This is a genomic window from Rhodanobacter sp. A1T4 (genome assembly GCF_014207185.1).
GTDB lineage: Bacteria > Pseudomonadota > Gammaproteobacteria > Xanthomonadales > Rhodanobacteraceae > Rhodanobacter.
Window position 1 is genome coordinate 115,344 of sequence record NZ_JACHCP010000004.1, and the last position, 56,751, is coordinate 172,094.

The 56,751-nt window shown below is 60.6% G+C and carries 57 protein-coding genes, 1 tRNA gene and 1 other RNA gene (2 of these 59 running past the window's edge); 27 read left to right on the forward strand and 32 right to left on the reverse strand.

Features of this window, described 5'->3' with window-relative positions:
* Positions 1–775, forward strand: the final stretch of a protein-coding gene (locus HDE80_RS09180) for an ATP-binding protein (RefSeq protein WP_184670166.1). It extends 1,253 nt beyond the left edge of the window; the window shows 775 of its 2,028 coding nt (coding positions 1,254–2,028); the start codon falls outside the window, past its left edge; the stop codon is at positions 773–775.
* Between the two features lie 67 nt (positions 776–842).
* Here the strand turns inward: HDE80_RS09180 and HDE80_RS22350 are convergent, their stop codons facing one another.
* Positions 843–2,006 carry a pilin gene (locus HDE80_RS22350; RefSeq protein ID WP_184670168.1) on the reverse strand — a complete coding sequence of 388 codons (1,164 nt, stop codon included), beginning with the start codon at positions 2,004–2,006 and terminating at the stop codon, positions 843–845.
* Positions 2,007–2,401: 395 nt separating this feature from the next.
* Between HDE80_RS22350 and trpE the strand changes: the two genes are divergently transcribed.
* The 4 genes from trpE (at position 2,402) to HDE80_RS09205 (ending at position 5,758) form a co-directional block, all read left to right on the forward strand.
* Positions 2,402–3,880 (forward strand): anthranilate synthase component I, encoded by a 1,479-nt coding sequence (gene trpE / locus HDE80_RS09190; protein ID WP_184670170.1) that lies wholly within the window; start codon positions 2,402–2,404, stop codon positions 3,878–3,880.
* A gap of 5 nt (positions 3,881–3,885) precedes the next feature.
* Positions 3,886–4,566 carry a hypothetical protein gene (locus HDE80_RS09195; protein ID WP_184670171.1) on the forward strand — a complete coding sequence of 227 codons (681 nt, stop codon included), beginning with the start codon at positions 3,886–3,888 and terminating at the stop codon, positions 4,564–4,566.
* 36 nt (positions 4,567–4,602) lie between these two features.
* On the forward strand, positions 4,603–4,806 hold the full coding sequence (locus HDE80_RS09200) for a hypothetical protein (protein ID WP_184670173.1): 204 nt from the start codon (positions 4,603–4,605) through the stop codon (positions 4,804–4,806).
* 256 nt (positions 4,807–5,062) lie between these two features.
* Positions 5,063–5,758 carry a hypothetical protein gene (locus HDE80_RS09205; RefSeq protein WP_184670175.1) on the forward strand — a complete coding sequence of 232 codons (696 nt, stop codon included), beginning with the start codon at positions 5,063–5,065 and terminating at the stop codon, positions 5,756–5,758.
* A 56-nt stretch (positions 5,759–5,814) separates the two neighbouring features.
* Here the strand turns inward: HDE80_RS09205 and HDE80_RS09210 are convergent, their stop codons facing one another.
* Entirely contained in the window at positions 5,815–7,974 is a 2,160-nt protein-coding gene (locus HDE80_RS09210; RefSeq protein ID WP_184670177.1) for a TonB-dependent siderophore receptor, read from the reverse strand.
* Between the two features lie 712 nt (positions 7,975–8,686).
* Positions 8,687–10,117: a sulfotransferase gene (locus tag HDE80_RS09215; RefSeq protein WP_184670179.1), complete on the reverse strand. Its 1,431-nt coding sequence runs from the start codon at positions 10,115–10,117 to the stop codon at positions 8,687–8,689.
* Positions 10,118–10,289: 172 nt separating this feature from the next.
* Between HDE80_RS09215 and HDE80_RS09220 the strand changes: the two genes are divergently transcribed.
* From HDE80_RS09220 to HDE80_RS09240, 5 genes are all read left to right on the forward strand, one after another.
* Positions 10,290–10,886 (forward strand): aminodeoxychorismate/anthranilate synthase component II, encoded by a 597-nt coding sequence (locus tag HDE80_RS09220; RefSeq protein ID WP_184670181.1) that lies wholly within the window; start codon positions 10,290–10,292, stop codon positions 10,884–10,886.
* Between the two features lie 2 nt (positions 10,887–10,888).
* Entirely contained in the window at positions 10,889–11,944 is a 1,056-nt protein-coding gene (gene trpD, locus HDE80_RS09225) for an anthranilate phosphoribosyltransferase (protein ID WP_184670747.1), read from the forward strand.
* 120 nt (positions 11,945–12,064) lie between these two features.
* Complete coding sequence (gene trpC, locus HDE80_RS09230) at positions 12,065–12,859, forward strand: indole-3-glycerol phosphate synthase TrpC (protein ID WP_184600492.1); 795 nt, start codon at positions 12,065–12,067, stop codon at positions 12,857–12,859.
* An 83-nt stretch (positions 12,860–12,942) separates the two neighbouring features.
* The gene (locus tag HDE80_RS09235) at positions 12,943–13,635 is read left to right on the forward strand and encodes a haloacid dehalogenase-like hydrolase (RefSeq protein ID WP_255483662.1); all 693 of its coding nucleotides are present in this window, start codon (positions 12,943–12,945) and stop codon (positions 13,633–13,635) included.
* 44 nt (positions 13,636–13,679) lie between these two features.
* The gene (locus tag HDE80_RS09240) at positions 13,680–14,180 is read left to right on the forward strand and encodes a GNAT family N-acetyltransferase (RefSeq protein ID WP_345776432.1); all 501 of its coding nucleotides are present in this window, start codon (positions 13,680–13,682) and stop codon (positions 14,178–14,180) included.
* Here the strand turns inward: HDE80_RS09240 and crp are convergent.
* Complete coding sequence (gene crp, locus HDE80_RS09245) at positions 14,177–14,878, reverse strand: cAMP-activated global transcriptional regulator CRP (RefSeq protein WP_184601084.1); 702 nt, start codon at positions 14,876–14,878, stop codon at positions 14,177–14,179. The genes HDE80_RS09240 and crp overlap by 4 nt on opposite strands.
* 291 nt (positions 14,879–15,169) lie before the next feature.
* Between crp and speD the strand changes: the two genes are divergently transcribed.
* Entirely contained in the window at positions 15,170–15,955 is a 786-nt protein-coding gene (speD, locus tag HDE80_RS09250) for an adenosylmethionine decarboxylase (protein WP_184600494.1), read from the forward strand.
* Positions 15,956–16,012: 57 nt separating this feature from the next.
* Here the strand turns inward: speD and coq7 are convergent, their stop codons facing one another.
* A complete protein-coding gene (gene coq7, locus HDE80_RS09255) occupies positions 16,013–16,654 on the reverse strand; it encodes a 2-polyprenyl-3-methyl-6-methoxy-1,4-benzoquinone monooxygenase (RefSeq protein WP_184670185.1) in 642 nt (213 codons plus the stop codon).
* Between the two features lie 272 nt (positions 16,655–16,926).
* Here coq7 and rplM point away from each other — a divergent pair, with 272 nt between their 5' ends.
* The 5 genes from rplM to HDE80_RS09280 all read left to right on the forward strand — a co-directional run bounded on the left by rplM (position 16,927) and on the right by HDE80_RS09280 (position 20,112).
* Positions 16,927–17,355, forward strand: a complete 429-nt coding sequence (gene rplM, locus HDE80_RS09260) for a 50S ribosomal protein L13 (protein WP_184600496.1) — start codon at positions 16,927–16,929, stop codon at positions 17,353–17,355.
* Between the two features lie 9 nt (positions 17,356–17,364).
* Positions 17,365–17,757: a 30S ribosomal protein S9 gene (gene rpsI / locus HDE80_RS09265; RefSeq protein WP_184600497.1), complete on the forward strand. Its 393-nt coding sequence runs from the start codon at positions 17,365–17,367 to the stop codon at positions 17,755–17,757.
* A 66-nt stretch (positions 17,758–17,823) separates the two neighbouring features.
* A tRNA-Gln gene (locus tag HDE80_RS09270) sits at positions 17,824–17,897 on the forward strand.
* 606 nt (positions 17,898–18,503) lie between these two features.
* Positions 18,504–19,064, forward strand: a complete 561-nt coding sequence (locus tag HDE80_RS09275) for a hypothetical protein (RefSeq protein ID WP_184670187.1) — start codon at positions 18,504–18,506, stop codon at positions 19,062–19,064.
* Positions 19,065–19,074: 10 nt separating this feature from the next.
* Positions 19,075–20,112, forward strand: a complete 1,038-nt coding sequence (locus tag HDE80_RS09280) for an XVIPCD domain-containing protein (protein ID WP_184670190.1) — start codon at positions 19,075–19,077, stop codon at positions 20,110–20,112.
* Between the two features lie 591 nt (positions 20,113–20,703).
* Here HDE80_RS09280 and HDE80_RS09285 read toward each other — a convergent pair.
* The 7 genes from HDE80_RS09285 to HDE80_RS09315 all read right to left on the reverse strand — a co-directional run bounded on the left by HDE80_RS09285 (position 20,704) and on the right by HDE80_RS09315 (position 30,171).
* Complete coding sequence (locus HDE80_RS09285) at positions 20,704–21,477, reverse strand: hypothetical protein (protein WP_184670192.1); 774 nt, start codon at positions 21,475–21,477, stop codon at positions 20,704–20,706.
* 71 nt (positions 21,478–21,548) lie between these two features.
* Positions 21,549–22,340 carry a hypothetical protein gene (locus tag HDE80_RS09290; RefSeq protein ID WP_184670194.1) on the reverse strand — a complete coding sequence of 264 codons (792 nt, stop codon included), beginning with the start codon at positions 22,338–22,340 and terminating at the stop codon, positions 21,549–21,551.
* 383 nt (positions 22,341–22,723) lie between these two features.
* Positions 22,724–23,833: an acyl-CoA dehydrogenase family protein gene (locus HDE80_RS09295; RefSeq protein WP_184670196.1), complete on the reverse strand. Its 1,110-nt coding sequence runs from the start codon at positions 23,831–23,833 to the stop codon at positions 22,724–22,726.
* A 5-nt stretch (positions 23,834–23,838) separates the two neighbouring features.
* Complete coding sequence (locus HDE80_RS09300) at positions 23,839–25,014, reverse strand: acyl-CoA dehydrogenase family protein (protein WP_184670198.1); 1,176 nt, start codon at positions 25,012–25,014, stop codon at positions 23,839–23,841.
* A gap of 62 nt (positions 25,015–25,076) precedes the next feature.
* Positions 25,077–26,894, reverse strand: coding sequence for an acyl-CoA dehydrogenase (locus HDE80_RS09305; RefSeq protein WP_184670199.1), 1,818 nt, complete (start codon positions 26,892–26,894; stop codon positions 25,077–25,079).
* Positions 26,891–28,075 (reverse strand): acetyl-CoA C-acyltransferase, encoded by a 1,185-nt coding sequence (locus HDE80_RS09310; protein WP_184670201.1) that lies wholly within the window; start codon positions 28,073–28,075, stop codon positions 26,891–26,893. The genes HDE80_RS09305 and HDE80_RS09310 overlap by 4 nt, the downstream gene beginning before the upstream one ends.
* Complete coding sequence (locus HDE80_RS09315; RefSeq protein WP_184670203.1) at positions 28,072–30,171, reverse strand: 3-hydroxyacyl-CoA dehydrogenase NAD-binding domain-containing protein; 2,100 nt, start codon at positions 30,169–30,171, stop codon at positions 28,072–28,074. Before HDE80_RS09315 ends, HDE80_RS09310 begins: the two co-directional genes overlap by 4 nt.
* A 429-nt stretch (positions 30,172–30,600) precedes the next feature.
* On the opposite strand from HDE80_RS09315, the gene HDE80_RS09320 reads away from it, so the two are divergent.
* The 4 genes from HDE80_RS09320 (at position 30,601) to HDE80_RS09335 (ending at position 34,935) form a co-directional block, all read left to right on the forward strand.
* On the forward strand, positions 30,601–31,416 hold the full coding sequence (locus HDE80_RS09320) for an IclR family transcriptional regulator (protein ID WP_184600521.1): 816 nt from the start codon (positions 30,601–30,603) through the stop codon (positions 31,414–31,416).
* A gap of 243 nt (positions 31,417–31,659) precedes the next feature.
* Positions 31,660–33,327, forward strand: a complete 1,668-nt coding sequence (locus HDE80_RS09325) for a long-chain-fatty-acid--CoA ligase (RefSeq protein WP_184670206.1) — start codon at positions 31,660–31,662, stop codon at positions 33,325–33,327.
* Between the two features lie 55 nt (positions 33,328–33,382).
* A complete protein-coding gene (locus HDE80_RS09330; RefSeq protein WP_184670208.1) occupies positions 33,383–33,808 on the forward strand; it encodes a thioesterase family protein in 426 nt (141 codons plus the stop codon).
* Positions 33,805–34,935, forward strand: a complete 1,131-nt coding sequence (locus HDE80_RS09335) for a zinc-dependent alcohol dehydrogenase family protein (RefSeq protein ID WP_184670210.1) — start codon at positions 33,805–33,807, stop codon at positions 34,933–34,935. Before HDE80_RS09330 ends, HDE80_RS09335 begins: the two co-directional genes overlap by 4 nt.
* 12 nt (positions 34,936–34,947) lie before the next feature.
* Here the strand turns inward: HDE80_RS09335 and HDE80_RS09340 are convergent, their stop codons facing one another.
* The 7 genes from HDE80_RS09340 to HDE80_RS09370 all read right to left on the reverse strand — a co-directional run bounded on the left by HDE80_RS09340 (position 34,948) and on the right by HDE80_RS09370 (position 38,205).
* Positions 34,948–35,328, reverse strand: coding sequence for an MAPEG family protein (locus tag HDE80_RS09340; RefSeq protein ID WP_184670212.1), 381 nt, complete (start codon positions 35,326–35,328; stop codon positions 34,948–34,950).
* A 27-nt stretch (positions 35,329–35,355) separates the two neighbouring features.
* Entirely contained in the window at positions 35,356–35,997 is a 642-nt protein-coding gene (gene rpiA, locus HDE80_RS09345; RefSeq protein WP_184670214.1) for a ribose-5-phosphate isomerase RpiA, read from the reverse strand.
* 89 nt (positions 35,998–36,086) lie between these two features.
* Complete coding sequence (locus tag HDE80_RS09350; RefSeq protein ID WP_184670216.1) at positions 36,087–36,551, reverse strand: EVE domain-containing protein; 465 nt, start codon at positions 36,549–36,551, stop codon at positions 36,087–36,089.
* Entirely contained in the window at positions 36,548–37,165 is a 618-nt protein-coding gene (locus HDE80_RS09355; RefSeq protein ID WP_184670218.1) for a 5-formyltetrahydrofolate cyclo-ligase, read from the reverse strand. The genes HDE80_RS09350 and HDE80_RS09355 overlap by 4 nt, the downstream gene beginning before the upstream one ends.
* 125 nt (positions 37,166–37,290) lie before the next feature.
* A non-coding RNA gene (gene ssrS / locus HDE80_RS09360) (6S RNA) lies at positions 37,291–37,477 on the reverse strand.
* A gap of 148 nt (positions 37,478–37,625) precedes the next feature.
* A complete protein-coding gene (locus tag HDE80_RS09365) occupies positions 37,626–37,931 on the reverse strand; it encodes a cell division protein ZapA (protein ID WP_184600529.1) in 306 nt (101 codons plus the stop codon).
* Between the two features lie 34 nt (positions 37,932–37,965).
* Positions 37,966–38,205: a TIGR02449 family protein gene (locus HDE80_RS09370; RefSeq protein WP_184600530.1), complete on the reverse strand. Its 240-nt coding sequence runs from the start codon at positions 38,203–38,205 to the stop codon at positions 37,966–37,968.
* Positions 38,206–38,327: 122 nt separating this feature from the next.
* Here HDE80_RS09370 and HDE80_RS09375 point away from each other — a divergent pair, with 122 nt between their 5' ends.
* Together HDE80_RS09375 and HDE80_RS09380 are read left to right on the forward strand one after the other, a co-directional pair.
* On the forward strand, positions 38,328–38,891 hold the full coding sequence (locus HDE80_RS09375) for a UPF0149 family protein (RefSeq protein ID WP_184670220.1): 564 nt from the start codon (positions 38,328–38,330) through the stop codon (positions 38,889–38,891).
* Positions 38,888–40,273: an aminopeptidase P N-terminal domain-containing protein gene (locus HDE80_RS09380; protein WP_255483663.1), complete on the forward strand. Its 1,386-nt coding sequence runs from the start codon at positions 38,888–38,890 to the stop codon at positions 40,271–40,273. Before HDE80_RS09375 ends, HDE80_RS09380 begins: the two co-directional genes overlap by 4 nt.
* A 13-nt stretch (positions 40,274–40,286) precedes the next feature.
* On the opposite strand, the gene cydX is transcribed toward HDE80_RS09380, so the two are convergent.
* The 10 genes from cydX to rph all read right to left on the reverse strand — a co-directional run bounded on the left by cydX (position 40,287) and on the right by rph (position 50,327).
* A complete protein-coding gene (gene cydX / locus HDE80_RS09385) occupies positions 40,287–40,427 on the reverse strand; it encodes a cytochrome bd-I oxidase subunit CydX (RefSeq protein ID WP_184600533.1) in 141 nt (46 codons plus the stop codon).
* 39 nt (positions 40,428–40,466) lie between these two features.
* On the reverse strand, positions 40,467–41,597 hold the full coding sequence (gene cydB / locus HDE80_RS09390) for a cytochrome d ubiquinol oxidase subunit II (RefSeq protein WP_184670224.1): 1,131 nt from the start codon (positions 41,595–41,597) through the stop codon (positions 40,467–40,469).
* Between the two features lie 10 nt (positions 41,598–41,607).
* Positions 41,608–43,173, reverse strand: a complete 1,566-nt coding sequence (locus tag HDE80_RS09395) for a cytochrome ubiquinol oxidase subunit I (RefSeq protein WP_184670226.1) — start codon at positions 43,171–43,173, stop codon at positions 41,608–41,610.
* Positions 43,170–43,379: a cytochrome oxidase putative small subunit CydP gene (cydP, locus tag HDE80_RS22355; RefSeq protein WP_345776440.1), complete on the reverse strand. Its 210-nt coding sequence runs from the start codon at positions 43,377–43,379 to the stop codon at positions 43,170–43,172. Before cydP ends, HDE80_RS09395 begins: the two co-directional genes overlap by 4 nt.
* 247 nt (positions 43,380–43,626) lie before the next feature.
* On the reverse strand, positions 43,627–44,949 hold the full coding sequence (pepQ, locus tag HDE80_RS09400; protein ID WP_184670228.1) for a Xaa-Pro dipeptidase: 1,323 nt from the start codon (positions 44,947–44,949) through the stop codon (positions 43,627–43,629).
* Between the two features lie 153 nt (positions 44,950–45,102).
* Positions 45,103–45,462, reverse strand: coding sequence for a PilZ domain-containing protein (locus tag HDE80_RS09405; protein ID WP_184600537.1), 360 nt, complete (start codon positions 45,460–45,462; stop codon positions 45,103–45,105).
* Positions 45,459–47,720, reverse strand: coding sequence for a DUF1631 family protein (locus HDE80_RS09410; protein ID WP_184670230.1), 2,262 nt, complete (start codon positions 47,718–47,720; stop codon positions 45,459–45,461). Before HDE80_RS09410 ends, HDE80_RS09405 begins: the two co-directional genes overlap by 4 nt.
* 100 nt (positions 47,721–47,820) lie before the next feature.
* A complete protein-coding gene (gene hemW, locus HDE80_RS09415) occupies positions 47,821–48,987 on the reverse strand; it encodes a radical SAM family heme chaperone HemW (protein WP_184670232.1) in 1,167 nt (388 codons plus the stop codon).
* Positions 48,984–49,589, reverse strand: a complete 606-nt coding sequence (gene rdgB, locus HDE80_RS09420; RefSeq protein WP_184670234.1) for an RdgB/HAM1 family non-canonical purine NTP pyrophosphatase — start codon at positions 49,587–49,589, stop codon at positions 48,984–48,986. Before rdgB ends, hemW begins: the two co-directional genes overlap by 4 nt.
* Positions 49,590–49,595: 6 nt before the next feature.
* On the reverse strand, positions 49,596–50,327 hold the full coding sequence (gene rph / locus HDE80_RS09425) for a ribonuclease PH (RefSeq protein ID WP_184670236.1): 732 nt from the start codon (positions 50,325–50,327) through the stop codon (positions 49,596–49,598).
* 89 nt (positions 50,328–50,416) lie between these two features.
* On the opposite strand from rph, the gene HDE80_RS09430 reads away from it, so the two are divergent.
* Positions 50,417–51,280 (forward strand): YicC/YloC family endoribonuclease, encoded by an 864-nt coding sequence (locus HDE80_RS09430; protein ID WP_184670238.1) that lies wholly within the window; start codon positions 50,417–50,419, stop codon positions 51,278–51,280.
* A 250-nt stretch (positions 51,281–51,530) separates the two neighbouring features.
* Here HDE80_RS09430 and HDE80_RS09435 read toward each other — a convergent pair whose 3' ends face one another.
* Positions 51,531–52,649: a hypothetical protein gene (locus tag HDE80_RS09435; RefSeq protein WP_221437501.1), complete on the reverse strand. Its 1,119-nt coding sequence runs from the start codon at positions 52,647–52,649 to the stop codon at positions 51,531–51,533.
* A gap of 733 nt (positions 52,650–53,382) precedes the next feature.
* Here HDE80_RS09435 and gmk point away from each other — a divergent pair.
* A complete protein-coding gene (gene gmk / locus HDE80_RS09440) occupies positions 53,383–54,009 on the forward strand; it encodes a guanylate kinase (protein ID WP_184670753.1) in 627 nt (208 codons plus the stop codon).
* A gap of 4 nt (positions 54,010–54,013) precedes the next feature.
* On the opposite strand, the gene HDE80_RS22030 is transcribed toward gmk, so the two are convergent.
* Together HDE80_RS22030 and HDE80_RS09445 are read right to left on the reverse strand one after the other, a co-directional pair.
* Positions 54,014–54,157 (reverse strand): hypothetical protein, encoded by a 144-nt coding sequence (locus tag HDE80_RS22030; protein WP_221437502.1) that lies wholly within the window; start codon positions 54,155–54,157, stop codon positions 54,014–54,016.
* A gap of 49 nt (positions 54,158–54,206) precedes the next feature.
* The gene (locus HDE80_RS09445; protein ID WP_345776433.1) at positions 54,207–54,566 is read right to left on the reverse strand and encodes a hypothetical protein; all 360 of its coding nucleotides are present in this window, start codon (positions 54,564–54,566) and stop codon (positions 54,207–54,209) included.
* Between the two features lie 328 nt (positions 54,567–54,894).
* Here HDE80_RS09445 and HDE80_RS09450 point away from each other — a divergent pair, with 328 nt between their 5' ends.
* The 3 genes from HDE80_RS09450 to mlaD form a co-directional block, all read left to right on the forward strand.
* Entirely contained in the window at positions 54,895–55,731 is an 837-nt protein-coding gene (locus HDE80_RS09450; protein ID WP_184670240.1) for an ATP-binding cassette domain-containing protein, read from the forward strand.
* Positions 55,728–56,504: a lipid asymmetry maintenance ABC transporter permease subunit MlaE gene (gene mlaE / locus HDE80_RS09455; protein WP_184670242.1), complete on the forward strand. Its 777-nt coding sequence runs from the start codon at positions 55,728–55,730 to the stop codon at positions 56,502–56,504. Before HDE80_RS09450 ends, mlaE begins: the two co-directional genes overlap by 4 nt.
* 81 nt (positions 56,505–56,585) lie before the next feature.
* Positions 56,586–56,751, forward strand: the 5' end (the start) of a protein-coding gene (gene mlaD, locus HDE80_RS09460; RefSeq protein WP_184670244.1) for an outer membrane lipid asymmetry maintenance protein MlaD. 740 nt of this gene lie beyond the right edge of the window; the window shows 166 of its 906 coding nt (coding positions 1–166); it begins with the start codon at positions 56,586–56,588; its stop codon lies beyond the right edge, outside the window.

Below are 56,751 nucleotides of genomic sequence, written 5' to 3' on the forward strand. Positions count from 1 at the left end.
GATGACCGATGCGGTCGACGAGATCGGCGACCTGGCGCGCAGCTTCGAAAAGCTGTTCGAACTGGTTGGCAGCTACACCGACTACCTGCGCACGCTGGCGTCCAAGCTTTCGCACGAACTCAACACGCCGCTGGCGATCGTCAAATCGTCGCTGGACAACCTGGAACATGCGTCGATGGCGCCCGAAGCTCAGCCATACCTCGAGCGCGCTCGCGACGGCGTGGCGCGACTGGGGGCGCTGGTGAGGGCGATGAGCGAGTCCAGCCGCATGGAACGATCGATCACCACGGCCGAACCCGAAGATGTGGACTTGCGCGACGTGGTGCGCGGCTGCGCGGATGCCTACCGTGCGCTGATCGGTGCACGCCGGCTCGACTGCGTGTTGCCCGATGCACCGCTCACCCTGCATTGCGCGCCCGAACTGATCGCGCAGGCGCTGGATAAATTGTTCGATAACGCGCTGTCATTCACGCCCGAACAAGGCTGGCTGCGATTGACCCTGCGACCGATCGAAGGCGGCGCGCAAATTGAACTAGCCAATCAGGGGACGCTGCTGCCTGAAGCCATGCAGGGCCGATTGTTCGATACGCTGGTCAGCCTGCGCGACAAGGCCACGCCGGGGGACGTGCCGCATCTGGGCCTGGGTCTCTATGTGGTGCGACTGGTCGCCGAGCGCCATAACGGCATCGCTACCGCCCACAATCTCGGCGACGGCAGCGGCGTGGCTTTTACGTTGCAGCTGCATGGCATGGCGCGGCAGCGTCTGGGCGGCTAATAATTTTGGATACGGCTGAAAATCCGGGCCGAACGTAGCCATGTCAGCAACGTTCGGCCCAGCTGATTCAGTGCCGGCAGGCGATGGGCAGATCCTTGTCTGGAACCGTGGTTTCGGTATTGCAGCTCCATGTTATCTGGCCGGCGTTAAGTGTCGGCGTCAGTACGAGAACCTTGTCGCGAATCGTCACGTTGGCGCCAGCGGTGTCGAAGGCAACCGTGATCTTGCCGCCGGAAACGTCCACGCTGGAAACATATCGGCCGGTGATCGACGTGCTTGGGTCAAGTCCGGCTGCCGTGTTGTCCGGCGGCACGGCGTGGCGATGCGTGTAGTACTCGGTAAGGGCTGTCTTGGTTCCTTCGGCGAGCGTCAGTCCTTCGGAGACTTGGGTACGAATGATGTAATTCTGATAGGCGGGAATGGCGATAGCCGCCAGGATAGAAATCATGAAGAAGGGCAATACGAGAAGTATCCAGAGCACGCCTTTTGACGCCTTCGGCTCGGTTCGTCCGGTATTTTTCCAGTGCGCTATCCAGCTCAGCTGACCCTGCAGGTAATACATGTTGAAAAAGAACAGGGTTATGCCGCCGATCTCCACCGGCAGGCCAATAGGGATCAGATTCCGCCGCATCGAGCCGGCCATCGAGAAGTAGGCCACCAGGTACAGAATCCAGTAGCTCAGCATCAACAACCCGCCAAGACCGGTCAGGCCAGAGCCTCCAGTGGCCAGCGATTTGATGCCGGAAAAATAGAAGACCTCGCCCACCGCACAGGCAATAAAAGCCAGGGCCAGCAGTAGGGTGGCCTTGCTCCCGCTATCGATCTTGCGCACCCAGCTGGCCTGGATGAATGGCCAGATGATGCCGAAGATGCCGAAAGAGATCACGGTGAACAGCAGCACCAGACCCCAGTGCAGCGACGGCGGCATCGGCAGTTCAGCGCGTTCCACGTTGCTCTGGTCGGTCGGTGCGTACCGTTGTGCCGAGAAGGAGTCAGCCGCGTAAGCATGGCCCGAAGATCGAAAGCCGGGCGGTGGTGGAGGTTGCTGTTGCCCGCCCGCTGTCGCGGAAAACATGCCGCTCAGCGGTACCCAATCCGGCATGCCCTCGCGCCATACCAGCGCATCGGCAGCGAACTTCCCTTCGGCCAGCCACTGGCGAACGGTTGCTTCGGCGTACGGGCCGTATTTTTCGCCGTTCTGGCCTATCCATATCTGGTCGTCAATTGTCACGGTGAAATCCCCTGTCGTCGTGATGAAGCTGCGTGATTGGCAATCGAGCCGGCACTTTCAAAAGACCGTGCGTGCTTGTTGGAACGGTTTGACTGGTTTTTGAAAATACAGGCGCTGGCAATTCCTACTGAGAAATCGATGGTGAAGTAGCCATGAGGCTGCCACTGTCAACGCCGAATTTAGTGGCAACAGGAGCTCAGGCGAGAGCAGCCGTTGCTTGCCGGCTAGCGAGCCGACAGTCATTGTGCCGTAGCGATCCACCTTGCATTTCCCCTGTTCCTTCCAATCGAGAGTAGACGTGCCTGCGGAACGTATCAAGCCGGGTATGCGCCATCGTGCCGACGCGGCCGCAGCCTGCTATCTTCAGCAGCCGCTTCCCTGAGTCAGAACTGCTTGTGATCTCCCGAGACGAATTCGATGCGCTGCTGGCCAAGGGTCATACGCGCATACCGCTGGTGCGCGAGGTGTTTTCCGACCTCGACACGCCGCTGTCGGTGTACCTGAAGCTGGCCGACGGCCGCTACACCTTCCTGTTTGAATCGGTCGAGGGTGGCGCCACTTGGGGGCGTTACTCCATCATCGGCCTGCCGGCCAAGCGCGTGTATCGGTTGCGCGGACACGAGTTGGAGGTGGAGGATTCGGGCGAGGTGACCGAGCGTCGCCATGTCGCCGATCCACTGGCCGAAATCGAAGTGCTTCGCCAGCAGTACGACGTACCGCGGCTGCCCGAGCTACCGGCCTTCAGCGGTGGTCTCGTCGGCTACTTTGGCTTCGAGACCATCGGCTACATCGAGCCGCGGCTGGCGCAGTGGGATCGCGCCGACGAACTGGGCACGGCCGATGTGTTGCTGATGCTGGCCGAAGAGGTAGCAGTATTCGATAACCTCAAGGGTCGCTTGTACCTGATCGTGCATGCCGACCCGTTGCAGCCGCAGGCGTATGCCGTGGCGCAGCGGCGGCTCGACGCGCTGGTCTATCGCCTGCGGCAGGGAGGTGCCTCGTATCCGTCGCCGACGCAGTCCGTGGCGCTGGTGGACGAAAGCGATTTCACTTCGTCGTTCACGCGCGAGGAATTCGAAGCCATGGTCGAGCGCGCGAAGGAATACATCCGCGCCGGCGACATTTTTCAGGTGGTGCCGTCGCAGCGGCTCAGCGTAGGGTTCAACGCGCGGCCGATCGATGTATACCGCGCGTTGCGTGCGCTTAATCCGTCGCCGTACATGTACTTCGTCGACCTTGGCGATACGCAGATCGTCGGCTCGTCGCCGGAAATTCTGGCGCGTCTGAAAGATGGCAAGGTCGTCGTGCGTCCGCTCGCCGGCACGCGCAAGCGCGGCGGTACCGAGGCGGAAGACCTGGCACTGGAAGCCGAGCTGCTGGCCGATCCGAAGGAGCGCGCCGAGCACGTGATGCTGATTGACCTGGGTCGCAACGACATCGGCCGCATCAGCGAAACCGGTAGCGTGGAAGTGAGCGAATCGTTCGCGATCGAGCGCTACTCGCACGTGATGCATATCGTCTCGCAGGTCCAGGGCGATGCGCTGCCCGGCCTCAGCTATATGGACGTACTCAAGGCGACGTTCCCGGCCGGCACGCTCAGTGGCGCGCCGAAAATTCGCGCGCTGGAAATCATCCAGGAGCTGGAGCCGTACAAGCGCAACATCTACGCCGGCGCGATCGGCTGGATCGGCTGGTGGGGCGATGCCGACACTGCCATCGCGATCCGCACGGCGGTGATCCAGAACGGTCGCCTGCACGTGCAGGCTGGTGCCGGCATCGTCTACGACTCTGATCCTGCCGCCGAGTGGGAGGAGACGATGAGCAAAGGACGCGCGCTGTTCCGCGCGGTGGCTCAGGCAGCGAGGGGGTTGTGATCAATATGCGACAAACGTACTCGCTGATAACGGCGCTCGCGCTGTGTCTGCTGACCGGCAGCGCGTCAGCGCGTGATGCAGCAACGACTTGGCCCGATACGCCGATGGGCAGACTTGAAGCGCTAGCCTTGCTGCAAACCTTCAACGCCGATTTGCTCAGCCACGACAGCGCCACGTTGACGCTGGAGCGCTGGTGTGGCGATCACCACATGGCGGAACCAGCGAAAATCAGTGTGCAACGCGTCACAGGTGAAGACAAATCGCTGCCTGACGACCTTCGCGCGCAGCTACAGATTGCGCCAGGTGAGCCCGTGCGCTATCGCCGTGTGATGCTGCGCTGCGGTGAGCACATACTCTCCGAGGCGGATAACTGGTATGTGCCGTCGCGGCTGACCGCTGCGATGAACGAGCAACTCGATCAGACCGACATACCGTTCGGTCGGGTGGTGCTGCCGCTGCATTTTCGTCGACAGACGCTGGATGCGAAGCTGCTATGGTCGCCGTTGCCGGCAGGCTGGGAAATGCATGGTGATGTCTCGCCATCGGGGCGCGTTGAGCTTTCGATACCGCATCAGGTGTTGCAACATCGCGCGGTTCTATATGCGGCGGACAATCGCCCCTTCAGCACAGTGATCGAAACCTATACCGAGCAGGTGTTGGCGTTTCCGCCGCCTGGTGGTCACTGAGTCAACGTCAGGTGGAGCATTCGCTCCGCCAGCCGTTTGCGCAACGCCAAGCCCGCTCGCGAATTGCATTGCCAGATCCTCGCTCAGGCGCTCCAGCGTTTTCCACTGCAGCGTGCGGATGATGCGCCCAGCGTGCTCGATCGCACTGCGCTGATGGTGTTATTCCACCAAGCCTATCAGCCCACTGTCAGGCAAATTATCCTGGATCAAATAAGGATTACCTCCGTGCTGGTGCATTGAGGATTCTTCGGGATCAACGATTTCTTCTCTGCCGAGATGTCATTGACCCTCGAATTTCATAGCCGATTCCTGTAAAAATGTTGGCGCGCGATGACTGGGGGGTACTCGCGCCGAAGCATTCTGCCGTCACAGTACGGCAGCCTCTGCGGATGCCAGAGGTCACGGTGCGGGGTTTCCACTTCCGGTGTGTTCTTGTGTCGACGCTCAGATGAGCGCCGGGCATTTCTGTGGAAGAAATTAAAATCAGGAGGAACTTATGCACCAGTTGAGCAAGAAAGCTGCCGTACTCGGATTGACCTGTGGTCTTTCAGCCTGCGCTTCGATCGTGGGAGGCACACATCAACATCTCAGCGTGGAAACACGTTCGACTAATCAGGATATCGTTGGGGCCGATTGCACGGTCACCAACGAGCGCGGCGAGCAGCACGTGACGACGCCCGGAATCGTGACGGTCCATCGCGGCAGCGGACCGCTTGATGTCCGCTGCGTCAAGGACGGCGCGCCTATCGGCGGCCAGTCGTTTGCTTCCACTGTGCGGCCTATGGAGTGGGGCAATATTTTGTTTGGTGGCCTGATCGGACTGGTTGTGGATTTCAGCGATGATGCCGCGCACCACTACCCAGATGTGCTCAAAGTCATGACGACCTATTCGGGGCAGCAGACTTCAAATACTTATTACGTGCCATCTGCCGCGGCTCCCGGTGCAGTATCTGCACCGGTCTTGATGGGTCCGTCCCAGTCTGACGGTCTGGCCAGTCTGGACAATCGCATCAGTCCAGCCACGTTCAATGCCGCTCAGAACGTGGCGGCGAGACAGCAGTGCGATCGCGCCATTCATGTGGTGATGGCGGATGGTCAGCGTGCCTTGTTTGAGTCGACCTGTCCGGCCAGTACGACCTTGCAGATTGAGTGCAAAGCCGCAGAGTGCGTTCCGGTACATACCGCTACCTGAGGGAATAAAAGCTTGGCGAGTCATGCTCGCCGAGCTTTCTGCAAGTCTTTCGCAGATTACAACGTCAGCGTCACGCTGGCGCGCACCGTTCGCGGCGTGCCCTGATTGAGGATGAAGCCCCAGCTAGTGAGCCAGTATTTTTCATTGGCGAGATTGTCGATGCCGAGGCGATAAGTGATCGCGTGGCTGCCGAGCGATGTGCTGTAGCGCGCGCCGAGGTCGAAGGTGTGATACGCCCCGATGAAGTTGCTGTTGTCGGCTTCGACGGCTTCATTGCCCACGTAGCGGCCGCCGGCGTTCAGCACCAGTCCGGCGATCTGCGGTACGGCATATTCGGCGTAGAGGTTGCCCTGCACGCGTGGTGCGCCGTAGGCGCGCTTGCCGTCCACATCCGCAGCGGCGCGTACATTGCTGGCGTCGAGGTACATCACGCCGCCAATCAGGGTCCAGTCTTTGGCCAGCGACATCTGTGCGGAAAGGTCGATGCCCTGGTAGCGTGTCTGTCCGTTCTGCACGAACACATTGTTGGAGTTCAGGTACTGCAGGCCGCGGTCGACGCGGAACAGCGCGAGGTTGGCGCTCCACGTCTCGAACTCGGTCTTGGCACCCAGCTCGAACTGCTTGCTGATGGTGGGTGCGAAGGTCTGATACGCATTCACGGCGGTCTGCGGCGCGCTGCCGCCCTGTTCCAGCGACTGCACATAGCTCGCGTACAAGGTAAGCGGTGCGATGGGTTTGTAGATCAGCGCGGCCGTCGGTGTCAGTGGACTCTTTTCGTAGCGCGCGGCGATGACCGGGCTGCCGGCATTGAACGTCTTGTCGTCATAGTCCATGGTGCGCAGGCCGAGCAGGGCCGACCATTGCGGAGAGAACGTGATCGTTTCGCTGGCGAACAGCGAGCGCTGCGTGGTGCTCTCCGCCAGGTAGGTGCTGCGGTTGATCGCGACATCTGGATTGACGAACAGCGGCACGTCGAAGATGTTGCCCTGGCCTAACACCTGCGACTGGAACTCGAGCGGGTAATGCTCGTCCAGGCGCTGCCAGGAGGCGCCGAACACCACGTCATGCCCGATCGAGCCCGTCTCGAATTTGCCGCTGAACATGCCCTGCCATTGCTGGTAGTTGTAGACCGAGTGGCCCAGGTAGTTGAGGTCGGTGTAGCCGCCCTGGTTGTCGGTGAGGATGATCGCGCTGTCCCGGTTGTCGCGGGTCTGCCTGGCATAGCTGTAGTCGACGCTGAAATTCCAGCTGGGCGAGATGTCCCACTTGACGCCGGTATTGGCCACGCGGAACGAGGTCTGGTAGCCGGTGAAGGGCTGGCTCACGCGCTGATCGCCGTCGAGCGGTGCGGGCACGTGCACACCCGTCGCCATGCCGTAGTCCTGGCCGAGGATGATGCCGTAGTAGGCACCCTGCACTTTGCGATCCTGATAGATGCTGTTGAAGTGCCAGTGCAGGTTCGGTGCGATGTCCTTGGTCAGCGCCAGCGACGCGGCATTGCGCTTGATATGGCCGCCGTCGACCAAGGTGTCGCCATCCTCGTGTGCCAGATTGATGCGGTAACCCCAGCTGCCCTGGCCGCCGAACGTGCCGCCGAGATCGACGGCTTCCTTGAACACGCCATCGGACACATAGCCGAGCGTGAAGCTGGTGTAGGGCTGCAGTGTCGGCTGCTTGGAGACGAAGTTGAGGATGCCGCCCGGTTGGCCGAAGCCATACATGAAACCGCCTGGACCTTTCAGCAGCTCGATCTGGCTGAACGGTTCGAGCGGCATGTCGCTGCCCCAGTTTGGAATCGACAAGCCGTCCATCTTGTAGCCATTGAGCAGATCCACCGGCAGTCCGCGCACGGCGATACCGGAGGACTCACCGACGTAACCGGATTCCAGTGGCGTGACGCCTGGATCGGCCTTGAAGACATCGTTGATATCCAGAGCCTGTCGGTTCTGGATCAGATCGGCGGTCACCGCGTCGATGCTGAAAGGCGTGTCGAGCACGCTGCGGGTGCCGAGCGCGCCCGCGGAGGCATCGCCGGCGTGATAGGTATCGCTCTTGCGATTGGCGATCACGGTGACTTGGCCGAGATCCTTGGCCTGCTGTGGATCGGCATCATCGGCGTGGGCGGTGTTGATCGTCGGTGCGGCGAGAATCATCACAGCGATAAGTCGGCGCGAGCCGACGTTTGAATTGACGCCATGGAAAAGGGCGACAGGCATGAGTAGCTCCTTGGATGGGATGCTTGCCCTGCTGGCGTCGGCTTGCGGGACTTTCGTGGGTGAATATGGGAATGAGTAAGGGCGAAGGTTTCGGCTAACGCGGCGAGGTTTGCTCCTCGACAGGCAACGCCCAGACGCTTCGCCATGCCGCGCGCGTCAGCGCGACCTAGGTCAGCATCGGCGTAGTCAGCACGGCGGCGATACCCGCGCCAGTTCCCTCTGCCATCAGCCAGGGCGTCGTGCCGGCCACGATCATCAAGCCCCCGCGATGTGTGTAAGTCACTGCGCGTCGCCTGCTCTGCAGCACGAGCCACGCTCCGGCAAGCGTCGACAGAAAGGCGCAAAGGGTGATCATTGACGTGCTTTGGATGTGAGCGACCGGGCAACGTGATGCAACGTGGGACGGGAACTCATGGCATCGATTCGTAAGTTAATACGATGCATTCTCATTTGAGGGACTACCGATGTCAATCGACGTGACCTCTGCAGTCGTTGCGCCTGGCCGAGCCAGCGGATGACGGCAGCGGCCGTCATCCCGCACAATGGCCATCTATCTATATGCACGAGTATCGGTTGTTCAAACAACCGGATCGCTCTGGAATGGTCTGAAGGGACTTCCCGAAGCACCTGCAGATTTATCGAAGAAATTCGCGCCACATGCTGCTGATGATCGACAACTTACGACAGCTTCGCCTTCAACAAAGATAACGGCTCAAAACCGCTCGAGTTCGGGAACATGCGGAAGATAGTTTTTCCAGCGCCCCACTGATGAACGGTATATCGGTTGACGGGCTTGCCACATGCTGGCCGAAGTGATCGCCGCGGGCGAAGAGGGCGTTGAGTCCGGTGTGACGACCTGCGGAAGCCCGATGAAGGCCTTTAATTTCTCCAGCGTCGATCCGGCATCGGCGATCATGGCTTCGTAGTCCAGACTATGTATCGGCAGGCGTATGCATTGCTGCCAGTGCTGCATCAGCTTGTCATGGCCGTCGAAGAAATCGGCAACGTCGTCCAAATCGCTGGCGAACGCATAATGCGCATGCGCGAAACTCTGTGACCAGATGGATAGCGCCGTATCGCGATGGTCGCGCCGGCAATGGATTATCCGCGCTTGCGGGAACAAGGCCGCAATGAGGTCGAGGTAGCGAAAGTTGTTGGGGTTTTTGTCGATGTACCAGCGTACACGGGTATCATCCTGGATGACGTGCGTGCGATACAACGCGGCCGCTTCGCGCAACGCGCCGGCATCGTGATAATGATTTCCCGCCTGCAAACGGTCCGCGATGAAGCCGAGTAGTGACAGTTCGCCGCGATCGCGGACATCCGGGTGCTTGGCGAGTTGTGTTGCCACCAATGTCGTGCCGCTGCGGGGCAACCCGACGATGAATACGGGCACGAAATCTGACGCTACCTGCAATTCCGTATCGAACAAGCGGGACTTCATTCGGGCATCCAGCCATTGTGCCCAGGATTGGCGCGACCACGGTTCCGCCTGTTTCGACAACCGGTTTGCCTCACGCAATGTCTCTGCGGCATTGGCGTAATCGCCAATATCGTCGTAGGCCTTGGCCAGGCCGAAGCCGGTCGTTGCACGTGCACGAAAAGAGTAGGCGGCATCGTGGAAATGAGCAACGAAGCGCTCGAAATCGGGGTGCGTGCGGGTTTCATAGCGCTGGTTCATGGCGAGTGCGCTAATCACGAACCAGGCGTTGAGGTCGATACCGGCTTCCAGCGCTGCGAGATAATGCGTGCGCGCCGCATGGAATTCGCCAACCTCTCTGGCGATGTTTCCCGCCAGGGCGTGCAGTTCAGGGCTTGCGTTCCCAAGCGCGAAGGCCTCGTCGCATAAAGCTGCGGCTAATGGCTGGCGCTGGCACTGCTGAATGAATTGGGCGCATCGAAACGTGGTAGTTGCTGCCATGCCCGAATGGCGGCAGAGGCTTGCCATGACGTTGCTCGCGGCATTCAGCAGGCCCTGACTTTGCAGCAGTTTGGCAAGCAGGGTCGCTGCATCAGGATGCGCAGGGTGATGGGCAAGGATGTCATCCAGCAGCGCTCGCGCAGGCGCGACCTGTCCCTGCTGCCAGAGTGCTTGTGCGGTTTGGAAGCGGGCTGCTTCGTCATGGCGGAGAGTCGTTGACATCACGCAAGGTATATCAGGTGGGGTTCGATGGGCGCACAACAGGATATATCAACAGCGGCGCGCACCCATTGGAATACGCCGTGCGGTTTCCCGCCGCGGCAAATACACCTGCGCCCCTTACGTTATGCTTTATGCGTTGCCCCCACCCCGTAGCCCATTGGTTGCAAATGCAATGCTTTTGATGATCGACAATTACGACAGCTTCACCTTCAACCTTGTGCAGTACCTGGGCGAGCTCGGGCAGCAGGTGAAGGTGGTGCGCAATGATGCGCTGGATGTTGCCGGTATCCGTGCGCTGAAGCCCTCACACATCATGATTTCGCCGGGGCCGGGTACACCGGATGACGCAGGTGTGTCGCTGGATGTGCTGCGTGAGCTGTCGGCAGAGATTCCGGTGTTTGGTGTGTGTCTTGGTCATCAGGCGATTGGCCAGGCATTTGGCGGCAAGGTGATTCGCGCCAAGCAGATCATGCACGGCAAGACCTCGCCGGTACGCCATCGCGGGCAGGGCGTGTTCGCCGGATTGCCTGATCCATTCGAAGCGACCCGTTATCACTCGCTGGTGGTCGAGCAGCACTCGCTACCGGATTGCCTCGAAGTGACTGCGTGGACCGAGAACCCAGACGGCTCGATCGACGAGATCATGGGGGTGCGTCACAAGACGCTGGCGGTGGAAGGCGTGCAGTTTCATCCCGAGTCGATCCTGACCCAGCACGGTCACGACCTATTGAGGAATTTCCTCGGTCAGCCGTTGAGGCTGGCCGCGTGAGTTTGCATCAGCGTGAGATCACGATCACCCCGCAGGAAGCCTTGCAGCGCACGATCGAGCACCGCGAGATTTTCCACGACGAGATGATTTCGCTGATGCGCCAGATCATGAGCGGACAGGTGAGCCCGCTGATGACGGCCGCGATCATGACCGGCCTGCGCGTCAAGAAAGAAACCATCGGCGAGATCACCGGCGCGGCGCGCGTCATGCGCGAACTGTCGGCGAAAGTGCCGATCGAAGGCGATGATAGCCATCTGCTGGATATCGTCGGCACTGGCGGCGACGGCGCGTCGAGTTTCAATATTTCCACCACGTCGATGTTTGTGGCCGCGGCTGCTGGCGCACGCGTGGCCAAACACGGCGGGCGTAGCGTATCGTCGAAATCCGGCAGTGCCGATGTACTGGAGGCGCTGGGTGCATCGATCGACCTCATGCCGGCGCAGGTCGCGCAGTGCATGGCCGAGACAAACATCGGCTTCATGTTCGCACCGAACCATCATCCGGCCATGAAGGTGGTGGCGCCGGCGCGGCACGAGATGGGCGTGCGCACGCTGTTCAATATTCTCGGCCCGCTGACCAATCCGGCCGATGCGCCGAATATCTTGATGGGTGTGTTCCATCCCGACCTCGTCGGCATCCAGATACGTGTGTTGCAGGCGCTGGGTGCACGGCAGGCGCTGGTGGTCTGGGGACGTGACGGCATGGATGAGATTTCGCTCGGCGCTACCACCCTGGTCGGCGAGCTGCGCGATGGCGTGGTGCGCGAATACGAAATCGAGCCAGAGGATTTCGGTTTCGCCATGGCCTCCAGCCGCAACCTGCGTGTGGAGGGCGTGGACGAGTCGAAGGCGATGCTGCTCGAAGCGCTGCAGGGTCGCCGTGGCGTGCCGCACGACATTGTCTGTCTCAACAGTGGCGCAGCGCTTTATGCGGCCGGCGTGGTCGATTCGATCGACGATGGCATCGATCTGGCGCGTTCGACGATTGCCAGCGGTGCAGCGTATGAAAAAATGCGCGTGTTCGTGGCGGCGACGCGAAAGCTTGCCGTGTCCGCATAAATCAGATCAACCGGCTTCAACCGCATTTTGCGCGTGCTTGCGTGACGCGAAGCGGCGATACTGGCACCCGTGCGCAGCACGTCGCGCGTTCCCACCCGCTGTATCAACAAGAGAAATGCCATGACCGACATTCTCAATCGTATTCTTGCGCGCAAAGCCGAAGAGGTTGCCGAGCGCAAAGCGAAAACACCGATGGCCGAGCTGATCGCGCGCATCAAGGATTTGCATGATACCCGCGGCTTTGCCGCGGCGATCGAGTCGAAGATCGCCGCTGGTCTGCCGGCTGTCATCGCCGAGGTAAAAAAGGCCAGCCCAAGCAAGGGCGTGATCCGGGCCGATTTTGATCCGGCCGCGATCGCCCGCAGCTACGAGGAAGCTGGCGCTGCCTGTCTTTCCGTGCTGACCGATAGCGATTTTTTCCAGGGCAGTGAGGCGTTTTTGCAACAGGCGTTGGGCGCGTGCTCATTGCCGGTGTTGCGCAAGGATTTCATCATCGATCCGTACCAGGTGTACGAGGCGCGCGCGATTGGCGCGGATTGCGTGCTGTTGATCGTTTCGGCGCTGGATGACGATGTGCTGCTGCAACTGTCGCTGCTCGCTGCAGAACTCGATCTGGACGTGCTGTGTGAAGTACACGACGAAGAGGAGCTGGAACGGGCGATGGCCGTGCCGGTACCTCTGATCGGCGTCAACAATCGCAACCTGCGCAGCTTCGAGACCTCGCTGGAGACCTCGCTGGCGCTGCAGGATCTGATCGAGTACGACCGCGTACTGGTGGCCGAGTCGGGCATCCACACGCCCGAGGATGTGGCGCGTCTGCGCGAAGGCGGTATCCAGGCATTTCTGGTCGGCGAGGCCTTCATGCGTGCCGAAGATCCCGGCAGTGAACTGCGACGATTGTTCGGTACGCCGTGACTGCGCCGTTGCCGCAAGCGGAAAAGCCCGATACGGCCTGGATCGGTTCTGAGGCGATTGGCACTGACGTACCCGAGTCAGCCATGATCGAGTCGCCCGTGATGGACGCTGCCGCGATCGACGCCAGGATCTCGTGCGTGGTGTTGTTCGACTTCGACGGCGTGTTGATTCATGGCGATGCGTTCGGCCTTTTCATGCGCGATCGCTACAAGCATTCGCTCATGCGCAAGTTGCTGGTACTGCCGACATTGCCTTGGCTGCTTTTCGGACTGATGGTGTCGTGGCGGTGGCCAGTGCGCACGCTGGTACATATCAGCCTGCTTGGCATCAGCGAGCAGCGATACGCAGCCGCCGCGAAGAGTTTTGCCGCACAGTTGGTGCGCCGACCGCGTCTGTTCAGTCGCGATGGCTTGCTGGCGCTGCGCCGTCATCAGGCTGCTGGCGACCGGGTGATTGTGGTCACCGGATGCGAGCACACGCTGGTGACCGGCATTTTGGAAGAGCTGGGTTTGACCCAACTCGAAGTGCTCGCCTCGCAGCTGCGACCGAGTTGGCTGGGTATGCGCGTGAAGCTGCACAACGTCGGCAAGCGCAAGCCGCAGATTTTGGCTTCGCATGGCCTCCAGGCCTGGCGGCGGGCTTACACCGATTCGTCGCAGGACATCCCCATGCTCAAGCCCGCTGCCGAAGCGGTGCTGGTCAATGGCACACCGAAGCTGTGCATGAAGATCGAGAAAGCGTTGGGCCGCAGCGTCACCCGCGTCGAGTGGTTTTGACGGCGGTGTCCGTGCCGACCGACCCCAACAGGCACGGCACAACGGTGTCATTGCAGATTGTGCCGTTCGAGCCGGCGCTGCGTGCGCATTTCTATCGACTCAACGCGCAATGGCTGGAGCGGCATTTTCGGATCGAGGATATTGATCGCCTGGTGCTGAGCGACCCGGAGACGCACGTGCTGCAGCCCGGCGGTGCGATCTTCTTTGCGCAACTGGGCGAACACATCATCGGTACCTGCGCGTTGCTGCACGAGTCGCCTGGCGTGTACGAGTTGACGAAGATGGGCGTGGACGAGACTTTCCGCGGGCAGGGTGCGGGCCGTCGCCTGCTCGATGCCGCGATTGCCGAATTTCACCGGCGCGACGGTCAGCTGCTGTTTCTTGAATCCAGCAGCACGCTGACCACCGCCTTGCGCATGTACGAGCAGGCCGGCTTTGTGATGCAGCCGGCCATTCGCGTCGGCTCGCATTACCAGCGCGCCGACGTCTACATGATTTACGCTCCGATGAAGCACGGGGCGCCGGTGGTCGATCCGGTCGCTTAGCGCGTGCCGCGCACCACGATGGTTTTGCCCGATACGTCGATCATGCGCTGCTCTTCCAGCTGCTTCAGCACACGACCGACCATCTCGCGCGAGCAGCCGACGATGCGGCTGACTTCCTGACGCGAAATGCGGATCTGCGTGCCGTCCGGATGCGTCATCGAATCGGGTTCCTGACACAGGTCCAGCAGTGTCCGGGAGATCCGGTTGGTGACATCCATGAAAGCCATCCGGCTGACCTGGCGCGAGGTGCGCAGCAGTCGGGTGGTCAGCTGCGCGCCGATGGCGAAAAGAATCTTCGGGCATTCCTCGCGCAGCGGGCCTTCCATCAGCTGGAACAGTCGTTCGTAGCTGATCTCGGCCATCTCGCAGGGAGTGCGCGTACGCACCATCGACTCACGCTGCGCCTGTTCAACAAACAGGCCCATCTCGCCGATGAACTGACCGCGGCTGATGTAGGCGAGGATCAGTTCGCGCCCCTGTTCGTCCTCGGTGCATACGGCCAGCGAGCCGTCGATGACGTAGTAAAGCGTATTGGCCGGGTCGCCCGGACGGATGATGGCGGTCTTGCCGGGATAGCGGCGGCGATGGCAAAGCGCAAGAAATCGCTCCATCGAGGCGGGATCAGGCGCGAAATTGAGCGGCGCCTGAGAACGTTCAAAAGCTTGTTGGAGCTGGTATTTGAGTTGCGCCACTATCATCCCCGCAGAAGGTTTCGTGCTGGCGGTGGTCAAGGCTGACCGCCAAATCAGTGTTGGTTGCCGTCCCCTGTTCACCTGCATTATGGCAAACCTCGGTGCCTTGCCGCAGGTTCAGTTTTTCGGCGTTTTACCTCATACTCCGCGGTCTTTCGGCAAGGGCAACTTTCAGGTTGTCGCACGCCGGTCACAAGGATCGCGGAAGGTTGCTGCCTGCGCGCCACACCATTCAGCGGGGACCCTTGTCGCTAACCCGCCTCTACTGCTGGCCTCATACCGCCATGGAGAGTCGTCTTGGTTAAACCACTACCCCGTCTTCGCCTGCAAGGTTTCAACAACCTGACCAAGGCGTTGAGCTTCAATATCTACGACATCTGCTACGCGGTGTCCGAAGAGCAGCGCCGCAACTACATCGAGTACATCGATGACCAGTACGACGCCGATCGCCTGACCCAGATACTGACCGACGTGGCCGAGATCATCGGCGCCAACATCCTCAATATCGCACGCCAGGATTACGACCCGCAGGGCGCCTCGGTGACGATGCTGATCTCCGAGGAGCCGGTACTGGAGAAGCTGGGCCGCGATACCATCTCCGGTGCCGTGGTCGCGCACATGGACAAGAGCCACATCACTGTCCATACCTATCCGGAAACGCATCCGCACAACGGCATCGCCACCTTCCGAGCCGATATCGACGTGGCCACCTGTGGCGTGATCTCGCCGCTGAAGGCGTTGAACTACCTGATCGACAGCTTCGAGTCGGACATCGTGGTCTGTGACTACCGCGTGCGCGGCTTCACCCGCGACGTGAAGGGCAAGAAGCACTTCATCGACCACAAGATCAATTCGGTGCAGGACTATCTGGCCAAGCACATCCGCCAGAAGTACGAGATGTTCGACGTCAACGTGTATCAGGAAAACATGTTCCACACGAAGATGCACATCAAGGACTTTGATCTCGATACGTACCTGTTCGACTCGCATGCCGACGATCTGTCGTTCAAGGAGCGCCAGCGCATCGAGTCGTTGCTGCGACGTGAGATCGAGGAACTCTTCCACGGCCGCAACCTGATGTAACGAAAAACCCGCCGAGAGGCGGGTTTTTTTTATGGGGCTTGCCAGATCGAGTGGCCGTCAGATGCGGTAAGCGACCGCCTTCATCACCATCGAGCTGAGCGACATCAGTTTCGGCAGTGGGAACGGCAGATCGATGCCGCCGCGCTGCTTTGCCTCCTGCGCGTGACGCGCTTCGTCGGCCTGCATCTGGGCCAACACTGCGCGCGAGCGCTCGTCCGGCGAGGGAAGTTTTTCCAGATGATCCTGTAGATGTGCCTCCACCTGACGCTCGGTTTCCACCACAAAGCCCAGGCTCAGCGGATCGCCGGCCAGCGCCGCGACCGCGCCGATCGTGTAGCTGCCCGCATACCACAGTGGATTGAACAGGCTCGGACGACTGTCCAGCTCCTTCAGGCGGGAGGAGCACCAGGCCAAGTGATCGGTTTCCTCGTCAGCGGCATGCAGCAGGTGATCGCGCGTATCCGTGTTGCGAGCCAGCACTGCCTGGCCCAGATACAACGCCTGCGCGCAGACTTCACCGGTATGGTTGATCCGCATCAGGCCGGCCGCGTGACGGCGCTCGGCTTCGTCCAGCTCCGCTTCGGCAACGCCGTTGGCGGGGGAGGGACGCTGTGCCTCGGGAGAGCCAGCAATGGCCTCCAGCGCGCGCTCGCATCGGGCCAGCAACTGATCCAAGGGCGTCAACGTGCGTACATTCATAGGGCTCCTGATCCATTGGGGTGGGAGTTGGGGGGCGCAAAACGCTGATTTGACCGCGCCGGGCCTGGGTGCTGCCCGGATCGCCTGTCAGACGCTTGGGCGCCGTGCCCATGGGGGACTTTTCAAGCGGTATGCCCATCATGCTATCATTGCCAGCTCACAGCCCGCCGGACGGCAGGCTTGCACCGTAGATGACAGCTCCGCTATCATCTCGCGCCTCTGATTGACCGATGATGTGTACCGCCTTACGGCGGCAGAACAGGTATTCTGAAATGAAAACGTTTAGCGCCAATGCAGACAACGTCAAGCGCGACTGGTTCGTGGTCGATGCCACGGACAAGACGCTCGGTCGCCTGTCGACCGAAATTGCACGTCGCCTGCGCGGCAAGCACAAGCCCGAGTACACCCCGCATTGCGACACCGGCGATTATATCGTCGTGATCAATGCGCAGAAGGTGCACGTCACCGGCCGCAAGCTGGACGACAAGAAATATCACCGTTTCACCGGTTATATCGGCAACCTGAAGACCACCAGCCTCAAGGATCTGCTCGCTACCTATCCGGAGCGCGTGATCGAGACCGCCGTCAAGGGCATGCTGCCGAAGAATTCACTGGGCCGCGAGATGTATCGCAAGCTCAAGGTCTACGGCGGTGCCGAGCATCCGCATACCGCACAGCAGCCGCAGGCGCTGGAACTCTAAGGAACCATCATGACGATCCAGCAGAATTACGGCACCGGCCGCCGCAAGACCTCCGCCGCCCGCGTGTTTCTTCGCAAGGGCAATGGCCAGATTGTGGTCAACGGCAAGTCCCTCGAACAGTTCTTCGGTCGCGAGACCTCGTGCATGATCGTGCGCCAGCCGCTCGAGCTGACCGACAACACCAGCAAGTTCGACATCTTGGTGACGGTTGCCGGTGGCGGCATCACCGGCCAGGCCGGCGCGATCCGCCTCGGTATCGCTCGTGCACTGATCGAGTACGACGAAACCCTGAAGTCGCCGCTGCGCAAGGCTGGCTTTGTGACCCGTGACGCCCGCGAAGTCGAGCGCAAAAAGGTCGGTCTGCACAAGGCACGTCGCGCCACCCAGTTCTCCAAGCGCTAATTTCCTCGGAAACAGCGTTTGTCGGTTCGATGCACCAGAGTCAGAGCGCATCGATCCAGCAGTTTTTGGGAGATCGTCTAACGGTAGGACGACAGCCTCTGACGCTGTCTATCTAGGTTCGAATCCTAGTCTCCCAGCCAAAATAAAAAGCCCGCCCTTGTGGCGGGCTTTTTATTTTGGTCTGTGGAGGCAACGGAGGCGAACCACGGTTCGACAATTTTGTCAGGAACAAAATTGGACAGCCGCAGGCTGGCCCCGCGAAGCGGGGTTGGTCCCAAGGATGGGACCAACAATCCTAGTCTCCCAGCACGGTGGCAAGCGCGGTTACTCGGCATACCCCGCGCCTCGCCCTTCGGGCCATCGGCTGTGCCGATGTTCGCTACGGCATCCTGCCTCCGTAGTCGACAAAGTAGTCTGGAACGTTTTGGGCCGCCCGAAGGCTGGATCCGCGAAGCGGAGTTGGTCCCAAGTATGGGACCAGCTCTCCTATGGTTATCTGGTTTAACTCATAGCTAAGTTATTATTTTTGTTTAAAAATTTCTGCGAACAAAAAATTCAGGACTGGATTCAATCTTGAATTTCTCTGCTTCTTCAGTATTTACGAAAGCGTGCGGGTCGCTTTCCCAACAAAATTGACATTTTCTATCGGCGTGACTGATGCCCCACACCACGCATGCGATACACCGTGTGGAGCACGATTGCGTGTTGCGATAGGATGGAATTGCATCTCACAAGGAATCGTCACAGTGAAAACTGCATCAAGGATTGCTGGCCTGTTGTTCGGATGCTTCGGACTTCTCACGGGAGCCGCATGCTCACCAGCATCCACTTCACATCATGCATTGCCGGTGACGGTCTCCTTCCCGATGGACAAGGCGGGGCAGACCGCTCGAATTGATTTTTCGGTGGTTGAAGGTCAAGCCAATCTCAAGCGACGTTTCATGGTTGGCCTGGACTTTCCACAGACAGAAGATGGCAGCATCGAGCACGTCATCCAGCAAAAAGATGTGCCCGTTCGTGTCGAGGTTTTTCTTGTCGACCATGGCAAGACGACACCCATTCCAACGCAGGATGACGAAGCCATCGTGTCGGCTGCTAATGGATCGAAAGCAAAAGCAGATAGCTCGTTAGCGAAATTGAATCTTTATGCACACGATGGAAATACATCCTATGTCCTGATCGCGGGATTCTACCTATCTCAATACGGGCACTATGTTGCGGTGGTCAAAACGGTGCAGGACCTGCCCATGTTCAAACACGTCAAGACTGAGTTGAAAGTGGACGAGTTTTACAATACAGGTGAGTGAGGATTGAGCCATGGATGATGATAAATACACGGTCACTGTTTACGTCGCGGCTCCCGGTACGCCGCTGGTCAAAGAGGCGCCCGGAACGACATCCGGACCGGGGCACATGTTTTATACAACAAGCAATGGGCACGACAAGCCGCAGAGTTTTGGCTTTGCTCCAATCCAGCATGGAAGCATGGATGGGGCTGGTGCCATCTCTGATAACGACAACGTAAATTATAAAAATCCGCTCTACGCAAGAACGATGGAAATCAGCAAAAGCCAATACGATAAGTTGAACGAATTCGGGCAGCATCCCGAAAAATTCGGCTTTGATACGTACTACAAAGATGCTCGACACAACTGTGTGGACTTCACATGGGCCGGTTTAAATCATGCCGGTATCGAACGCCAGAATCATGCAGATATTTCTCTGCCCGGCATGCCGTTAGGGCCAAGCGTTCGACTTCCGTTACCGGGGCACGGTGAGGGCAAAAGTGCCTATCGGCCTGCTGAGAACGTGGACGATGTCAAAAGCATCAAAGACCCTGTTCCCGGCAGTCACCTCAACAGCTCCCACTCCAATCCGATGCCGGAACACCGAAGTGTGTTGCAGCATCTTTTAAGCGAGCAGCAATTGAACGACCCCAAGCATCCCGATTACGCGATGTATCAACAAGCACGGACGGGGGTAGGTAAGATTGATGCGGAACATGGTCGTGCTCCTACTGAGCACAGTGACAATCTTGCGGCCTCATTGGTGGTTTCCGCACGGGCCGGTGGTCTGAATAAAATTGACCAAGTCCTGGTGGGGTCGGACGGTGGACGAATCTTTGCGGTGGAAGGCAATGCCAACAGCGTCCATGGACTAGACCGGAAGATGGCTCACGTGGAAACCATGCAAGCGCTAAACACGCCCGTTGCACAAAGCAGTGCAAATTGGCCGCAGGCCTTGCAACAGGGTCAACAAGGCCACGCCCAAGCCCAAGCTCAGCAACAACAGGTAGCACAAAATCAAACTCAACAAGGGCCGACCCAGCAACAAGGGCCCGTGATGCGGACATAATTCGACAGGGCTGTTATCACGGTTGAGTTAGAGGCGAGTCTCTGATGGCGTGCTCCGCTTCCGACGTTCACGCAACCCGTCCGTGCCCCGCAAGTCTGGTTTGAGCCTACTGGGCGTCAGGCCATGGGATGGGACCAACAAGCCACCAACATCAAAGGCCCCGTTCATGCGGGGCTTTTGTTTTGTTCTGGCGTAAGGGTTTCAATGCATATGGAGCTCTTTCCGAGGCCGGCGGTTGGTCACGCCAACCGGACGGACATTCTTTTAGTGTTGCCGGTCGTCATCGCCGAGGTATATGGCGCACCGACTAACACTCCGCTGAGTGACATGAACTGGGATGCCGAGGATCTCGAGACGGGCTTGGCGAGGCATGACAGGTTCGCATGGGGTGTTCGCCAAGTCTGAAGACTAGTCTGCATCTGATCAGCCAGGCTTTGACGATCTCCCATGTCGACCTCCGCTGCTGACGGCGAGGGTTTTAACTACCTCCGTCCCCTTTGTCTGTCTTGGAGGAACTGATGGAGCAGGAGTGGGCCAAGTTCGCTGAGAGTGCCTTTGAGCACCAGCCGGCGCCCCCAGCTACTTCGACAATTACTGAAAGAGCGTGTGTAACCAGTGCGTCAGGTAGGGCAGTACCGTTTTAAAGCGCTGCCAGTAGATGACTATGAGGCCGACAATGGCTGTAACGACAATGCCGATGATGGTTTTAGCTGATTCTTGGATTAAGAGCTTCAGACTCACCCAAGAATCTTTAGGCTCCTCGCCCCTCGGCATCTTCAGTGTCGTTTGCGTCGCAAGTTGTTGAACGAGTTGCTGCACGAATGGCACCCATTTGTCGTCCCACCTCTTGATCCACTGGCGTTGAACTTCGGGATCGGCACGGCCTACTGCATTGACTGCCTGATCGAGGGTCACACTACAGTAGGCCGCACACAGCCCGAGCTTAGCGGCAGCTAAGTCCTGCCACTCCTTCAACAGTGGACGCTGAGGCTTGTCCGCAAGGAACGTAGAGTGCTGTTCGCGGATGAACTTCCCGAGTATCTCCAGCGTCTTGAGCGCTTCCTCAAGAAAGAGTCCCGGACGGTGATCCACCCCATTAATCACCAGCGCTCTCAACTCGTAATGTCGCTGTAAGGCTGGCTGCAGGCGTTCCCACTCCTCCACTACCACTTGCGTAAGAGCCTCCATGTACCGGGCGTCTTTGACTTCAGTTTGTTGTGCCTTGTTCATCCATCCATCCCCCATGGAACCCGAATAACCTACCAGATCACCACCCGCCTCCTCGACTTCATGGTCAAAGTCGAGGAGGAACGGCTTGTCGCGTACTACGACACCAACGGCACCCTGACGATCAGCGTAGGCCACACCGGCGAGCTAGACCCAACTCAGGGTCATCTGTGGGGTGACATAAGGGGTGAGAAGGTGTGAGTGGGAAATCATGAGACGGATCGACCTTCGCCGGCATCTTTGCCCCATGCCAGCAATTCCTCGATCAGCTTGGGTACGCCGCCTGTGTGTTGCGAGATCGCCTTTCCGATCTTGACGCCATGCTTCGCTAAGCGTTGCCGCGTGCTCTCGGCGCGGGCGGCCCAGGTGCGATCGAGCAACACGAAATCGCAGTACGGGAGGGCGAGGGCGTGCATGCAGTCGGCACCATCGTTATCGGGAATGCTCTGTGCAACGTCTATGACTGCCGGCCGCATTAAGTCACCCATGACAATCCGCGCTCGTTCGATGTTGCGGCCTAGTGACGCTCCGCGGGCTTGCTCGCGCCATTCATCCTGTTGACGTTGTGCATTCCACTGCGCGGCGATGCTCGCGGAAACATCCATGAATGTTGGCGCGAGTCGGTCCCGTCCGAGCCATGCGGTTTCGAACAAACCGGGGGCGTCTGGCTTGAGCAGCAGCGACGCGAAGGCTAGAGCTTGTTCCATATCGAGCGGAGGCTCACCCATAGCGAAGACAAGTGGTTTGCCTTCGTTCAACTCGACTATCCCTTCACTCAAGGCCATCCGAGCCACTTCGACCACAGCGACCTGCGGCATCACAGCCGCAAGAAAGGTATCGATACGCCGCGCATGCTTCGGATCAGATGGCTTACACGCTTCCATCGCATTCATTACGGAAAAACACAATGTGCCACCGCTGGTTCGCAGCGCGGCAATCATGGTTGCCGCCAGTTGAGGATCGTTGCCAAGTCCGTCGAGCGCCCAGTGATCGAGGTACACGCAGGGCCTAACGGCTGCTTGCCACACCCGCAAGCGATCGCCTTCGGTCCTATACGTGAGCATGGTTTACCTCATAAGCATCCGTGATGACGCCGAACGTATCATCGTTGCGCTGCGCCTATCGTATCCCTGCGTCGCTAAGCACCGATAAAGAAGGAGACCTTGAAACGTTCCCACAAATGCTCCCACATCGCAGATGTCGAGCTCTGTAAGCCTTTGATCCTTGGGATTTGGCTTCGACCCAATCGAATCCTAGTCTCCCAGCAAAAATAAAAGCCCGCCATTCGGCGGGTTTTTATTTTGTTCAGTGGAGCACAAGAGGTGGACCAACAATCCTAGCCTTTTAGTCCTCCACGCAATGCGATGCTCAGTTGGACCATCGCTTACTTGGTCGACAACCCCCGCGCATATCCCCGCAAATGCACATCCGTCGTGCCTCCTCGCAACTCAAACGCCGTCAGCCGCTTGAAGTAGTGACTGACATCCAGCTCGTCGGTCATGCCCATGCCGCCGTGGATCTGTACGGCCTGCTGGCCGACGAAGCGAGCGGCCTGGCCGATGGAAACCTTGGCGGCGGATAGCGCTGCGCGTCGAACGTCGGCATCTGCATCGGTACAGCGGGATGTGGCGAGATAGGACATCGAGCGTGCTTGTTCGGCGTACATCAGCATGTCGGCCATGCGGTGTTGCAAGGCCTGGAAGTTGCCGATCGGCACGCCGAACTGATTGCGTGCACGGCTGTAGTCGATGGTCGCGGCGAGGATGCGGTCGAGCGCACCAACCGCTTCGGCGCATAGCGCGGCCAGGCCAAAATCGATTGCAGCCTGCAGGCCGGCCGCGGCATTCCCGCCAAGCCGTGTATCGACGCTGGCGCTGACGTCCTTGAGTTCGAGGTTGGCGGCACGTTGATCATCGACGGTGCGATAGCCGTGGCGCGTGATGCCCTGCGTATCAGCGGGCAACGCGAATAGCGCCACTTCATCATTGCCTTTGATGCGTGCCGAGACCAGCAGCAAATCGGCAATGTCACCGTGATACACCGCCTGCTTGTGCCCGGTCAGCTTCCAGCCATTGCCATCCGGTGTAGCTTCGACGCCAATCCCTTTGCCCGCGTCGTTATGCGCCAGAACGGCGATGGTTTCGCCGCTGGCCAGCGCGGGTAGCCACTTCGCACGCTGATGAGCATTGGCGATCTGCACGATGGCCTGGGTGGCTACGATGGCGCTGGCATGGAACGGCTCGAGCAGCAGACCTTCGCCGACAGCATTGGAGACCAGCATCGCGCCGATCGCGCCGGCGCCGATGCCGCCATCGTCTTCGGGGATGGTCAGTGCCAGCAGGCCGAGATCGGCCAGCTGCATCCAGGTATCGCGTGACCAGCCGTCTGCGCCTTCGCGAATCTTCATGCGATGGGCGAAGGTGTAATCCTTCGCGATCAGGCGGCGGGTGGTTTCCAGCAGCATCTGCTGCTCGTCGTTGAATGAGAAGTCCATGCTGGTTATCCCCGTAGCCTGAGAATCATCTGGGCGATGATGTTGCGCTGGATCTCGTTGGATCCACCAAAGATCGAGAGCTTGCGCAGGTTGAGATAGTCGGCCATCGCACGCGGCACATCGTCGCTGTCGCTGTGGCCATCGAAGGCGAGTGCGTCGGCACCGAGCACATCGACCTGCAGCTCTGCGATGCGCTGGCGGATTTCGGTGCCGCGAATCTTCAGCATCGAGGCCTGCGGGCCGGGCGCCTTTTTCTGTTCGGCGTCGAAGATCACGCGCAAGTTGGTGATTTCCAGTGCGGTGAGGTCGATTTCCACCTGGGCGATGCGTGAGGCGATCATCGAATCCTCGAGCAGCGGCTTGCTGTCAAGCTGACGCGCGGCGGCCATTTGCTTGAGACGCTGGAGCTCGCGTTTGGACCCGCCGATGCCGGCGATATTGGTGCGCTCGTGACCGAGCAGAAACTTGGCGTAGGTCCAGCCATCGTTTTCGTCACCGATGCGGTTGGCGACAGGCACGCGCACATTGTCAAACCAGATTTCATTGACCTCATGCGTGCCGTCCAGCAGGCGGGTCGGTTGCACCTTGATGCCGGGTGACTTCATGTCGATCAGCAGGAACGAGATGCCCTGCTGCGATTTGGCACTGGAGTCGGTGCGCACCAGGCAGAAGATCCAGTCGGCGAACTGACCCAGCGTATTCCACACTTTCTGGCCGTCGACGATGTAGTCGTCGCCATCGCGTACGGCGCGGGTTTTCAGCGACGCCAGATCGGAGCCGGAGCCAGGCTCGGAATAGCCCTGGCACCACCAGTCCTCGCCGGACAGGATGCGCGGAAGAAAACGTGCGTGTTGCTCGGCGTTGCCGTAGCGCATCATCACCGGGGCGACCATCTTCAGCCCGAACGGCAGCTGGAGCGGTGCATCGGCCAGCGCGCATTCGGTCTCGAAAATATATTGCTGCGTCGTGGTCCAGTTGGTGCCGCCGAAAGCTTCCGGCCACGCCGGTGCACCCCAGCCGTGTTTATGCAGAATGGATTGCCAGCGTGGAATGTCCTGCGCGATCTGGCTGTCGTCGCCGCGGCCGATGCGCGTGCTGATTTCGCTCGGCAGGTGCGCTTTCAGAAACGCGCGCACCTCGTCGCGAAAAGCGTTTTCTTCAGCGTTGAAATCGAGGTCCATGAAAGCTCCATAAGAAGTTGAAACATTTGAAGGTAGAGCATTTGAAAGTCCGTGCGACGGCTTTAAAACCAGCTGTCGCGCATATCCAGCGTGCTGCGATCGAGCGCGGCGAGCAGGTCGAATTGTGCGGTGACCTTGGGCAGTTCCCACGCGAAGAAATACCGTGCGGCCTGCCGCTTGCCCTGATGAAAATCGCTGTCCTTGCCGTGCGCGGCAGCGGCCTGCTGCAGCCAGATCCAGGCGATCACGATGTGGCCGAACGCTTCCAGATAGACACTGGCGTTGGCGAGCGTCAGCACGGGATCGCCGGCGGACCACAGCGTGCGTGTTACCTGCTGTAGCCGCTTCAGCTGTGCGTGCAGGGCGTCCGCGTGAGACGCAAGCCCATCCAGTTCGCTGGCATGGTCGATGGTTGCGGAAACGCGTGTGCTGAACTGCATCAGCGCCGCACCGTCGTTCATCGTGACCTTGCGACCGAGCAGATCCATTGCCTGGACACCGTGGGTGCCTTCGTGGATCGGATTGAGACGGTTGTCGCGATAGAACTGTTCGACCTTGTACTCGCGCGTGTAGCCGTAGCCGCCGTGAATCTGGATGGCCAGATCGTTGCCGGCCAGACACCACTGCGAGGGCCAGCTCTTGGCAATCGGCGTGAGCAGTTCGAGCAGTTGTTCGAGCTGCACGCGTTCGCTTTCATCCGTTGCCACGCGAGCCTGATCGACCAGCAGCGCGCAATAGAGAGTCAATCCCAGCGCGCCTTCCGCATACGACTTCTGCGCGAGCAGCATGCGGCGCACGTCGGCGTGCTCGATGATCGGCTGCTGTTTGCTGCTGCGCGATCCGAGCGAGCGACCCTGCGGTCGATTGCGTGCGTAGTCGAGCGAGTGCAGATAGGCCGTGTAGCCCAGTGCGGTGGCACCCAGGCCAATACCGATGCGCGCCTCGTTCATCATGTGGAACATGCAGGCCAGGCCGCCGTGCAGCGGGCCAACCAGATAGCCGATCGCGCCCGCTTTGCCGGCCGGTTGATACGCCGTGCCTTCGCCAAAATTCAGCAGCGTGTTGACGATGCCGCGGTAGCCCATCTTGTGGTTGATGCCGGCCACGCGCACGTCGTTGCGTTCGCCGAGCGAGCCATCGTCGTTGACGAGGTACTTGGGTACCAGCAGCAGGGAAAGGCCTTTGACGCCGGGAATAACCTGGCCGTCTGCATCGGCAACGCGTGCCAGCACCAGGTGCACGATGTTGCCGCCGAGTTCGTGGTCGCCGCCGGAAATCCACATCTTGTTGCCGCTGACGCGGTACTGTCCGCCGAATGGTGATTCCCCCTCGTACTCGGCACGCGTGGTGACATCGGCCAACGAGGAGCCAGCCTGTGGTTCGGACAGGCACATGGTGCCGAACCATTCGCCGCGCAGCTGCGGTTCGGCGAACGCAGCGACCTGCGCGGCATTGCCGTGATGCAGCAGTAAACGCGCATTGGCCAGCGACAGCAGCGGATAGGCGGCGGTCGAAATATTCGCCGCACACAGGTATGACCACGCGGCTTTCTCGATCACCGTGGGCAACTGCATGCCACCGCGCTCATAGTCCTGCGTGGCTGCCGGCAGGCCGGCATCGGCAAAGGCTTTCAGTGCCGGGCCGATCTCGTCGATCACTGTGACGCGCTCGCCGTCGAACTGCGGCTCGACGCGGTCTGCCTTCTGATAATGCGGTGCAAACTTTTCGATGGCCAGACGCTCGCAGGCATCGAGCACTGCGTCGTAGGTTTCGCGCCCGTGATCGGCATAGCGCTTCGCCTCGCTCAGCGCACCAACATTGAGCCACTCGTAAAGTTGAAACTCCAGATCGCGACGCGAAATCAACAGCTCATTGCTCACGCCGGTAGTACCTCGAACAGGCCGGCCGCGCCCTGGCCACCGCCGATGCACATCGTGGCCACCACATATTTGGCGCCGCGACGACGGCCCTCGATCAGCGCGTGGCCCACCAGTCGAGCGCCACTCACACCGTAGGGATGACCGACCGCGATGGCGCCGCCGTTGACGTTGAGCTTGGCCGGGTCGATGCCGAGTTTGTCCATGCAATACAGCACCTGCACCGCAAAGGCTTCGTTGAGTTCCCACAGGTCGATATCGTCGACGGTGAGGCCGGCGCGCTTGAGCAGCTTGGGTACGGCGAAAACCGGACCGATGCCCATTTCGTCCGGCTCGCAGCCCGCCACCGCGAAGCCGCGGAAAATGCCCAGCGGTTTCATCGAATGCCTGGCGGCGTAATCGGCATCGGCAATCACCGCAGCCGATGCACCGTCGGAGAACTGGCTGGCATTGCCGGCCGAAATCACGCCGCCGGGAATCGCCGGACGAATCGTCGACACACCTTCATACGTCGTATCCGGGCGAATGCCTTCGTCCGCGAGCAGGGTGACTTCGCGGGTGAACAGTCGGCCGGTGGCACGGTCGGCGATGCCGGCCAACACGGTAATCGGCACGATTTCCTCGTTGAACAAGCCGGCGGCCTGCGAAGCAGCAGCACGCTGCTGGCTCTGCGCGCCATAGCGATCCTGCCGCTCACGCGAAATGTCGTAGCGTTTGGCCACGGTTTCGGCGGTGCGCAGCATCGGCCAGTAGATTTCCGGTTTGTGCTCGAGCAGCCAGCCTTCAGTGAACATGTGCGTGTTGGCGACGTTCTGCACACAGGAAATGCTTTCCACACCGCCGGCCACAAATACATCACCTTCGCCGGCAATAACGCGCTGCGCGGCCATGGCGATGGACTGCAGGCCGGACGAACAGAAACGGTTGATGGTGGCGCCGGGCACGCTCACCGGCAGGCCGGCACGCAGCGCGATCTGCCGCGCGATGTTGCCGCCGTCGGCTCCCTCGGGATAGGCACAGCCCATCAGCACGTCTTCGATGGCGTCAGGTTCGACACCGGCGCGCTCGACGGCGTGCGCCACCACGTGGCCACCCATGGTGGCGCCGTGCGTCATGTTGAGGGCGCCTTTCCAGCTCTTGGCCAGCGCGGTGCGCGCGGTGGAAACGATCAGTGCTTCTTTCATGCGGGCTTTGCCGAAGTGTTGAAGGACTGGCCGGCATCGGCCAGTTTCCGAAGAAGAGGTGCAGGTTTCCACGCGTCGCCCTGATAGCCTTTCGCGTAGCGATTCATGGCCGCGATGACATGGCTCAGGCCAACCGTGTCGGCATAGAACATCGGGCCACCGCGCCAGACCGGGAAGCCATAACCGGCCAGGTACACGGTATCGATGTCCGAGGCTTTGGCGGCGATGCCTTCTTCGAGAATGCGCGCGCCCTCGTTGACCAGCGAATAGATCAGTCGCTCGACGATTTCCTTGTCATCGATCTTGCGACGGGTGACGCCGATATCGGCCGAGTGCTTGACGATCATCGCGTCGACCTCGGCCGACGGATACGCGGTGCGATCGCCCGCCTTGTAGTCGTACCAGCCGCTGCCGGTTTTCTGGCCATAGCGGCCCATCTCACACAGCAGATCGGCCGTCTTCGAATAGGTCATGTCGGGCTTTTCCTGATAGCGCCGTTTGCGGATGGCCCAGCCGATGTCGTTGCCGGCGAGGTCGCCCATGCGGAACGGGCCCATGGCGAAGCCGATTTTCTCGATCGCCCTGTCGACCTGCTGCGGCAGCGCGCCCTCGTCGAGCAGGAAGCCGGCCTGGCGGCTGTACTGTTCGATCATGCGGTTGCCGATAAAGCCGTCGCATACGCCGGAGACCACGGCGGTCTTTTTGATTTTCTTGGCCAGCGCCATCACGGTGGCGAGCACGTCTTTCGCCGTGGCCTTGCCGCGCACCACTTCGAGCAACTTCATCACGTTGGCGGGGCTGAAGAAGTGTGTGCCGAGCACGTCCTGCGGACGCGAGGTGAAGTTGGCGATACGGTCGACATCGAGCGTGGAGGTATTGCTGGCGAGGATCGCGCCGGGTTTGGCGACCTTGTCGAGCTGCTCGAACACGGCTTTCTTGGCGTCGTACTCCTCGAACACCGCCTCGATGATCATGTCGGCATCGGCAAGATCGGCATAGGCGAGCGTCGGCGTCAGCAGACCCATACGCTGCTCGACCTGTTCCGCGGTCATGCGGCCTTTCTTGGCGCTGCTGTCGTAGTTCTTGCGGATGGTGGCCAAACCGCGATCGAGGAATTCCTGCTTTACTTCCAGAATCGTCACCGGGATGCCGGCATTGAGGAAATTCATCGTGATACCGCCGCCCATGGTGCCGGCGCCGATGACGCCGACCCGCTTGATCTCGCGCGGCTTCACGTCGCTGCCGACGTCGGCGATCTTGCTGGCCGCACGTTCGGCGAAAAAGGCGTGGCGCAATGCTTTCGACTCGGGCGTTTCCAGCAGGGCCATGAAGCCCGCACGTTCGACCTTCATGCCTTCGTCGAACGGCTTCAGCACGGCGGCTTCGATCGCATCGAGGCAGCGCAACGGCGCGGGGTAGGGACCTGAGGCCGCCGCGATGGCTGTGCGCGAAAAACCGAGAAAACCCTCGGCATTCGGATGATCGATTTTCCAGTCACGCACGTGCGGCAACGGCTTGCCAGCGGCAACGACCTCGTGCGCCAGCGCGATGGCATCGTCCTGCGCATCGCCCTGGCTGATGCGGTCGAACAGGCGCGTATCGGCCAATGTCTTTGCCAACACCGGCGTGCCGGACACGATCATGTTGAGTGCATTCTCCAGACCTGCGGCACGCGGCAGGCGCTGCGTGCCGCCAGCGCCCGGCAGCAGTCCAAGCTTTACCTCGGGCAGCCCGATCAGCGCATTGGCCGAGGCGACGCGATAGTTCACACCAAGCGACAGCTCCAGGCCGCCACCCAACGCCGTGCCGTTGATTGCCACGATCACCGGTTTGGTGCTGGCTTCGTACGCATTGATCACGCTGTGCAGCGATGGCTCCATCTGCACTTGTGGCGTATTGAATTCGCGGATGTCGGCCCCGCCTGAGAAGTACTGGGAGCCACCCGTGACGACAATGGCTTTCACCGCATCGTTTTCCAGGGCTTCGTTCAGCGCATCGATCAGGCCGCGACGAATAGCCTGGCCAAGGCCGTTGACTGGCGGATTGCTGAAGGTGATGACGGCAACGAAATCGTGGATGGCTGAGGTGACGGGCATGCGTGATTTCCTGATCTTTCGACAATGGGGTGAAGTCGCTAGTGCGTTCATGCGTGCCCGAGCACAGCAAAGATGCCGGCTGGCGGGCAACGAACCATGCGATGGCGATGTGTGCCGCGGGGATAAACAGCGTTCGAAGTTTTGCTATGTGAAATACTATTTTTGCTGCGCGAACCGATGCTATCGGCGCCACAAACCGAACGCAAGCGTGTCACGGAATCTTAATTTGTCGCATTGCAGCAGGAATTTTCTGCATGACTCAACGCTTGCATTGGGCTTGCGCTGGCGTGCCGACGAGGCCTACGCTACGGCTCGATTGAATCGTTCAAGTTTCACGATACGAAACCTATTTGATCAGGCTTTCAGCCGACATTGGCGCATGGTCCAGCGAGTCGTGCGCCCGTGGCGCGATCTTCCGTGGAGTGATGGATGGGTAACCCCAAACGCAAGAGCGATGCCTTTCGCTCGGTAGACGCCAGCCACCCGCAGTTCGTTACGGCGGTGTCGCGTGCGTTTGCGATCTTGCGCTGCTTCGAGCGTGGCGAGCGCTATCTCGGTAACCAGGACATCGCCCGGCGCACCGGTTTACCAAAGCCGACGGTTTCGCGACTCGCCTTTACTCTGTCCGCGCTTGGCTATCTCAGCTATTCGACGCGTGAAGAAAAATATGCACTCGGCACCGGCGTGCTGGCGTTGGGCCATGCCTTTGTCAAAGGCAACGATGTATTGAGCGTGGCACGCCCACTGCTGCGCGAACTGGCCGACTACACGCAGTCAGCGGTAATGCTCGGTGCCGCGGATGGCCTGCGCATGCTCGTGCTCGAGGTGTGCCAGGGCGATCGCACGTTCGAGATGAAGCTGGAGACTGGCTCGCATGTACCGCACGGCACGACGGCCTTGGGCCGCGCCGATCTGGCCGCGAGGCCGCCGGAACTGTTCGAGAAAAAACTGCTGGAGCTTGAGCGTGAGTGTGAGCCAGCGGCATGGCCGACGATCCGTGCCGGGCTGGTGCGCGCACGTCACGATTACGAGAACTTCGGCTTCTGCTTTTCGCTGGGCGACTGGAATCCCGACGTGTTCGCGATCGGCGTGCCGATGGTTTCGGCCGACCGCACGCGCGTGCTGGCGTTCAACTGCAGCGGCCGTGTGTCGACGATGACACGCGAAAAGTTGATTCACGATTTTGGACCGCGGCTGCTCGCGCTGCGCAATGCCGTTTACGAAGCGACCGAAGGGCACTTCTAATCTTAGAGCCTGTTCATAATCTCGCCGTAGCCCGCGTTGAGCCGTGGTGGCCGTCGGACGACCACCACGGCTCAACCCTTCGGGCCGGGTCGGTTTGCACCCATGCCGGCGTCATCACTCGGTCGTGTACCGACGTACACTTCCTCGTTCTTCCTTGGCCTGCGCGCAAACCGCTCCCGGCGTGGGCCACGGAGAGATTTTGAACAGGCTCTCAACCTGCTGCTGTACTGGAGATTCACCGATATGAATTTCAGTTACTGGCCACCCGGTCTTCCGCACGAACTTACCGTGCCGCAGACATCGTTGTACTTCAATCTCGACGTTGCTGCCGCGCGCTATCCCGAGCGCTCGGCGATCATTTATTACGACAGCGTCATCAGCTACACCGAACTCAAGCGTCAGGTCGATACGTTGGCCGGTTTTCTGCAGCATCGTTGTCACGTCGCCAAGGGCGATCGCGTCGCGCTCTACGCGCAGAACAGTCCGCAGTTCGTCATCGCCTATTACGCGATTCTTCGCGCGGATGCGGTGGTGGTGCCGATCAATCCGATGAACCTGCACGACGAGTTGAAGCACATCGTCAAGGACAGCGGATCGAAGGTCATCGTTTTCGATCAGGTGCTGGCTGCGAACGTCGTGCCGTTAATTGCCAGTAACGTGTTCGCACATGCGATCACGGTCACGCACTCCGACTACCTCACGGCGACGACGGATCTGCCCGTGCCGGAAACCCTATCGGCGGCGAGCACGGTTGTAGAAGGTGCGACGGCCTGGGCCGATGCACTGGCGGTGCAGCTTGTTCCATCGGTGCACACGGCGGGGGCTAACGATTACGCCGTGATTCCCTACACCTCCGGTACCACCGGCGAGCCGAAGGGCTGCACCCATACGCATGCCAGCGTGATGCATACCGCGGTCGCCGCCGCCGAATGGGTGCGCCTGGCGAAGGACGGTATTGCGCTGGCCTGCTTGCCGATGTTCCACGTGACCGGCATGCAGAACGGCATGAATACGCCGATCTGGCTCGGTGCCACGATGGTGATCATGACGCGCTGGGACAAACGTTGCGCCGCGCTGCTGATTGCGCGCTACAAGGTGACGGCCTGGACGGCCATCCCGACCATGCTGATGGATTTCCTCAATCAGCCGGATCTGCGCGGTGAGGAGTTGGCCTCGCTGTTCGTACTCTGCGGCGGTGGGGCGGCGATGCCCAAGGCGGTAGCGGAACGGATCGAATCGCTCTGGGGTATTCCGTACATCGAGGGCTATGGCATGTCCGAGACGATGGCTCCCACGCACATCAATCCACCGCAGGCACCAAAGGCGCAGTGCCTGGGACTGCCGATATCCAACACCCGGGCGATCATTGTCGATCCGGTGACGCTCAAGCCGGTGCCGCGCGGCGATGCCGGCGAAATTCTCGTCAACGGACCTCAGGTATTGACGGGTTACTGGAACAATCCTGCCGCTACCGCAGCCGCCTTTGTCGAGGTCGACGGCGTGCGCTATCTGCGCACCGGTGACCTCGCCTTCGAGGACGAGCAGGGCTATTTTTTCATGGTCGATCGCGTCAAGCGGATGATCAATGCGTCGGGCTATAAAGTCTGGCCGGCCGAAGTCGAGGCATTGCTATACGGCCATCCGGCGGTGCAGGAAGCGTGCGTGATCGGTTACCACGATACGCATCGCGGCGAGAGCGTCAAGGCGCTGGTCGTGCCGCGTGCCGGGGTCGAGACGGATGCCGACAACATCATCGCGTGGGCGCGCGGACACATGGCGGCATACAAAGTCCCGCATACGATCGAATTCGTCGACAGCCTGCCAAAGACTGCTACCGGCAAAGTGCAGTGGCGTGCGCTGCAGGAGAAGGAAAATGCACGCGCGCATGGCGCGACCACCGCCGCTCCCTAGGGAGCCTCTGAAAGCAGCTGCAAACCACTCGTACGAATAGCCGTCTGGAAACCGCATGAGCCAACGCGACAACTATCGTCATTTCCTGCCACTGCCCACGCGCTGGAAGGACAATGACATCTACGGTCACGTCAACAATGTCGAGTACTACAGTTACTTCGATACGGTCATCAACACCTATCTGATTCTCGAAGGCGGACTGGATATCCACGCCGGCGCCGTTATCGGCGTCTGCGCGGAATCGCACTGCAAGTTTCTCGGCGAGCTGGCCTTTCCGGAAACCATCGAGGCTGGCCTGCGTGTCGAACATCTGGGCAACTCCAGCGTGCGCTACGGCATCGGCCTGTTTCGGCCCGGTCGCGATACGCCGGCGGCGGAAGGCTGGTTTGTGCACGTGTTCGTCAATCGTGCCGAACGACGTCCCACGCCGCTGCCTGACATGATGCGTATCGCACTCGAAAAACTTCGGGTGACGTCATGAAGGTACGCGCCGCGGTGTTGCGTGAGATGGGCCTGGTCGACCCCTATGAACAGTCGAAGCCGCTGACCATCGAGATGGTCGAGTTGGCGCCACCGGGTGCTGGCGAACTGCTGGTGCGTGTGCTGGCCGCCGGCCTGTGTCACTCGGATCTGTCGGTGATCGACGGCTCGCGGCCACGGCCGATGCCGATGGTGCTGGGCCATGAGGCGACTGGTGAAATCGTTGAGCTCGGCGCAGATGTCGCTGGTTTCGCCGTGGGCGATCGCGTGGTGTTTTCTTTCGTGCCGATGTGCGGCCACTGCGAGCCTTGTGCTGCCGGACGTCCGGCGCTGTGCGAGCCAGGAGCGCAGGCGAATGCCAGCGGCCGTTTGCTCGGTGGCGGCATGCGCTGGCACGACGGTGGCCAGCAGCGACTGCAACATCACCTGGGCGTATCGGGCTTCGCCGAGTACACCGTTACGTCGGCACATTCGGCCGTCCGTATCGATGACGATCTGCCGCCCGAAATCGCCGCGCTGTTTGGTTGTGCGGTGATGACCGGTGTCGGTGCCGTCATCAACACGGCACGCGTCGCGCCTGGCGAGAGTGTCGCGATCTTCGGGCTGGGCGGAGTAGGTCTCGCCGCGCTGCTCGGCGCCCGCGCGGCATCGGCCTATCCGTTGATCGCCGTCGACCCGGTGCCGGAAAAGTTGGCGCTCGCCCGCGAGCTGGGCGCCGATGTCGTCGTCGATCCCACTCGCGAGGATGTGGTAGCGACGATCCGTGAACATACGCGCGGCGGTGCCATGCATGTGATCGAATCGGTCGGCAACGAGAAGGTGCTGGCGCAGGCCTATGCGGCGACGCGACGCGGCGGCACGACGGTGACGGTCGGTCTGCCGGCGCCGCAGCGGATGCTGAGCATTCCCGCCGTGAGCCTCACTGCCGAAGAACGCACGATCAAGGGTTCCTACATGGGCTCGGCGGTGCCGAGCAGGGATATCCCACGCTATGTGGCGCTGTACCGGAACGGCCGGTTACCGGTCGATCGCCTGCTATCGCATCGGCTGACTCTGGATGAAATCAACACCGGTTTTGATCGACTCAAGCGTGGTGAGGCAATTCGCCAGGTCGTGCTGTTCGACTGAGTCGTTTGCCTCTCAGGCCGCGATGACGAACAGCCCGACCACGCAGGCCATGCCGCTAAACCAGACCAGGCTGCGCAATGCAGCAAGGTTGGCAATGTATAGCGCGCCATAGATCAGACGCAGCACGACCCAGGCAATGGCCAGCAGATCGATCGAGTGCTGCGGCGCGTGTGCGTACTGGGCGACCAGCACGGCAGCTGCGAACGCGGGGAAAGCCTCGAAGCTGTTGAGCTGTGCCGCGTTGGCGCGGCTGGCCGGGCCGCTGAGCTTGGCCAGAAAATCGCGTGGATGCTGATTGGCGCGAAGGTCGTAACGGCCCATGGATTTGGCCACGCCAGTCCATAGAAGTGGCATGAGGATGCCGATCAGTACGCACCACAGCCCGATAGTCATCGCGATTGCCCTTGAGTACGGCGGTGGTCAGATTTCGCGATCGCCGACCAGCACGACATCAGCTGGCCGGTGCGCGAAAAGACCGACGGTGACGATGCCGGCGAGCTGATTGAGATCGCTTTCCAGGGCGGCGGGGTCGGTAATCTGCCAGCCGTGCACGTCGATGATCCAGTTACCGTTGTCGGTGATCACGCCGTCGCGCCATACCGGTTGGCCGCCGCGTTTAACGATCTCCCGTCCGATCAGGCTGCGCGCCATCGGGATCACCTCGATCGGCACCGGAAACTTGCCGAGCAGATCGACCTGCTTGCTGGAGTCGATGATGCAGACAAATTTCTGCGACGCCGCGGCCACGATCTTTTCGCGTGTCAGTGCCGCGCCGCCACCCTTGATCAGGCGACGGTGCGGATCGCATTCGTCCGCACCGTCGATGTAGATGTGCAGCGGGCCGGCGCTGTTGAGATCGAGCACCGGAATGCCGAGCTTCTTCAAATGTGCGGTGGACTGCTCGGAACTCGAAACCGCGCCCTGGATGCGGTCGCGCAGGTCGGCCAGCGCGTCGATGAAAAAGGCCACGGTGGAGCCGGTGCCAACGCCGATGATGGCGCCGTCCTCGACGTAGCGTATGGCGGCTTCACCGGCCTGGCGTTTCTCGTTGGCGTTGCTCATGCGTTGATTTCCTGCGGCTTCATTTTGGCAGCTTCATTTGGCCATCCAAACGATGGCGTCTGGCGGAAGATAAGATATGTGCCGATAGGTCATTCCAGCGCGACAATCGTGCGCCATTCGGACGCGCTTACCGGCATCACCGACAGCCGATTGCCTTTGCGCACCAGCGCCATATCAGCCAGCGCATCCATCGTCTTCAGCTCGTCCAGGCTGATGGTACGGCTGAGTTTCTTGACGAACTTCACTTCGACCAGCATCCAGCGCGGCTCTTCGGGCTTGCTGGTCGGATCGAAATAATCGCTCTTCGGATTGAACTGGCTGGGATCGGGATAGGCATCCGTCGCTACCTCGGCCAGGCCGACGATGCCGGGCACGGCGCAGTTGGAGTGGTAGAAAAACACCTTGTCGCCGGGGCGCATGCCGTCGCGCATGAAGTTGCGCGCCTGATAGTTGCGCACGCCGTCCCATGGTTCCTGGCCTTTGCGCTTCAGATCGTCGATGGAGAACGTGTCCGGCTCGGACTTCATCAGCCAGTATCTGGGTTTCGCGGTCATGCGTTCGTTCCGTTGTCTTCCGGGGCGTTGCAGTCGATCAGCTCGCGCTCGGTAGCGATGAAATCCAGCGGCACGTCCCAGTCGGCTTCCTCCAGTTGCGGCAGCTCCTGGAAGGTGTAGGCGATGCCGACCAGCAGCGGCTCGGTCGGGCGCACCTGTTCGTTGAGAAAGGCGAAGCTGCGGTCGTAATAACCACCGCCGTATCCCAGTCGCTGGCCGCGGCGGTCGAAGCCAAGCAGGGGTACCAGCACCAGATCGATCTGATAGGGTTCAAAGAGCGTGGCGGGCTTGACCGGCTCGGGAATGCCGTAACGGTTCGGTTGCACGTCTTCGCCAGATTGCCATGGCGCAAATTTCAGCTTTTGCCCCTTGCTGATGACGGGCAAAAGGAATTGCTGCCCGCGGTTGGCCAGGGGTGGAATCACCAGGTTCAGCGGCAGCTCGCCCTGAGTCGCCCAGTAACCGGCGACGCGTGCATCGGTAAGGTATTCGGGCAACTGCTCGAGGCTGCGGCGCAGGCCTTGCGCGGCGGCGATACGTTCGGCTGGTGTGAGGGCGCGGCGGCGTTCGGCCAGGCTTTGGCGAAGCTCGCGGCGTTGGGCGTTGGCGTCCACGTGTCGCGCGTCTCCCATCGAAAGCGCGCTTTGCCGGCGTCGCTGCGTGCTGCTGGTTCGATTGTCTTGACCGGTTGTCTTCAACACATTGTATTGAGCAGACGACAGCCGGGTATTGTTAGGTGGCGTTTACCGCGATGCCGCTGCCCACCAAACGACCTTGATCCAAAATGGATCAGGTGGGAGAGCTACATGGTCTAAAGGCTTTCCGTACGAAGCGGACATGCGCAACAACCGATGTGAAGCCGACCCGGGGCCGTAATTAGGAACAAGGCAAATGTAAGAGTGTGCTGGCGCACATCGCAGAAAACGCCGGGTTTGATTTTATGCCCTTACCGAGGAATGTGCCACCGAGTTCGGACTGGCCGGGTTCATTATCCGGCGAGATATTGATGCATCCGGCACCGGTCGTGTCGGGCGAGCGATCGGGTGTACAGACCCTGATGCAAGCGATTCGCGATCAGCGCTTCAATCCGTCGAATTCCAGCGCTGCATCCAGCTTGCTGCGCAGGGCAGCCAGGCCATTGCTGAGCCGCTGTTCCTGGCCGTCGTGCTGCTTGCGCAACAGCAAAAATTCGTGCGCGACGCTGACGGCGGTGAGCACGGCCAGTCGCTCGAAGCTGGGTGCTTTGGCGTTGGCGCGCAGTTCGCGCATCTTGCGATCGAGAAAGCTGGCCGCCTCGATCAGGCCCTCGCGCTCTTCCGGTTCGCAGGCAATCAGGAATTCGCGGTCAATCAGTCGCAGTGCGACCGGTTCAGTGCTCATAAGCTGCTCTCAATCCCCATTGCTCCAGACACACTCAACCGTTGCTCTCCAGCGACTTCAGTCGCTGGATCATCGCCTCGACCCGGCCGCGCGCCTGCTCGTTGCGCGCCAGCAGGCCGGCACGCTCGCCGGACAACTGCTCCTGGCTGTGGCGCAGGCTGCGGTTTTCCTCGTGCAGGCGGCGCACCGTTTCCAGCAGCCGATCAAGCTGCTGGCTCAGTGCGGCCAACTCCTCGCGGACAGGGTCGGAACGGACGGGATCGGGTGTGCTCATGGTCGAAACTATAGCAGGAGGCTTGCTGGAAATTGGCGCCAGACAGCGTGCCTAACAGCAGGAATCCGTTGGCGGGCGGCGCCTGCATTAAACTGACAGGTATTCTTTGATGGAGCACCGCCATGGCGGATACCGAACTGGTTGGTTACGACGAACTCGACACGCTGACCATCAGCCTGCGGCTGGGCACCGAGGCCAGCGAATTGCACGGTTCGCTGTGCGGCTATCTGGCCGGTGGCGGGTTGCTGGGCAAGGTCGCGGTGCTGTCCGCACTGCAGCTCGATGGCGAGGCCACGCACCCCTCGGCCGACGATCAGGCGCTGCTGGATAGACTGGCCAGGCAGTGCGAAACCGAACTGGCCGATCCCGAGTTGGGCTTCGAGCCGCTGCTGCCGGCGGACGACCGTCCGTTGACCGAACGCGCCGAGGCGATGGTCGACTGGTGCCGCGGTTTTCTCGGCGGCTTCGGTCTGGCCGGCACCAGCGCGCACGCGCAGCTGTCCGACGAGGCACAGGAAGTGTTGCGCGACCTGGGCACCATTGCCGCTTCGTCGTTCGACTTCGGCAACGAGGACGAAGACGAGGACGCGCTGATCGAAGTGCAGGAGTTCGTGCGCATCGGCGCCATGCTGTTGCATACCGAATGCACCGCGCACGGCAAATCGGTCAGCGGCACCTTGCATTGAAGCCAAGCGCACCAAAACTCGCTGCCATTGGATCGGCCGGCTTCGGTGCTGGTGGTGTGAGTCTGGCCTCGCTCGCGATTACACCTGAAGAGTTCGCCAGCCGTCGCCGCCAGCTGATGCAGATGGCCGGCGACGATGCTGTGATGCTGGTGGCCGCGGCGCCCGAACGCATGCGCAATGCGGACGCGGCGTGGCCATACCGGCAGGATTCGGATTTTCATTATCTGACCGGCTTTCCCGAGCCCGAGGCGGTGCTGGCCTTGCTGCCCGGTCGTCAACATGGCGAGGCGGTGCTGTTTTGTCGCGAGCGCGATCCGACACACGAGCGTTGGCACGGCGAGTCGATCGGCACGGATCGCGCGGTGGCCGAATTCGGCATGGACGACGCCTTTCCGATCGAGGACATCGACGACATCCTGCCCGGCATGATCGAGGGCCGTGCGCGCGTCTACTGCCATTTCGGCAGCGAGCCGGAATTCGATGCGCGCCTGCTGGGCTGGATGCGCCGACTGCGCCAGCTTCGCGGTGGTGGCGTGGTACCGAAGGAGTTCGTGGCGCTTGGGCATCTGCTGCACGATTTGCGTCTGTACAAATCGCGCGCGGAATTGAAGCTGATGCGGGCATCGGCTTCGATCGCGGTGGACGCGCATCTGGCTGCGCTGCAGATCGCCGTGTCCGGTCGGCGCGAATACGAAGTCGAGGCCGAGCTGCTCAGTGTGATGCGCAGTCGCGGCGCGGTATCGGCTTTCGCGCCGACTGTCGCCAGCGGCGTCAACGCCTGCGTGATGCATTACCAGAGCAACCGCGCAGCGCTGCGCGATGGCGAGCTGCTGCTGATCGATGCGGGCGCCGAACTGGATTGCTATGCATCCGATATCAGCCGCACGTTTCCGATCGGTGGCCGCTACAGCCGCGAGCAGCGCGCGCTGTATGAAGTCGTACTGGCGGCGCAGCTGGCCGCGATCGACGAAGTTCGCCCTGGCCATCCGTTTAATGCACCGCACGTTGCTGCTGTTCGCGTACTGGCCGAAGGCCTGTGCGAGCTGGGCCTGCTCAAGGGCAGCGCCGATGCGGCGATTGCCGACGAGAGCTACAAGCGATTCTTTCCGGCCAAGACCGGCCACTGGCTGGGCATGGACGTGCACGATGTCGGCGACTATCGCGTCGGCGGCGAATCGCGCGTGCTGGAGCCTGACATGGTGCTCACTGTCGAACCCGGCCTCTACATACCGCCGGATGATCGCTCGGTCGCCGAGCGCTGGCGTGGCATCGGTATTCGCATCGAGGACGATGTGGCGGTGACACGCGATGGCAACGAAGTGCTGACCGAACGCATGCCAAAAGAGGCCGAGGCGATCGAGGCCCTGCTGGCGGCGCGCTGAGTTTTCGCGGTCGTCAGCTCAACTCATCCGGTAACTGGTAATCGTCGCGCAGGCGATTGGCTTCATCGCTGGCGTTCACCTCGAACCACATCGCGTTGAGGATGGCGAAGGCGCAGGCCAGGCCGAGTCCGAGTATCCAGGCGAAATACCACATGTTGTTCAATCTCCGGTGATTGGATGGGGGAGGCAGCGTTCAATAGCCGCCGTGCGCCGCGCGTATCTGTGCCAATGTGACGCGGCCGCGCATCACGCGATAGACCCAGCTGGTGTAGATGATGACGATCGGCAGAAACAGCGCCGTTGCTCCCAGCATCAGTGACAGCGTGCCGTGACTGGACGAGGCGTCCCACACGGTGAGGCTGGAGCGTGGGTCGAGGCTGGACGGCATCAGAAACGGAAACAGCGCAAAACCTGCCGAAGCGATGGTGCTACCCACCATCAGGCTGCTGGCGATAAAGCCCGCCACGCTGCGTCGGCCGACCAGCAGCTGCACGCCGATGGCCGAGGCAAACGCCAGTGCGGGTGCGATCCAGAACAGTGGGTACTGCAGGTAGCTGGCGAACCACGTGCCACCCAGTGCCACCTGCTTGAACAACGGGTTGGAAACGCCTTCGACGAGCGCGGCACCACTGATGGCGTAGCCCGGAATGCGGTAGCCCAGCCAGATGCCGGCCGTGACATACAGCACCGCGTAGATCAGCGTCAGCCAGCGCGCCATTTTCACCGCGCGTGCCGCAAGCACTTCATCGGCTTTCAGTGCGGCCCAGCAGGCACCATGGGCCAGCAGCATGCTCAGCGATACCAGCCCGGCGAGCAGAGCAAACGGATGCAGCAGATCGAACAGGCCGCCCTGCCAGGTCATGCGCAAGTCGTCGTCGAAACGGAACGGCAGACCAAGAAACAGGTTGCCGAAGGCGACGCCGGAAATCAGCATCACCACCACGCCCGATGCGACCAGCACCCAGTCCCACAGGCTGGCCCAGCGCGGGTCGTGCACCTTGCCGCGAAAGTTGAAGCCGACCGGGCGCAGGATGAAACCCAGCAGCACCAGGAAAATGGCCAGATACATGCCGGAAAACGACACCGCATAAAGCATCGGCCATGCGGCGAAGGTGGCGCCGCCGGCGAGGATGAACCAGACCTGGTTGCCCTCCCAGGTTGCTTCGATGCCTTCGATCAGCACCAGCCGTTCCTCATTGTTTCGACCGAGCACTTTCAACAGGCCGGCGACCCCGAAATCGAAGCCGTCCATGATGGCGAAACCGATGAAGAGTGTGCCGAGCAGGGCCCACCAGATCACGCGCAACGTAGCGTAGTCGAACATGGCGAAATCCTCAGTGACCAGCGGTAGCGATGGTGCCGTTGTGTGGCCAGATACCCAGGCCATCCGGTCCCTTGCGGGTGAATTTCAGCATCAGCCACACGTCGACGATGGCCAGCGCGGTATAGAACAGCACGAAGCCACCGATCGAGGTGAGCACCTGACCCGAGCTTACTGACGACACGCCAAGCGCTGTCGGCAGCACACCCTCGATCGCCCATGGTTGGCGGCCATACTCGGCCACGATCCAGCCCATTTCGATCGCCAGCCACGGCAGCGGCAGGCTCCATAGTGCGAGTTTCAGAAACCAGCGGTGCTTAGTGAGTTCGCGCTTGCTCGCTTTCCAGAACGCCAGGGCAAACAGCGCGATGAAATAGATGCCGCAGCCGACCATGATGCGGAACGCCCAGAACAGCACGGGTACGTTGGGTATCGTGCTGTCGGCGGCTTTCTGGATATCCGCCGGTGTCGCCTTGCGCGGATCGTCCACGTAGCGCTTGAGCAGCAGGGCGTAGCCCATGTCCTGATCATGCGCCGCCAGTGTCGCCTGGGCCTGCGTGTTGTTCTTGTCCTGGCGCAGCATCAACATGGCGTCGTAGGCCTTCACGCCTTCGCCGATGCGGCCCTTGGCGGTGTCCACCAGTTCGGCGATGCCGGGCATAGTCTCGTCGGTGGAGTGCGTGCCGATCAGGCCCATCACCCAGGGAATTCTCACCGCCAGATGCGTGGTGCGTTCCTGCACGTCGGGCAGGCCGAACAGGGTGAACGGCGCGGGTGCCGGTTCGGTGTGCCACATCGCCTCAATCGCGGCCAGTTTCATCTTCTGGTTCTGCGACACGGTGTAACCGGAGGTATCGCCCAACACCACCACCGATAGTGCCGCCGCCAGACCGAAGCTGGCTGCCACCGTCATCGAGCGTTTGGCGAAATCCACATTGCGCCCGCGCAGCAGATACCACGCGCTGATCGACAGCACGAACATCGAGCCCAGCACATAGCCACCGCTCACCGTGTGCACGAACTTGGCCTGCGCCACCGGATTGAACACCACATCGCTGAACGAGGTGACTTCCATGCGCATGGTCTGTGCGTTGAACGCCGCGCCCACCGGATGCTGCATCCACGCATTGGCGATCAGGATCCACACGGCCGACAGGCTCGTAGCCAAGGCAAGAAAGCAGGTCACCAGCAGATGCTTGACCCGCGAGATGCGATCCCAGCCCATGAAGAACACGCCAACCAGGGTGCCCTCCAGGAAGAACGCCATCAGCCCCTCGATCGCCAGTGGTGCGCCGAAGATGTCGCCGACGTAATGCGAGTAGTACGCCCAGTTCATGCCGAACTGGAATTCCATGGTGACGCCGGTGGCCACACCCATCGCGAAATTGATGCCGAACAGCACCCCCCAGAACTGCACCATGCGCTTCCATACCTCGCGCCCGGTCATTACGTAGACCGCTTCCATCACCGCCAGCATCCAGACCAGTCCCAGCGTCAAAGGCACAAACAAAAAGTGGTATAGCGCGGTCATCGCGAACTGCAGACGCGACAGCGTGACGACATCGGTATCGATGATCATGGATGCGTTTCCGGATGAGCTGAGGATGGTGCTAGCCGACGAGCGATCGCATCGGCGCTTGCATCGGGTTTGGGGTGGGGTGCAAACAGCAGCCACCAGATCAGCATCAGAAAGGCGATCTTGGCGAAGATGACAAGCACCAGCTCAAGGGCCAGGCGACGCAACGGCCGTCGTGATGCGTGGTGCGAGAAGCTGGATGGAGACACGTTCAAACGGCAGGACCCCTTGCGAGCACCTGCCGTCAGATTACGCCGATCGGCGTAAAACTATCAGCCTCATTTCGCTCGGGCCAAGGACCGGCATGTGATGCACTTGTCGATCTCGGGCGTACAGCGCAGGCGGGCGCTCGTCCGTGCACGGGAAGTGTGGCTGAAAGCCGCAGGGGTGTCGTCGTCGCCGACGAAGCTCTGCGTCGGCATGGCGACACAGAGTATCGACGCTTGCGATGAAATATCAGCTTAGCCGAGCAAACGCGTCCCGCGTGAGGTTTTCCGGCACGCCGTCGGTGCACACCACGTCGTCTTCGATGCGAATACCGCCATACTGGCGGAAGGCATCGACCCTGGCCCAGTTAATGTCGGCTGATACTGGCTTGTCGCGCAGTTCGGCCAGCAGCATGTCGATGAAGTACAGTCCCGGTTCAATGGTGACTACCATGCTCGGCTCAAGTGCGCGAGTCATGCGCAGGTATGGATGGCCGTCTGGACGGCTAATCGTGCCGCCACGTTCATTCTGCTGGAAGCCGGCTACATCGTGAACCTGCAGGCCGATCGGGTGACCCAGGCCGTGCGGTAGAAACGCGCTAGTGACGCCCGAGGTGACGGCGCTCTCGGCGCTCATTCGAATAAAACCGTGCTCGCGCAGCACCTCGGCCAGCATGTGGTGTGCATGGATGTGCAGCTCGGGATAACTCTGGCCGGCGCGCACCTTGGCAACGAAGCCCTGCTGAGCCGCGTCGACGCTGTCGATCAGCGCCTGGAATTCGCTGACATTTGCGCCGGCATAGGTACGGGTGATGTCGCTGGCATAACCGGCGGCACTGGCACCGGCGTCGATCAGGAACGAGCGGCTTTGTGCTGGCGGCGTGCGATCAAAGTTCGTGTAGTGCAATACCGCGCCATGTTCGTTGAGCGCGACGATGCTGGCGTAGGGCAACTCGGCATCGTTCTGGCGTGCTGCCGCGAGGTAGGCCATATGGATGCCGAATTCGCTCTCGCCGGCGCGGAAGGCCTGCTCGGCGGCATGGTGCGCACGCGTGCCAAGGCGACTGGCTTCACGCATCAGCTCAAGCTCGTACGGTGTCTTGTAGCTGCGGTACCAGTGCAGATAATCGAGCAGGACTTGCGGATTATTCGCCTCGACACTATCCATCGCCGCGTAGCCGGCAGCGATGACTGCACGCTGGCCGCTCGGTAATTGCGCGACCGCTTCGGCAGCAGTGCGCACGATGACGATATCGAAATACTCGATCCAGTAACCCTGCGGGACATCTGGTACCACGTGCCAGTAATCGCGTGGCTGCAGAAAGATCAGTTTCGGCTTGCTGCCTGGCGTGTAGACGATCCAGCTACCCGGCGCGTCGGTCAGCGGCAGCCAGTGCTTGAAGTGTGGGCTGGCGACGAACGGTTGATCCTGATCGTCCAGAAACTTGCGCAGCGGCATGCCGGCAGCAATCAGCAGATGGTCGAAATCGGCGAGTGCGAGCGCCTTGTCGGCGCGTTCGCGCAGCGTGTTCAGATGGTCTGGATAAAGCGAGGCGAGGCTTGAAGCGGGCATGCATATTCCTGCGGATGAGCGGCGGCGTGTGGGCCACTTCGCGCGGCGTGATCGGGACGCCGGACAACGCCTCAGTGGCGGAAAAGGCCAATCATACGGCCATAAAGAAGGCGCGCACGATTGCGTGCCTTGGACCCAGCCGCCAGCTGGCGGTCAGTTTTTATCGAGCCAGCTGTGCAACCGCTCGGCGTCGGTATCGCTGATGGCGACGATCCGATAGCCGGCCCAGACCTGACCGGGACTGGCTGCGTGATCATGCCATTGCTCCTGGATGCCAACCTCGATCAGCGATGAGGCGCCTAGCTCCTGGCCTGGTTCGGGCAGCGGTAGCCTGATCTGAAAGAGCGCTTCGCTGCGCGGGGTCTGCGCGCTGATCAGCAGCATGCCGTTGCTGGAGAGATTGCCTACGTAACCGATCATCCGGCCGCTGATGACATCGGTCACCTGCGCAGGGAAGGGAACGCGTTTGCGTTCGATGCGGCGCTTTTCGCCAGAGTGGTCTCGCAAGTTCATCGGCTGTCGGACTCCGGTCGGCGGCTATGTCCCGAGGTGTTCGGCTGGCGCAGGTTGCCGGTGAGACTCCGCCAGGCACGATCGAGTATGCCTTCACGCTGCAGCGGTACTTCGCTGACGCGACCGGCAACGATTTCGTGGGCGAGTTGAGCGATATTCATCTCCTCGCCACGCTGGCCGCGCCGGGTGACCAGCAGGCAGCGACCGGATATCGGCGAATGCCAGGCCAGTTTGCGATGCACCTTCTGTTTGCTGGCGAGATCGGTGAACTCGAACCAGCTGCCAAACGGTAACTCATGCAGATGCTGCTGAACCGCCAGCTCGCGCGGATCGACAGTCGCCTCCTGCGGGAGTTCGGGAATGGTCGAGTCCTGGCTGGCGGTTTCGCCCAGCCGCTGATGCTGTTTGAGGCGCAGCGCAAGGTCGGTGGTGCTGGGCAAGTCCACGTTGGAGTCCGGGTCATCCAGCCCAAGCAATCGCCGTGCTACCTGCACCGCTTCCCCGGCGTGCATGCCGATCTGCTGCAGTCCGACTTCCACATCGACTTGCAGTCGGTCGCGATCCCCTATGGGTAAACGGCCGAGTAATTGATCGGTGATCGCCAGCTGGGCTTGGAAGGCGCCGCTTTGCTCGCCATGACGCAGCAGCGTCAGCGCCAACACGTCGGACCAGGCGCGATCGAGCAGGGCTCGCAGCAGGCCGCGCGGTGGCGTTTGCGCAAAGCGTTCGGCCATGTATTCACTGGCTCGCTGGCGTGCCTGATCCAGCCGCTCGCGACCCCTGGCGGCTTCCAGATGTCGGTTTTCGGCAGTTTGTGCTTTGCGTGTCAACAGGGACAGGTGATGTTCGATATCGGCGAGCAGGCTCGTATAAAGGCCCGCCGTCGGCGGTTCCTGATTGGCGCGGGTCACCAGCTGGTCGAGCTTCGCCGCCAGCGGCCGGCCGCTTTCGTCGTCGCTGCCATCGAGCCAGTCGTGCGCGGCGGCGGTAACCGTATCGAGCAGTTTGCGCGCGGGATGTTCGCGTTGTTCAAAGAATGCGGGATCCGCTACGGCAATACGCGTGACGGGTAGTTGCATATTGCCGAGCAGAGCGTGCGCATTATTTTCGCCGCCCAGCATTTGTTGGCCAAGCTGTTCGAACAGCATGGCGACAAGATCCACCGTGTCGCCTTGTTCGATGCTGAGCTGAGTTCGCGGCGCATCGCTGGGCTTGCCCATGTTGAGCTGAGTGAGCAATTCTTCGCGCAATCGCTGGGCGCTGCGCAGCTCACGGCTGGCCTGATCGGTGACTTTGAACAGATGCTGTTGCAGGGCGCTCAACGCGATCTGCAATTCATCGGCACTGGCGGCACGGCCAGGCGGTTGGTCGTCTGTCGCAGCGCTGGTGGTGCGTCGCTGGGTCAGCAGATCACGCAGAGATTCGAGTACCTCGATGGAGTCACCGGGCGCTGCGCCCGATGCGGCTGTCTGACGTGTCTTTACCGTCGATGCTGCGGTGACCTCCTCTGGCGCGGCAACGTTGGGTCGTGTGTTGATCTGTCGTGGAACCGGGATGCTGCGCAGCTCCGGCAGAATGCCGTCATCGAGCAGCTTTGCGTTGACGGCGTCATAGACCGGCGCGAGCAATTGGATCAGCTGCTCCTCGACACTTTGCATCAGCAGCAAGTGGTGCTCCAGCGGCAGTTCGAGCGCCACGCTGGCGGCGTGAATGGCACGGGTCAATACGTAAGGGCCGAGCGGCAGCGAGTGGCCGTCCAGCGGTGGCGCGCCAATCAATACGGCCAGTCGGTAGCCCAGTTCGTAAAGCACGCCGTTGTGGCGCATTTCGCCGCGCGCGCCAAGACGCTCGATCGACATCACCATTTCCTGCTCGGCCTGATCGAGCAGTTGCAGCGACAGTCGTGATCTTGGGCTGGCAGATGCGTCAACTTTGACAGCAGCTTTGTCGATGTCGTTGAAGGCTTCGGCGAGTTCCAGCAGGAACCGTTCTTCGAAGGCCACGCGGCCGTGTACCATGCGCAGCCGGCTGGTCAGGAAATCCTGCTGTTGCTTGGGCAGTTTTGCGCTTTCGGCCTGCTTGAACAGCTTCTGCTCGAAGTCACTCAGACATTGATGCAGCGGCTCCTGCAAGCCTTCCACGCAAAGCGCATAAGAGGCTTCAAGCAGCCGTTGCGCGCGCGCAGGCCAGCGTCCGTCTTTCAGACGAAATGATTGGTACGCCTCGAACCGACGGCGTCGATTCTGCTCGACATCCATGATGAACTCGCCCCATCCCCAATCCTTGTGAGTTTATGCTGCTTGTCACAGACACGCTACCGGATAATCGTGTAAAGGCCGTGCAGCTCAAGGTTCCGTATCAGTCCATAAAACTGGCGATCACGTCGTTCAGAAAGCGCTGGCCAAGTGGGGTGGTGTGCAGCTTTTGCGGGTCGTCCATCAGCCAACCCCGCTGGCGGCCGGCGGTCAGTGCTCGCGCAATCGTCTCTGGCATCAGTCCGGTACGTGCCGTGAAATCTTCGGACGGCACGCCGTCTACCAGCCGCAGCGCGTTCAGCATGTACTCGAACGGCAGCTCGGCCGCGCTGACCACGCTGTCGCCGCCGATTCGCGCCGGGCTGCCACCCGCATCCATATAGGCCTTCGGCAGGCGGGATTTCCAGCGACGGTGGACCTGGCCATTGGCCGCGTCGCTGATCTTGCCGTGTGCACCAGCGCCGATGCCCAGGTAATCGCCAAAACGCCAGTAGTTGAGGTTGTGCGCACAGCGCCGGTCGGGCTGTGCGTAGGCGGAAATTTCGTACTGGCCGTAGCCGGCTACCGCCAACGCCTGCTCGCAAGCTTCCTGCATCGCCCACGCATGATCGTCATCCGGTAGCGGCGGCGGATTGGCGGCGAAAGCGGTGTTGGGCTCGAGGGTGAGCTGGTAGTGCGAGATGTGTGTCGGCTGCAGGGCAACAGCTCGCGCGACATCGGCAAGTGCGCCATCGAGCTGTTGTTGCGGCAGCGCATACATCAGATCGAGGTTGATGTTGCGGTAGCCTGCATCTTGCGCCGATTTCACCGCAACCTCGGCCTCGCTGGCGGAATGGATGCGGCCCAGTCGCTTCAGCTTATCGTCGTCGAAACTCTGGACGCCGAACGAAATGCGATTGATGCCCGCAGCGAGATAGCCATCGAAACGGCCATGTTCGACCGTGCCAGGATTCGTCTCCAGCGTGATCTCGGCGTCGTCTGCCAGCGGCAGGCGTTCACGCACGCCGTCGAGCAGGCGCTCGATCAGTTCCGGTGCAAACAGGCTCGGTGTGCCACCGCCGAAGAAAATGCTGATAATGGAGCGGCCTTCGAGCGCCGCGGCAAAATCGGTGCGGTCGGCATCGAGATCGGCGAGCAGGTGATCGATGTAATCGGCGTAGGGCGGCGGCTCGCTGCGTAGGCCATGTGAGTTGAAATCGCAGTATGGGCACTTCTTCACGCACCACGGCATGTGTATGTAGAGCGACAGTGGTGGTGCAAGCAGGCTCATGCCGAGGCGTGCAGCTCGATCAGTCGCGCGTGCAGTTTTGCCAGTGCCTGGCCGCGATGACTGAGCCGATTCTTCGTCACGGTATCGAGTTCAGCCACGCTGGCGGTTTGGCCATCGGGCAGGAATAGCGGGTTGTAACCAAAACCATTCGTGCCGCGTGGTGCATCGAGGATGCGCCCGTGCCAGCGTGCTTCGGCGATCAGCGGTGCCGGGTCGTCGGCATGCTGCAGCAGCGCAAGCACGCAAATGAAGAATGCACCGCGTTGCTCCGTCGGCACGCCATCGAGTTCGCGCAGCAGTTTCAGGTTGTTCGCCGCGTCGTCGCCGTGGCCGCCACTGTAGCGGGCCGAATACAGGCCCGGTGCGTTGTGCAGGTAGTCGACGCACAGACCGGAGTCATCGGCCAGCGCCGGCAGGCCGGTGGCGCTCGCGGCATTGCGTGCCTTCAACAAGGCATTCTCGACGAAGGTCAGGCCGGTTTCCTCGGCGTCTTCGACGCCGAGGCTGCCCTGGGTAATCACTTCAAAACCGCTGTCGGCGAACAGCTCGCCGAATTCGGCGAGCTTGCCGCGGTTGCTGCTGGCAAGAACGATGCGCCCCATGGCAAGTCAGCCTTGCGCCAATGCAGCGCGCTGCGCCAGGACCAGTTCACCAATGCCTTTCTCGGCCAACGCCAGTAGCGCGTCCATTTCATCGCGACGGAACGCGTGGCCTTCGGCCGTGCCCTGGACTTCGATGAAACCGCCGCCGTCGTTCATCACCACATTCATGTCGGTATCGCAGTTGGAATCTTCGGCGTAGTCCAGATCGAGCACTGGCAAGCCCTTGTAGATACCGACTGAGATCGCTGCGACAGCACCGACGATCGGATTGCGCTTGAGGTTTTCACGCTTCATCAGGTGATTGATCGCATCGACGAGTGCCACGTAGGCACCGGTAATCGCCGCGGTACGCGTGCCACCGTCGGCCTGGATTACGTCGCAGTCCAGCGTGATGACACGCTCGCCCAGCGCCTGACGATTGATGCAGGCACGCAGGCTGCGGCCGATCAGTCGCTGGATTTCCATGGTCCGGCCGCCCTGGCCGCCGCGCGCGGCTTCACGCTGCATGCGGGTGTTGGTGGCGCGCGGCAGCATGCCGTATTCGGCGGTAACCCAGCCTTCGCCCTTGCCACGCAGCCAGGCTGGCACGCGATCCTCGATGCTGGCGGTGCACAGGACGCGCGTATCGCCGAAGCTCACCAGTACCGAACCTTCGGCGTGGCGGGTGTAATGACGTTCAATGGTGATGCTGCGCAGCTGGTCGCTGGCGCGGCCGCTGGGGCGGGTAACGGAATTCATGGGGTTGTTCGCTGAGATCGCCGGATCAAGCAAGGCGGGGTCGGAGAGTTTACCATTGCGTCCTGTTTCCCACGTTTGGATGACTCCCCATGATCCGCAGCATGACGGCCTATGCCAGCGCCGAAGCCGCCGGCCCCGCAGGCACCCTCAGCTGCGAGCTGCGTACGGTCAACCATCGGTATCTGGAGCTGAGTCCGCGTCTGCCTGACGAATTGCGCAGTTTCGAGTCGCTGTTGCGCGAGCGGATCGCGGCCAAGCTGTCGCGCGGCAAGCTCGACATCACCGTGCGCGTGCGCGGCAACGAAGCACGCGGCGACACGCTACAGATCAACGGCGCGCTGGTGACGAAGCTCGCCGAGCTGGCGCTGGACATGCAGGCGCGCTTCCCGAACCTGCAGGTGGAACTCACCGACTTATTGCGCTTTCCCGGTGTGATGCAGCAGGCCGAGATCGACCCGGAAGCGCAGCAGGCGGCGCTGTTCGAGGTGCTTGATCGCGCACTCGACGTGCTCACCGCCACGCGCGAACGTGAAGGCGAGAAACTGGGCGAGATCCTGCGCGAGAAGCTCGACGGCATCGAACGCGTCGTTGCCGATGTGCGTACCTGGATGCCGGAAATCCGCGCCGCCCTGCGTACACGGCTTGAAGGTCGGCTGGCCGACATCAAGCAGCCGATCGAGCCGGGTCGGCTGGAGCAGGAGCTGGTCATGCAGATCACCCGCACCGATGTGGACGAGGAGCTGGACCGGCTCAGCACGCATATCGGCGAAACCCGCCGTGTGCTTGGGTTGAAGGAACCGGTCGGTCGCCGACTGGATTTCCTGATGCAGGAGTTCAACCGCGAGGCGAACACGCTGGGTTCCAAATCGGTCGATGCGCGCAGCACCAATGCGGCAGTCGAGCTGAAGGTGCTGATTGAGCAGATGCGCGAACAGGTGCAGAACATCGAATGATGCCTAAGAAGGCTCGTCTAATTCATCGCGCCGGGATCCCGAGATGGCTATTCGATGAGCCTTTTCTTGTCCGGTGCAGAATCATTCGTCCAGACGCATGTGGTAATCCGCCACTGGATAAGTAAGGTTGGCGTCTGATTCGAGCGTCGCCGTGATGTCTTGTCGCGAACCGACGCGGGTCTTGGCCGAGGGGATTTTTCCCCTCGGCCTCCCTGCACGGTCGCTATCCATAGAAAGCGACCGAAAAGACTCAGTTCGATTCGGTAAACTGAATATAGGGCGATGATGCGCCCGTGGCGGTGCAGCTGCCGGTCAAGGTCAAATTATTGGTTTCGCCGGTGAAGCCCGCATCGGATGGTCCAACGCATGTTGGCGCGCTCGTGCTGCCGTCAGTGACGGCATCTTTCACCGTTATCGTCGAGCCTGTATTGAAGGTCGCCGCTGATCCGCCACCGTCACCGACGATATTGAATTCCGACTGGTTCCAGACGGCTGCGATATTGACCTTGCTGTCCTTGGTGGTCAAGGTGTATGCGGTGGTGCCATTGGTGAATACCGTCGTATCGTTGCCTCCTGACACAACCGAGCCAGAAAGCTTCACATTCGCCAGTTGGCTAGCTGCTACTGCAGGCGCCGATATGGCGCTGCTGTTTACGTAGCAGTCTTCGCCGATGCCGTCCGGGTCCGCTCCGGCATCGTTCCACCCGCTCGGACAGGTACCGCCACTCCTAGTGCTGCTGCCGTAGCTAAAAAGCCAGTATTGAATGAATACGTAACCCGAGCTAACGTCCGACTCATAAATGAACTGTTGCCAGACTGTGCAATACGAGTAGCTTTTGCACGTAGACGTAGTGCCATTGAAGTTCGTGTTGAGCTGAAGCGTATAGTCATTCGAGCCATCCGTGCCCGTTTCGCTCGTCACCCCGGATACTGTCGGGAAACTTCCGACTGTTCCGCTCAGCAACCCCGGGCCTTGAACAACGTAATCTTCGCCATTGCCGACGGTTTGGGCACGACCTGCCGCTTGTGACTTTGTATTCGTTGAATCACCGAATACGCTTCCACTACGTGAGGGAACCTTCGACCGATATTTCGCCGGTGCGGCGACGCACGTTGCTTTTTTCCAGAGAATGCTGGGGTAAGAGGCGCTGTAACAGCCTTCGGCAGGCGCGCCATGACGTGCCATGTCCGCACGCCAGGATTCTTGTGCCTGAGCTTCGGCAGCGCTGACAGGCGGTGCGGTAAAAACCGCTTCATTGTCAGTCGGAGCGGCAAAAACAGCGGCTGAGGTTCCAATCGCACCCACGAGACTCGCCATAATCGCGAGCTGAATCATGTAACGCGTGCCGGACTTGGATTTCGATTGCATATTTATTGCTCCCATTTTGTTACTCCCATTAAAAATGAAAGGATGCCAATCAAACCTGATTAAAAATAATTAAAAATATAATTCAACTAGAAAATGTACAAATTCAGATTCCTGATACTAAAATGCACTGGCATCATGCTCAATAGGAAATATTCACCTGTAAGGGTTTCCAGGTAATGCGGGCAAGAAAGCATTATTTTACGATGAATCGCAAAATAATGCGTTGTTAATAAATTTTAAACTTCTATTACAGGCGACGTTTCGCACCACATATATCGCCATAACAAATTATTCTTGGAGTGAGTCACAGTTTAAATTTATTGATTCGGAACGTATGTTGCTTGCTCAGAGTTGTAGCGAATGATGGCCATCCGGTGCCATGAAAACACTGCGCTACTCAATAAATTTCAATTTGAGCGCAATGCAGTTCGAGAAAGTGCTGGGCGTTACGAAAAATCGCGGCACTACCAGTCGATGCCCAGAAAACCGAACACGCCGACCGTGCTGGTGCTGGCGAAGAATGGATGCGGCTCACGTCAACGCGCTGGATCGATGCCGACCCGGCGGACCGAATGGGCTGGCTCAGTCGCTATACTGCGGCGATGAAAATCAGCACTCAACCCGGTTGCAACCTGACATATGCCGCGACTCTGCCGCGAGGGAGTCTTGCCTGGGACAACTTGTCGCTCGCATGGATGGTACTAGGCCGGGCGCAGGACATCGCATGACGGCGATGTCTGACAACGCCACCCTGTTCGTGGTTGCCGCACCGTCGGGTGCGGGCAAGTCGAGTCTGGTCAACGCACTGCTGGAGCGCGAGCCGGCGATTTCGCTGTCGGTATCGCACACCACGCGCCCCCCACGGCAGGGCGAGCAATACGGCCGCCACTATTTTTTCGTTGAACGCGCTGAGTTCGAGCGCGAAATCGCCGAGGGCATCTTTCTTGAGCATGCCGAAGTTCACGGCAATCTTTACGGTACATCGCGCACCACGGTGCAGTCGCTGTTGAGCGAAGGGCATGACGTGCTGCTGGAGATCGATTGGCAGGGCGCTGAGCAGATTCGTCGCAGCAAGCCCGACTGCGTGGGTATTTTCATTTTGCCACCGTCACGGGCCGAACTGGAACGCCGACTGCGCGGCCGCGGCTTGGACAGTGCCGAAGTAATCGAGCGTCGCTTGCACAACTCGCGCGGTGAAATTGCCCATGCGCACGAGTTCGACTACATCCTGATCAACAATGTCTTTGCGGATGCATTGAATGATCTGCAGGCGATCGTGCAGGCGGTTCGTCAGCGCAGCGCGTTGCAATGGCGGCGCCACGAGGCACTGATCACGGAACTGCTTGCGGCCGATTCCTGAAAGCTCAGTCGAGCAGGGTCTGCAGGTAGCGCTCGGGATGGTTGAGAAACCTGCGGGTGAGTTCGAAATGCTCCGTCTGCTTGTAGTCCACACGTTCCAGCCCTTGTTCGCCGATCTGATAAATCCATGCATCGGGGTAGCTGAGCAAAATCGGTGAATGCGTGGCGACGATGAATTGCGAACGGTCCTACACCAGTTCATGTACTCGTCGCAACATCGCCAGTTGACGTCCCGGCGAAAGCGCAGCTTCGGGCTCGTCGAGCAGGTGAGCCCTGGCCGCCGAAGCGGTGCATCATCAGCGACAAGAACGACTCGCCGTGGGATTGTTCGTGCAGCGAGCGGCCGCCGTAGGATTGAACCGCGCCCAGCGAATCAATTTCCGTGGCCACGTTGAAGAAGCTTTCGGCGCGAAGGAAAAATCCGTCCTTCGGCCGTCGAAAAGTTTTTGTCAGCAGCAGGTATTCATGCAGATCCGAATGCGAGGCGCACGTGGCAAAGCGAAAGTTTTTTGTGTCATCTTCCGGATTGAAGCCCCAGGCTGTGGCGATGGCCTCCATCAGCGTGGATTTGCCGCTGCCGTTCTCGCCGACCAGAAAGGTGACTGAGGGATGTAGCTCAAGCGCCGTAAAGTCGCGCAACACGGGCAGGGCGAATGGGTACTGATCGAACGAAGGCACGCCGCAGTCGCACGTACATGACGTAATGTTCGGCATCAATCGTTCGCATGCAGCATTCCCTCGCTTTTCGTGGTCCATGGTCACTCATCGTCGGTCCAGATTCAAACGTCGTGGTCTGAATACCCGCCTGCCGTGTGGGTGGCTTGGCGTGGCGCTAGGGCGAGGCTTCCGGTAACTTGTACCCTCTTTAACGCATCTGATGATCCCCATGACCGAACCCGTTCGAGCCGCGCCTGACGACAGCACCCTGGTGCGGGTTCGTGGCCTGACGACGGTGCTTAACGGCAAGACCATTTTCGACAAGCTTGAACTCGATATCCCGCGGGGCAAGGTCACCGCCATCATGGGTCCCAGCGGCACCGGAAAAACCACCCTGCTCAAGCACATCACCGGTCAGATGCGGCCCGACGCCGGCCAGATTCTGGTCGGGGGCAAGAATGTGCCGGAGCTGTCACGCGAGGAGCTGTACAAGCTCCGCGAGGGTATTGGCTACCTGTTCCAGAATTCAGCATTGCTGACTGATTTCAGCGTGTTCGAGAACGTCGCCTTTCCGCTGCGCCAGCACACCAAGCTGCCGGAAGTGCTGCTGCGCAACGTGGTGCTGCTGAAGCTGCAGGCAGTGGGTTTACGCGGTGCAGCGGAGCTGATGCCGAACGAACTGTCCGGCGGCATGGCGCGCCGCGTCGCGCTGGCGCGGGCCATCGTCTTCGATCCGATGCTGATTCTCTATGACGAACCGTTTGTCGGGCTCGACCCGGTGGCCTTGAATCAGGTGCTGAAATTGATCCGTACGCTCAACGAGACGCTTGGGATTACCAGCGTGCTAGTCGCGCACGAAATCGAGGCGGTAAAGCAAGTGGCCGATCACGTGTTCCTTATCGCCAACGGCAAGGTGGTGGCGCAGGGCGATCCGAAAACCATCGCCAACGATGGCTCGGCGTGGACGCGCCAGTTTTTCGGTGGTGGGGCGGATGGTCCGGTGCCGTTCCAGTATCCGGCGGGTGATTATGGGCAGGCGCTGGGCTTTTCTGGAGCCGCGAAATGAGTGTGCGCCCCGTACAGAGCAGTAACGTGCTGACCGGATCACTGGCGCAAATCGGCAACTGCGGTCTGTTTCTGCTGACCCTGTTGGCGGCGATTCCGCGCAGCTTCCGCTACGTGCGTGAAACACTTCGCCAACTGTGGTTCGTCGGTGCGATGAGCCTGACCATCATCATGGTCTGCGGCCTGTTCGTCGGCATGGTACTGATGCTGCAGCTGTATCACGTGCTGTCGATTTTCGGCGGCACCTCGGCCAGCGGCATGGTGGTCGCGCTATCGGTGTATCGCGAATTGGGGCCGGTGGTGACGGCGCTGCTGTTTGCCGGCCGCGCCGGCACCTCGATTACCGCCGAAATCGGGCTGATGCGTGCCACGGACCAGATCGATGCGATGGAGATGATGGCGGTCGATCCGATTGCCTACGTGGCGACGCCGCGCTTTCTGGCCGGGCTGATTGCGATGCCGCTGCTGTGCTGTGTGTTCTGCGCCATGTCGGTGCTGGGCGGCCATCTGGTCGGCGTGACATGGCTTGGCATCGATAACGGCACGTTCTGGTCGAACATGACCGCTGTAGTGGATCTGCACACCGACATCGTCAATGGTGTGCTGCTGAAAAGCCTGGCGTTCGGTGCCGTGGTTTCGCTGATCGCGGTCTATCAGGGATTCACCACGCCACCGACCAGCGAAGGCGTGGCCTATGCCACTACGCGAACGGTGGTTGCCTCGTCGATCGCCATTCTGGCGCTGGATTTTGTGCTCACGGCGTTCCTGATGTGAACGCGTTGACGAGATCGTCGCCATGAACCCTTCCGCCATGTTCCAGTACTTATCTCCCCAACGCCTATCGAGGATCGTGCCGTGAGCCAACCGAGAAATTCCTATGCCGTCGGCACCGGCCTGTTCATCGTGCTGGGTTTTGCCGCGCTGGTGTATCTGGCCACCCAGACGACGTCGGTGGCCAATGTCCATCAGGGTTCCAGCTACACCGTCGATACGCACTTCGCCAATATCGGCCAGCTGAAAG

Excerpts from the sequence above, each read along its gene's own strand:
- HDE80_RS09450 (WP_184670240.1), top strand. The coding sequence starts at position 54,895 with ATGACCGAACCCGTTCGAGCCGCGCCTGACGACAGCACCCTGGTGCGG.
- HDE80_RS09280 (WP_184670190.1), top strand. The coding sequence starts at position 19,075 with ATGGATGATGATAAATACACGGTCACTGTTTACGTCGCGGCTCCCGGT.
- HDE80_RS09325 (WP_184670206.1), top strand. The coding sequence starts at position 31,660 with ATGAATTTCAGTTACTGGCCACCCGGTCTTCCGCACGAACTTACCGTG.
- cydB (WP_184670224.1), bottom strand. The coding sequence starts at position 41,597 with ATGTTCGACTACGCTACGTTGCGCGTGATCTGGTGGGCCCTGCTCGGC.
- rph (WP_184670236.1), bottom strand. The coding sequence starts at position 50,327 with ATGAATTCCGTTACCCGCCCCAGCGGCCGCGCCAGCGACCAGCTGCGC.
- HDE80_RS09215 (WP_184670179.1), bottom strand. The coding sequence starts at position 10,117 with ATGTCAACGACTCTCCGCCATGACGAAGCAGCCCGCTTCCAAACCGCA.
- rpsI (WP_184600497.1), top strand. The coding sequence starts at position 17,365 with ATGACGATCCAGCAGAATTACGGCACCGGCCGCCGCAAGACCTCCGCC.
- HDE80_RS09320 (WP_184600521.1), top strand. The coding sequence starts at position 30,601 with ATGGGTAACCCCAAACGCAAGAGCGATGCCTTTCGCTCGGTAGACGCC.
- rplM (WP_184600496.1), top strand. The coding sequence starts at position 16,927 with ATGAAAACGTTTAGCGCCAATGCAGACAACGTCAAGCGCGACTGGTTC.
- rdgB (WP_184670234.1), bottom strand. The coding sequence starts at position 49,589 with ATGGGGCGCATCGTTCTTGCCAGCAGCAACCGCGGCAAGCTCGCCGAA.
- HDE80_RS09405 (WP_184600537.1), bottom strand. The coding sequence starts at position 45,462 with ATGAACTTGCGAGACCACTCTGGCGAAAAGCGCCGCATCGAACGCAAA.
- HDE80_RS09295 (WP_184670196.1), bottom strand. The coding sequence starts at position 23,833 with ATGGACTTCTCATTCAACGACGAGCAGCAGATGCTGCTGGAAACCACC.
- HDE80_RS09430 (WP_184670238.1), top strand. The coding sequence starts at position 50,417 with ATGATCCGCAGCATGACGGCCTATGCCAGCGCCGAAGCCGCCGGCCCC.
- HDE80_RS09435 (WP_221437501.1), bottom strand. The coding sequence starts at position 52,649 with ATGCAATCGAAATCCAAGTCCGGCACGCGTTACATGATTCAGCTCGCG.
- HDE80_RS09205 (WP_184670175.1), top strand. The coding sequence starts at position 5,063 with ATGCACCAGTTGAGCAAGAAAGCTGCCGTACTCGGATTGACCTGTGGT.
- cydX (WP_184600533.1), bottom strand. The coding sequence starts at position 40,427 with ATGTGGTATTTCGCCTGGATACTCGGACTCGGCCTGGCCTGCGCCTTC.
- HDE80_RS09370 (WP_184600530.1), bottom strand. The coding sequence starts at position 38,205 with ATGAGCACACCCGATCCCGTCCGTTCCGACCCTGTCCGCGAGGAGTTG.
- pepQ (WP_184670228.1), bottom strand. The coding sequence starts at position 44,949 with ATGCCCGCTTCAAGCCTCGCCTCGCTTTATCCAGACCATCTGAACACG.
- trpC (WP_184600492.1), top strand. The coding sequence starts at position 12,065 with ATGACCGACATTCTCAATCGTATTCTTGCGCGCAAAGCCGAAGAGGTT.
- rpiA (WP_184670214.1), bottom strand. The coding sequence starts at position 35,997 with ATGAGCAACGCCAACGAGAAACGCCAGGCCGGTGAAGCCGCCATACGC.
- HDE80_RS09300 (WP_184670198.1), bottom strand. The coding sequence starts at position 25,014 with ATGGACCTCGATTTCAACGCTGAAGAAAACGCTTTTCGCGACGAGGTG.
- HDE80_RS09410 (WP_184670230.1), bottom strand. The coding sequence starts at position 47,720 with ATGGATGTCGAGCAGAATCGACGCCGTCGGTTCGAGGCGTACCAATCA.
- HDE80_RS09375 (WP_184670220.1), top strand. The coding sequence starts at position 38,328 with ATGGCGGATACCGAACTGGTTGGTTACGACGAACTCGACACGCTGACC.
- HDE80_RS09340 (WP_184670212.1), bottom strand. The coding sequence starts at position 35,328 with ATGACTATCGGGCTGTGGTGCGTACTGATCGGCATCCTCATGCCACTT.
- HDE80_RS09235 (WP_255483662.1), top strand. The coding sequence starts at position 12,943 with ATGATCGAGTCGCCCGTGATGGACGCTGCCGCGATCGACGCCAGGATC.
- HDE80_RS09315 (WP_184670203.1), bottom strand. The coding sequence starts at position 30,171 with ATGCCCGTCACCTCAGCCATCCACGATTTCGTTGCCGTCATCACCTTC.
- HDE80_RS09210 (WP_184670177.1), bottom strand. The coding sequence starts at position 7,974 with ATGCCTGTCGCCCTTTTCCATGGCGTCAATTCAAACGTCGGCTCGCGC.
- hemW (WP_184670232.1), bottom strand. The coding sequence starts at position 48,987 with ATGAGCCTGCTTGCACCACCACTGTCGCTCTACATACACATGCCGTGG.
- coq7 (WP_184670185.1), bottom strand. The coding sequence starts at position 16,654 with ATGAATGTACGCACGTTGACGCCCTTGGATCAGTTGCTGGCCCGATGC.
- HDE80_RS09335 (WP_184670210.1), top strand. The coding sequence starts at position 33,805 with ATGAAGGTACGCGCCGCGGTGTTGCGTGAGATGGGCCTGGTCGACCCC.
- HDE80_RS09220 (WP_184670181.1), top strand. The coding sequence starts at position 10,290 with ATGCTTTTGATGATCGACAATTACGACAGCTTCACCTTCAACCTTGTG.
- HDE80_RS09445 (WP_345776433.1), bottom strand. The coding sequence starts at position 54,566 with ATGGAGGCCATCGCCACAGCCTGGGGCTTCAATCCGGAAGATGACACA.
- crp (WP_184601084.1), bottom strand. The coding sequence starts at position 14,878 with ATGATAGTGGCGCAACTCAAATACCAGCTCCAACAAGCTTTTGAACGT.
- gmk (WP_184670753.1), top strand. The coding sequence starts at position 53,383 with ATGTCTGACAACGCCACCCTGTTCGTGGTTGCCGCACCGTCGGGTGCG.
- mlaE (WP_184670242.1), top strand. The coding sequence starts at position 55,728 with ATGAGTGTGCGCCCCGTACAGAGCAGTAACGTGCTGACCGGATCACTG.
- HDE80_RS09195 (WP_184670171.1), top strand. The coding sequence starts at position 3,886 with ATGCGACAAACGTACTCGCTGATAACGGCGCTCGCGCTGTGTCTGCTG.
- HDE80_RS09330 (WP_184670208.1), top strand. The coding sequence starts at position 33,383 with ATGAGCCAACGCGACAACTATCGTCATTTCCTGCCACTGCCCACGCGC.
- HDE80_RS09395 (WP_184670226.1), bottom strand. The coding sequence starts at position 43,173 with ATGATCATCGATACCGATGTCGTCACGCTGTCGCGTCTGCAGTTCGCG.
- HDE80_RS09310 (WP_184670201.1), bottom strand. The coding sequence starts at position 28,075 with ATGAAAGAAGCACTGATCGTTTCCACCGCGCGCACCGCGCTGGCCAAG.
- HDE80_RS09365 (WP_184600529.1), bottom strand. The coding sequence starts at position 37,931 with ATGAGCACTGAACCGGTCGCACTGCGACTGATTGACCGCGAATTCCTG.
- HDE80_RS09350 (WP_184670216.1), bottom strand. The coding sequence starts at position 36,551 with ATGACCGCGAAACCCAGATACTGGCTGATGAAGTCCGAGCCGGACACG.